This is a genomic window from Duganella vulcania (assembly GCF_009857655.1).
GTDB classification, from domain to species: domain Bacteria; phylum Pseudomonadota; class Gammaproteobacteria; order Burkholderiales; family Burkholderiaceae_D; genus Rugamonas; species Rugamonas vulcania.
In genome coordinates, this window is sequence record NZ_WWCX01000009.1 from 1 (window position 1) to 56,585 (window position 56,585).

General features: G+C 63.9%; 53 protein-coding genes, 2 tRNA genes, 1 other RNA gene and 1 riboswitch (1 of these 57 running past the window's edge). Of the genes, 29 read left to right on the forward strand and 27 right to left on the reverse strand.

Going from position 1 to position 56,585, the window contains the following annotated elements:
• A partial coding sequence (dnaX, locus tag GTP90_RS08470) for a DNA polymerase III subunit gamma/tau (RefSeq protein ID WP_161083090.1) occupies positions 1-1,412 on the reverse strand: 1,412 nt, incomplete at its 3' end.
• A 162-nt stretch (positions 1,413-1,574) separates the two neighbouring features.
• Here dnaX and GTP90_RS08475 point away from each other — a divergent pair.
• Positions 1,575-2,228, forward strand: coding sequence for a DUF2987 domain-containing protein (locus GTP90_RS08475; RefSeq protein ID WP_161083091.1), 654 nt, complete (start codon positions 1,575-1,577; stop codon positions 2,226-2,228).
• Positions 2,229-2,283: 55 nt separating this feature from the next.
• Here the strand turns inward: GTP90_RS08475 and ffs are convergent.
• Both ffs and ubiD read right to left on the reverse strand, forming a co-directional pair.
• Positions 2,284-2,382: signal recognition particle sRNA small type (gene ffs / locus GTP90_RS08480), an RNA gene on the reverse strand.
• Positions 2,383-2,397: 15 nt separating this feature from the next.
• On the reverse strand, positions 2,398-3,882 hold the full coding sequence (gene ubiD, locus GTP90_RS08485; RefSeq protein WP_161083092.1) for a 4-hydroxy-3-polyprenylbenzoate decarboxylase: 1,485 nt from the start codon (positions 3,880-3,882) through the stop codon (positions 2,398-2,400).
• A gap of 493 nt (positions 3,883-4,375) precedes the next feature.
• Here ubiD and GTP90_RS08490 point away from each other — a divergent pair, with 493 nt between their 5' ends.
• Complete coding sequence (locus GTP90_RS08490) at positions 4,376-5,266, forward strand: transglycosylase SLT domain-containing protein (protein WP_161083093.1); 891 nt, start codon at positions 4,376-4,378, stop codon at positions 5,264-5,266.
• Between the two features lie 61 nt (positions 5,267-5,327).
• Here GTP90_RS08490 and GTP90_RS08495 read toward each other — a convergent pair whose 3' ends face one another.
• From GTP90_RS08495 to glyA, 14 genes are all read right to left on the reverse strand, one after another.
• Positions 5,328-6,008 carry a hypothetical protein gene (locus GTP90_RS08495; protein ID WP_254451777.1) on the reverse strand — a complete coding sequence of 227 codons (681 nt, stop codon included), beginning with the start codon at positions 6,006-6,008 and terminating at the stop codon, positions 5,328-5,330.
• 109 nt (positions 6,009-6,117) lie between these two features.
• Positions 6,118-6,588: a transcription antitermination factor NusB gene (gene nusB / locus GTP90_RS08500; RefSeq protein WP_161083094.1), complete on the reverse strand. Its 471-nt coding sequence runs from the start codon at positions 6,586-6,588 to the stop codon at positions 6,118-6,120.
• Positions 6,589-6,671: 83 nt separating this feature from the next.
• Entirely contained in the window at positions 6,672-7,160 is a 489-nt protein-coding gene (gene ribH, locus GTP90_RS08505; protein WP_117015231.1) for a 6,7-dimethyl-8-ribityllumazine synthase, read from the reverse strand.
• A gap of 27 nt (positions 7,161-7,187) precedes the next feature.
• Positions 7,188-8,297 carry a bifunctional 3,4-dihydroxy-2-butanone-4-phosphate synthase/GTP cyclohydrolase II gene (gene ribBA, locus GTP90_RS08510; protein ID WP_161083095.1) on the reverse strand — a complete coding sequence of 370 codons (1,110 nt, stop codon included), beginning with the start codon at positions 8,295-8,297 and terminating at the stop codon, positions 7,188-7,190.
• A gap of 148 nt (positions 8,298-8,445) precedes the next feature.
• Positions 8,446-9,081 carry a riboflavin synthase gene (locus GTP90_RS08515; RefSeq protein ID WP_161083096.1) on the reverse strand — a complete coding sequence of 212 codons (636 nt, stop codon included), beginning with the start codon at positions 9,079-9,081 and terminating at the stop codon, positions 8,446-8,448.
• 12 nt (positions 9,082-9,093) lie between these two features.
• Complete coding sequence (gene ribD / locus GTP90_RS08520) at positions 9,094-10,191, reverse strand: bifunctional diaminohydroxyphosphoribosylaminopyrimidine deaminase/5-amino-6-(5-phosphoribosylamino)uracil reductase RibD (protein WP_161083097.1); 1,098 nt, start codon at positions 10,189-10,191, stop codon at positions 9,094-9,096.
• 7 nt (positions 10,192-10,198) lie between these two features.
• Positions 10,199-10,753: a GspH/FimT family pseudopilin gene (locus GTP90_RS08525; protein WP_161083098.1), complete on the reverse strand. Its 555-nt coding sequence runs from the start codon at positions 10,751-10,753 to the stop codon at positions 10,199-10,201.
• A 12-nt stretch (positions 10,754-10,765) separates the two neighbouring features.
• Positions 10,766-11,221: a type IV pilin protein gene (locus GTP90_RS08530; protein ID WP_254451778.1), complete on the reverse strand. Its 456-nt coding sequence runs from the start codon at positions 11,219-11,221 to the stop codon at positions 10,766-10,768.
• Positions 11,218-13,191: a pilus assembly protein gene (locus GTP90_RS08535; protein WP_371875037.1), complete on the reverse strand. Its 1,974-nt coding sequence runs from the start codon at positions 13,189-13,191 to the stop codon at positions 11,218-11,220. The genes GTP90_RS08530 and GTP90_RS08535 overlap by 4 nt, the downstream gene beginning before the upstream one ends.
• 207 nt (positions 13,192-13,398) lie before the next feature.
• A complete protein-coding gene (locus GTP90_RS08540; protein ID WP_161083100.1) occupies positions 13,399-13,896 on the reverse strand; it encodes a pilus assembly PilX family protein in 498 nt (165 codons plus the stop codon).
• 2 nt (positions 13,897-13,898) lie between these two features.
• Positions 13,899-14,849 (reverse strand): PilW family protein, encoded by a 951-nt coding sequence (locus GTP90_RS08545; RefSeq protein WP_161083101.1) that lies wholly within the window; start codon positions 14,847-14,849, stop codon positions 13,899-13,901.
• Positions 14,846-15,400: a type IV pilus modification protein PilV gene (pilV, locus tag GTP90_RS08550; RefSeq protein WP_254451779.1), complete on the reverse strand. Its 555-nt coding sequence runs from the start codon at positions 15,398-15,400 to the stop codon at positions 14,846-14,848. The genes GTP90_RS08545 and pilV overlap by 4 nt, the downstream gene beginning before the upstream one ends.
• 129 nt (positions 15,401-15,529) lie before the next feature.
• Entirely contained in the window at positions 15,530-16,000 is a 471-nt protein-coding gene (gene nrdR, locus GTP90_RS08555; protein ID WP_161083102.1) for a transcriptional regulator NrdR, read from the reverse strand.
• A gap of 56 nt (positions 16,001-16,056) precedes the next feature.
• Positions 16,057-17,304: a serine hydroxymethyltransferase gene (gene glyA, locus GTP90_RS08560; RefSeq protein WP_161083103.1), complete on the reverse strand. Its 1,248-nt coding sequence runs from the start codon at positions 17,302-17,304 to the stop codon at positions 16,057-16,059.
• Between the two features lie 98 nt (positions 17,305-17,402).
• Positions 17,403-17,528: riboswitch (ZMP/ZTP riboswitch) on the reverse strand.
• Positions 17,529-17,680: 152 nt separating this feature from the next.
• On the opposite strand from glyA, the gene GTP90_RS08565 reads away from it, so the two are divergent.
• The 10 genes from GTP90_RS08565 to GTP90_RS08610 all read left to right on the forward strand — a co-directional run bounded on the left by GTP90_RS08565 (position 17,681) and on the right by GTP90_RS08610 (position 24,098).
• Positions 17,681-18,430: an SDR family NAD(P)-dependent oxidoreductase gene (locus GTP90_RS08565; RefSeq protein ID WP_161083104.1), complete on the forward strand. Its 750-nt coding sequence runs from the start codon at positions 17,681-17,683 to the stop codon at positions 18,428-18,430.
• Positions 18,431-18,659: 229 nt separating this feature from the next.
• On the forward strand, positions 18,660-19,073 hold the full coding sequence (gene ybgC, locus GTP90_RS08570) for a tol-pal system-associated acyl-CoA thioesterase (RefSeq protein WP_117015334.1): 414 nt from the start codon (positions 18,660-18,662) through the stop codon (positions 19,071-19,073).
• Between the two features lie 8 nt (positions 19,074-19,081).
• Positions 19,082-19,774: a protein TolQ gene (gene tolQ / locus GTP90_RS08575; RefSeq protein WP_161083105.1), complete on the forward strand. Its 693-nt coding sequence runs from the start codon at positions 19,082-19,084 to the stop codon at positions 19,772-19,774.
• A gap of 15 nt (positions 19,775-19,789) precedes the next feature.
• Positions 19,790-20,227, forward strand: a complete 438-nt coding sequence (locus tag GTP90_RS08580; protein ID WP_161083106.1) for an ExbD/TolR family protein — start codon at positions 19,790-19,792, stop codon at positions 20,225-20,227.
• Between the two features lie 15 nt (positions 20,228-20,242).
• Complete coding sequence (gene tolA, locus GTP90_RS08585; RefSeq protein WP_161083107.1) at positions 20,243-21,160, forward strand: cell envelope integrity protein TolA; 918 nt, start codon at positions 20,243-20,245, stop codon at positions 21,158-21,160.
• On the forward strand, positions 21,160-22,434 hold the full coding sequence (gene tolB, locus GTP90_RS08590) for a Tol-Pal system beta propeller repeat protein TolB (RefSeq protein WP_161083108.1): 1,275 nt from the start codon (positions 21,160-21,162) through the stop codon (positions 22,432-22,434). Before tolA ends, tolB begins: the two co-directional genes overlap by 1 nt.
• Before the next feature lie 29 nt (positions 22,435-22,463).
• The gene (gene pal / locus GTP90_RS08595) at positions 22,464-22,997 is read left to right on the forward strand and encodes a peptidoglycan-associated lipoprotein Pal (protein ID WP_161083109.1); all 534 of its coding nucleotides are present in this window, start codon (positions 22,464-22,466) and stop codon (positions 22,995-22,997) included.
• A 107-nt stretch (positions 22,998-23,104) separates the two neighbouring features.
• Complete coding sequence (gene ybgF / locus GTP90_RS08600) at positions 23,105-23,860, forward strand: tol-pal system protein YbgF (protein ID WP_161083110.1); 756 nt, start codon at positions 23,105-23,107, stop codon at positions 23,858-23,860.
• 57 nt (positions 23,861-23,917) lie between these two features.
• Positions 23,918-23,993: transfer RNA gene (locus GTP90_RS08605), tRNA-Lys, on the forward strand.
• A gap of 29 nt (positions 23,994-24,022) precedes the next feature.
• Positions 24,023-24,098: transfer RNA gene (locus GTP90_RS08610), tRNA-Lys, on the forward strand.
• 184 nt (positions 24,099-24,282) lie between these two features.
• Here the strand turns inward: GTP90_RS08610 and GTP90_RS37720 are convergent.
• A complete protein-coding gene (locus GTP90_RS37720; RefSeq protein ID WP_161083111.1) occupies positions 24,283-25,434 on the reverse strand; it encodes a YecA family protein in 1,152 nt (383 codons plus the stop codon).
• Between the two features lie 608 nt (positions 25,435-26,042).
• Between GTP90_RS37720 and GTP90_RS08620 the strand changes: the two genes are divergently transcribed.
• The 4 genes from GTP90_RS08620 to GTP90_RS08635 all read left to right on the forward strand — a co-directional run bounded on the left by GTP90_RS08620 (position 26,043) and on the right by GTP90_RS08635 (position 28,845).
• Positions 26,043-26,738, forward strand: coding sequence for a hypothetical protein (locus GTP90_RS08620; RefSeq protein WP_161083112.1), 696 nt, complete (start codon positions 26,043-26,045; stop codon positions 26,736-26,738).
• Between the two features lie 9 nt (positions 26,739-26,747).
• Positions 26,748-27,326: a hypothetical protein gene (locus GTP90_RS08625; protein WP_161083113.1), complete on the forward strand. Its 579-nt coding sequence runs from the start codon at positions 26,748-26,750 to the stop codon at positions 27,324-27,326.
• A 271-nt stretch (positions 27,327-27,597) separates the two neighbouring features.
• Entirely contained in the window at positions 27,598-28,269 is a 672-nt protein-coding gene (locus tag GTP90_RS08630; RefSeq protein WP_371875038.1) for a penicillin-insensitive murein endopeptidase, read from the forward strand.
• Between the two features lie 9 nt (positions 28,270-28,278).
• Entirely contained in the window at positions 28,279-28,845 is a 567-nt protein-coding gene (locus tag GTP90_RS08635) for a hypothetical protein (RefSeq protein ID WP_161083114.1), read from the forward strand.
• A 295-nt stretch (positions 28,846-29,140) separates the two neighbouring features.
• On the opposite strand, the gene GTP90_RS08640 is transcribed toward GTP90_RS08635, so the two are convergent.
• A complete protein-coding gene (locus tag GTP90_RS08640; RefSeq protein WP_161083115.1) occupies positions 29,141-30,019 on the reverse strand; it encodes an aldo/keto reductase family oxidoreductase in 879 nt (292 codons plus the stop codon).
• 96 nt (positions 30,020-30,115) lie between these two features.
• Here GTP90_RS08640 and GTP90_RS08645 point away from each other — a divergent pair, with 96 nt between their 5' ends.
• Positions 30,116-31,027, forward strand: coding sequence for a LysR family transcriptional regulator (locus GTP90_RS08645; protein ID WP_161083116.1), 912 nt, complete (start codon positions 30,116-30,118; stop codon positions 31,025-31,027).
• A 54-nt stretch (positions 31,028-31,081) separates the two neighbouring features.
• On the opposite strand, the gene GTP90_RS36610 is transcribed toward GTP90_RS08645, so the two are convergent.
• Entirely contained in the window at positions 31,082-31,747 is a 666-nt protein-coding gene (locus GTP90_RS36610) for an FxDxF family PEP-CTERM protein (RefSeq protein ID WP_217431948.1), read from the reverse strand.
• A 286-nt stretch (positions 31,748-32,033) separates the two neighbouring features.
• On the opposite strand from GTP90_RS36610, the gene GTP90_RS08655 reads away from it, so the two are divergent.
• Positions 32,034-34,136: a TonB-dependent receptor plug domain-containing protein gene (locus GTP90_RS08655; protein WP_161083117.1), complete on the forward strand. Its 2,103-nt coding sequence runs from the start codon at positions 32,034-32,036 to the stop codon at positions 34,134-34,136.
• Between the two features lie 106 nt (positions 34,137-34,242).
• Here the strand turns inward: GTP90_RS08655 and GTP90_RS08660 are convergent, their stop codons facing one another.
• The 4 genes from GTP90_RS08660 to GTP90_RS08675 all read right to left on the reverse strand — a co-directional run bounded on the left by GTP90_RS08660 (position 34,243) and on the right by GTP90_RS08675 (position 39,774).
• A complete protein-coding gene (locus GTP90_RS08660; RefSeq protein WP_161083118.1) occupies positions 34,243-35,376 on the reverse strand; it encodes an acyltransferase family protein in 1,134 nt (377 codons plus the stop codon).
• A 94-nt stretch (positions 35,377-35,470) separates the two neighbouring features.
• Entirely contained in the window at positions 35,471-36,508 is a 1,038-nt protein-coding gene (gene adhP, locus GTP90_RS08665; protein WP_117015261.1) for an alcohol dehydrogenase AdhP, read from the reverse strand.
• Positions 36,509-36,667: 159 nt separating this feature from the next.
• Entirely contained in the window at positions 36,668-37,792 is a 1,125-nt protein-coding gene (locus GTP90_RS08670) for a DUF418 domain-containing protein (RefSeq protein ID WP_161083119.1), read from the reverse strand.
• Positions 37,792-39,774 (reverse strand): helicase-related protein, encoded by a 1,983-nt coding sequence (locus GTP90_RS08675; RefSeq protein ID WP_161083120.1) that lies wholly within the window; start codon positions 39,772-39,774, stop codon positions 37,792-37,794. The genes GTP90_RS08670 and GTP90_RS08675 overlap by 1 nt, the downstream gene beginning before the upstream one ends.
• Positions 39,775-39,910: 136 nt before the next feature.
• On the opposite strand from GTP90_RS08675, the gene GTP90_RS08680 reads away from it, so the two are divergent.
• Together GTP90_RS08680 and GTP90_RS08685 are read left to right on the forward strand one after the other, a co-directional pair.
• Positions 39,911-40,225 (forward strand): TM2 domain-containing protein, encoded by a 315-nt coding sequence (locus GTP90_RS08680; protein ID WP_161083121.1) that lies wholly within the window; start codon positions 39,911-39,913, stop codon positions 40,223-40,225.
• Positions 40,226-40,300: 75 nt separating this feature from the next.
• On the forward strand, positions 40,301-40,897 hold the full coding sequence (locus GTP90_RS08685; protein WP_161083122.1) for an IMPACT family protein: 597 nt from the start codon (positions 40,301-40,303) through the stop codon (positions 40,895-40,897).
• 32 nt (positions 40,898-40,929) lie between these two features.
• Here the strand turns inward: GTP90_RS08685 and GTP90_RS08690 are convergent, their stop codons facing one another.
• The 3 genes from GTP90_RS08690 to GTP90_RS08700 form a co-directional block, all read right to left on the reverse strand.
• Positions 40,930-42,135: a DUF418 domain-containing protein gene (locus tag GTP90_RS08690; RefSeq protein ID WP_161083123.1), complete on the reverse strand. Its 1,206-nt coding sequence runs from the start codon at positions 42,133-42,135 to the stop codon at positions 40,930-40,932.
• A gap of 74 nt (positions 42,136-42,209) precedes the next feature.
• Entirely contained in the window at positions 42,210-44,519 is a 2,310-nt protein-coding gene (locus tag GTP90_RS08695) for a hybrid sensor histidine kinase/response regulator (protein WP_161083124.1), read from the reverse strand.
• Positions 44,520-44,522: 3 nt separating this feature from the next.
• The gene (locus tag GTP90_RS08700) at positions 44,523-45,317 is read right to left on the reverse strand and encodes a phosphate/phosphite/phosphonate ABC transporter substrate-binding protein (protein WP_161083125.1); all 795 of its coding nucleotides are present in this window, start codon (positions 45,315-45,317) and stop codon (positions 44,523-44,525) included.
• 274 nt (positions 45,318-45,591) lie between these two features.
• Here GTP90_RS08700 and GTP90_RS37390 point away from each other — a divergent pair, with 274 nt between their 5' ends.
• The 9 genes from GTP90_RS37390 to GTP90_RS08745 all read left to right on the forward strand — a co-directional run.
• On the forward strand, positions 45,592-47,226 hold the full coding sequence (locus GTP90_RS37390; RefSeq protein ID WP_308937300.1) for a methyl-accepting chemotaxis protein: 1,635 nt from the start codon (positions 45,592-45,594) through the stop codon (positions 47,224-47,226).
• 47 nt (positions 47,227-47,273) lie between these two features.
• Positions 47,274-47,828: a GNAT family N-acetyltransferase gene (locus GTP90_RS08710; RefSeq protein WP_161083127.1), complete on the forward strand. Its 555-nt coding sequence runs from the start codon at positions 47,274-47,276 to the stop codon at positions 47,826-47,828.
• A 77-nt stretch (positions 47,829-47,905) separates the two neighbouring features.
• A complete protein-coding gene (locus GTP90_RS08715) occupies positions 47,906-50,095 on the forward strand; it encodes a TonB-dependent siderophore receptor (protein WP_161083128.1) in 2,190 nt (729 codons plus the stop codon).
• A gap of 167 nt (positions 50,096-50,262) precedes the next feature.
• Positions 50,263-51,510 carry an efflux RND transporter periplasmic adaptor subunit gene (locus GTP90_RS08720; protein WP_161083129.1) on the forward strand — a complete coding sequence of 416 codons (1,248 nt, stop codon included), beginning with the start codon at positions 50,263-50,265 and terminating at the stop codon, positions 51,508-51,510.
• Positions 51,511-51,529: 19 nt separating this feature from the next.
• On the forward strand, positions 51,530-52,195 hold the full coding sequence (locus GTP90_RS08725) for an ABC transporter ATP-binding protein (protein ID WP_161083130.1): 666 nt from the start codon (positions 51,530-51,532) through the stop codon (positions 52,193-52,195).
• A gap of 15 nt (positions 52,196-52,210) precedes the next feature.
• Positions 52,211-53,449 carry an ABC transporter permease gene (locus tag GTP90_RS08730; RefSeq protein WP_161083131.1) on the forward strand — a complete coding sequence of 413 codons (1,239 nt, stop codon included), beginning with the start codon at positions 52,211-52,213 and terminating at the stop codon, positions 53,447-53,449.
• Complete coding sequence (locus GTP90_RS08735) at positions 53,446-54,654, forward strand: ABC transporter permease (RefSeq protein ID WP_254451780.1); 1,209 nt, start codon at positions 53,446-53,448, stop codon at positions 54,652-54,654. Before GTP90_RS08730 ends, GTP90_RS08735 begins: the two co-directional genes overlap by 4 nt.
• 14 nt (positions 54,655-54,668) lie before the next feature.
• Positions 54,669-56,102, forward strand: coding sequence for a sigma-54-dependent transcriptional regulator (locus GTP90_RS08740; RefSeq protein ID WP_161083132.1), 1,434 nt, complete (start codon positions 54,669-54,671; stop codon positions 56,100-56,102).
• A protein-coding gene (locus tag GTP90_RS08745; protein WP_161083133.1) for a sensor histidine kinase crosses the window boundary here: on the forward strand, positions 56,099-56,585 show its 5' end (the start). Its footprint extends 863 nt past the window's final position; 487 of the gene's 1,350 nt are visible here — the first part of the coding sequence; the start codon lies at positions 56,099-56,101; its stop codon lies beyond the right edge, outside the window. The genes GTP90_RS08740 and GTP90_RS08745 overlap by 4 nt, the downstream gene beginning before the upstream one ends.

Sequence of the window (56,585 nt, forward strand, 5' to 3'; positions counted from 1 at the left end):
GCCGCCGCAGCGGGCTCCGCCGGCGCGGTGGCCGGCGCAGCAGCGGCAGGAGCCGGCGCTGGTGGCGCAACATGCGCTGATGGCATCGCATTGGCAGACGGGTTGGAAGCAACCGCAGCCGGCGCAGGCGCCTCCGCCCGCGCCATCGCGGCAGCCGCACCGGCCACCACCGCCGCCGGGGTCACGCTGGCGTGACTAGCCTGCAGATGCGAAGCGGCACGCGCAGGAGGCGCCGCCGCGGCACGCGCAGCAGCCACCGCAGCCGGACGCGACATCGCAGGCGCCGCAGCCGGTTGCCCCTCCGCCCCGCCTACGCCGGGCCGAAAGGCCAGCATGCGCAGCAAGGTCATCGAGAAGCCCGCATACTCGTCCGGCGCCAAGCCCAATTCATTCCGGCCATGCACCGCGATCTGATAATACAGCTGGACCTCTTCCGCATCGAAGGCCGCGGCCAGACGCACGATATCGGCGTACTCAGGCAAATCCTCCGGCAAGGCGGTCGGCACCGTCTGCGCCAGCGCGATCCGGTGCAGCAAGGTGCCCAGATCCTGCAAGGCGCCGTTGTACGACAGGCTGCGCGTGGCCATCTCATCGGCCACGGCCAAGAGGTCCGCGCCATCCTGCGCCGCCAGCGCATCAAGCAGACGAATCAGATAAGACTGGTCCAGCGCACCCAGCATGCCCTGCACCGCGTCCAGCGTCACCGCGCCGGCCGCGTAGGCGATCGCCTGGTCGGTCAGCGACAACGCATCGCGCATCGAACCATGCGCACCGGCGGCCAGCAGGCGCAAGGCAGGCGCCTCGAAGCTGATGCCCTCCTGCCCCAGGATATTGTCCAGATGGCCGATGATATGCCCAGGCGGCATCTGCTTCAGATTGAATTGCAGACAGCGCGACAGCACCGTCACCGGGATCTTCTGCGGATCGGTGGTCGCCAGGATGAACTTGACGTGCTCGGGCGGTTCCTCCAGCGTCTTCAGCATCGAGTTGAAGGCGTGGTTGGTCAGCATGTGCACCTCATCGATCATATAGACCTTGAAGCGCGCATTGCTCGGCGCGTACACCGCCTGCTCCAGCAGCTGCGCCATCTCGTCGACGCCGCGGTTGGACGCCGCATCCATCTCGATGTAATCGACAAAGCGGCCGGCGTCGATCGCCGTGCACGCCTCGCACACGCCGCACGGCGTGGCCGTGATGCCGCCGTTGCCGTCCGGCCCGACGCAATTGAGCGACTTGGCCAGGATGCGCGACAAGGTGGTCTTGCCGACCCCGCGCGTTCCGGTGAACAGATAGGCGTGGTGCAGGCGGCCACTGTGCAGGGCGTGCGTGAGCGCGCGCACGACGTGCTCCTGGCCGACGAGCGTTTCGAAATTCTTGGGGCGGTATTTACGGGCGAGGACTTGATAGGACATGCTGGGATTTTACCGTAGATAGCGGATGCAAAGGGCCTATCCTGCTCAGCTAATAAGACACGGCGCAGGGTCGCCAAAACGGCAATTGTAACAAGGCGGGGCCGGATTGGGTAATCGGGCCGGACTGTCTTACAATGTGTTTTTCTTTTAACATGAAATTATATGAAGAAACTTGTCCTGCTGCCGCTGCTGTTGCTGTCCCTCGCCGCCCACGCCGACGAACGCGAATGGGTGCCATATAAGAAGCTGATCGAGGAACTACGTCTCGACAAGTTCTACGCCATCCCGGCCGCCGAGCGCGACAAGCTCAACATGTACATCACGGTCAAGCCGCGCAACGCCGCCTACAAGCCGGCAGACGTGGTGCTGACCGTGGTGCACGGCAGCGAGCGCCAGGTGCTGACGCCGCTGTCGGCCGACTACCGCTTGACGGTGGTGCCGAATCCCAAATGGCTGTCGGACGACACCAAGATCATGACCAGCTTGCCCAAGGGCGAGAAATCGGCGGTGGAGTACGAAGTCACCACGCCGCTGCCCGAGGGCACGCAATGGAACTACACCCCGGTGATGAGCAGCGTGGCGCAGATGAACCAGGCGATCAAGAAGATGGCCGGCGCGCTGAGCATGTTCGCGCCCACTGCCAAGGCGGTGGTGTTCAAGTTCAGCAAGCCGGCGCAGCTGAAGGTGGGCGAGACGGCCTACAACACCGACGCCAAGCACCAGATCAGGCTCAAGCCCGAGTCCGCATGGCTGAAGGAGAATCCGCTGATGGTGGCGTCCGAGCGGCCGATCGAGGCCAGGCTGGACAGCGAATAAATCCGTGAGCAAATAAAAAAAGCTGCCCTTGGCAGCTTTTTTAGTATTTCCCGAAGGAGGCGAGCCTGATCTGCGGCACTTATGGTTAATAGCCGTGGCTGCTTCGTTCCCGACCTGACCAGGTTAGCCATGCCACAATGCGCAGGGGCCCGCCAAGCGCAATTATAACCTACAGGCCCAACTCCTGCCAAATCTGATCGACGCGCGCCTTCACCTCGGGCGTCATGCTGATCGTGGTGCCCCACTCGCGCGTGGTTTCGCCCGGCCACTTGTTGGTGGCGTCGATGCCCATCTTGCTGCCCAGGCCGCTCACCGGCGAGGCAAAGTCCAGGTAGTCGATCGGCGTGTTGTCGACCAGCGTGGTGTCGCGGGTCGGATCGACGCGGGTCGTGATGGCCCAGATCACCTCGTTCCAGTCGCGGATGTTGACATCCTCGTCCACCACCACGATGAACTTGGTGTACATGAACTGGCGCAGGAAGCTCCACACGCCAAACATCACGCGCTTGGCGTGGCCGGCGTACTGCTTCTTGATCTGCACCACCGCCATGCGGTAGCTGCAACCCTCGGCCGGCAGGTGGAAATCGGTGATCTCCGAGAACTGCTTCTGCAGCAGCGGCACGAACACCTCGTTCAGCGCCAGGCCCAGGATGGCCGGCTCGTCGGGCGGCTTGCCGGTGTAGGTCGAGTGATAGATGGGATCGCGGCGCATCGTGATGCGGTCGATGGTGAACACCGGGAACGAGTCCTGCTCGTTGTAATAGCCGGTGTGGTCGCCGTACGGGCCTTCCAGCGCGTGCTCGTAGCCGCTCGGGTGGTTTTCGTCCGGATAGATATGGCCTTCCAGCACAATCTCCGCCGAGGCCGGCACGCGCAGCTCGCTGCCGATGGCCTTGACCAGCTCGGTGCGGCTGCCGCGCAGCAGGCCGGCGAACTGGTATTCCGACAGGCTGTCCGGCACCGGCGTCACCGCGCCTAATATAGTGGCGGGATCGGCGCCCAGCGCCACGCAGATCGGATACGGCTGGCCCTTGCTCTGGATGGCGTGCTCGCGGAAGTCCAGCGCGCCGCCACGATGGGCCAGCCAGCGCATGATGACCTTGTTCGGCCCCAGCACCTGCTGGCGGTAGATGCCCAGGTTCTGGCGCTTCTTATTAGGCCCCTTGGTGATCACCAGGCCCCAGGTGATCAGCGGCGCGATATCGCCCGGCCAGCAGTGCTGGATCGGCAGCCTGGCCAGGTCGACATCGGCGCCCTCCCACACGATCTCCTGGCACGGCGCGCCGCGCAGCTCCTTGGGCGCCATGTCCCACACGGCCTTGACCAGCGAGCCCATGCCCATCAAGTCCTTGAAGCCCTTGGGCGGTTCCGGCTCCTTCAGGCGCGCCAGCACGTGGCCGATCTTGCGCAGCTCGCTGACGCTGTCAGCGCCCATGCCCAGCGCCACGCGGCGCTCGGTGCCGAACAGATTGCCCAGCACAGGCATGCTGTGTCCGGTCGGATTCTGGAACAGCAAAGCCGGTCCGCCGGCCCGCAAGGTGCGGTCGCAAACCTCGGTCATCTCCAAATGCGGCGAAACAGGGACCAAAATAGGCTTAAGTTCGCCCATCCGTTGCAGTTGGGAAATAAAATCTCGCAGATCAGAATATTTCATCGTTTTTTAATTTTTTCTTACAGCGCAGCATACTGTTTAAAAAGACAGGTCAAGTAGTTGATTTTATTGGTTTTAGGCGCAATACAAGCAAAAAAGTAAGATTTATAAGTTATAGCTTTTGATCGCGTTAGTATTGACTTGATATAAAACGGCTTCTACAATTTGCCCTACTTGAAGAGAACACGGTTCAGCACGGGTTGAGCCCGGTAAGCGGACCACACAAATGTGTTGCTCATTCATTCACGGAGTCGGGGCTCCACATGACATTTTAAGGAGTGTTTTCAAAAGGCGTCTGCCTTACCCCCGAAAGAAGTTGTATTGCGACTGATCGAATACCACAGGGAAACATCAGCTCAAGCAAGCAATGACGGCGTCCAACGCGCGCTCCCAGCGGCGACGGACGATGATATTTCTGATGCACGGCATTAGCACCCGGTTAGCTGCGTTCAACGCTGGCGGGGACCCGCTTTTACGGACATTTCAGGGGAACTCTATGATTAATCGTTTCAACGGTGCAACGCAGTTTGCCCGCACCATGGCTCGCCAGCCAGCAGCGTGGTTCTCCACGACTCGCGTTTCGGCAAAGGGCGTGTTGACCACCGCCCAGCACACTCTGACCATCCTGGGTGTGACCGCTTTAGTAGTAATGGCAGTACTGTTTGTCCGTCCCGACCTGGCCAAGGCACTGAGCAACAGCCTGAACCACGAACCGGAAGTCGAAGCTGTCGCCGTCGTGGCGCCGCCCCTGTCGGCCCTGATGGAAACGCCAGCCACGGCACCGGCCGCCAGCACCGCGCCGCTGACCGCCGAAGAAAAAGCCCTGCTGGGCACGCAGAAGCAGCAGCAATGGGTCACCTCCTGGCTGTCCAAGCGTTACCGCGTAGCGGGCGACGCCGCCAACATGCTGGTGTCCACCGCCTACCTGACGGCGCGCGAGATCAAGCTCGATCCGCTGCTGATCCTGGCCGTGATGGCGATTGAATCGGGCCTGAATCCGTTCGCGGAAAGCCCGGTCGGCGCGCAAGGCCTGATGCAGGTGATGTCCAAGGTGCACCACGACAAATTCCAGGAAATGGGTGGCCTGCAGGCTGCGCTCAATCCGGTGGCCAACATCCGGGTCGGCTCGCTGATCCTGAAGGACTACGTCACCCGTGGCGGCTCGGTCGAAGCCGGCCTGAAGATCTACGTCGGCGCCGCCGCGTTCGAACACGACGACGGCTACGGCTCGAAAGTGCTGGCCGAGTACCAGCGCCTGAAGCAGGTTTCGGCAGGCAAGAAAGTGCCGACCATCACGCCAATGATGGCCGCCGCGCCAGCCAAGCCTACCCCGCCGGTCGCGGCGGTCGAGAAGTCGGTCAGCGGCACCCAGATCGCCGGCCTCTGATTTCGGCACGCCAGGCAGAACAAGCCACCTTGCGAGGTGGCTTTTTTTTACGTCTGGACGGTCAGTGCGGACAGGTGGCGATCCTGGTTTTGACGCCGTCCCGGAAAGGATCGCGGCCGCCGGTCAAGCTGTTGGACTCCATCACCGCGCAATAACTGCCGTCGCCCGACCGCACGCGCGTCATGAGGCGTCCATCGGGTGCGGTGAAGTTTTCTAGCGTTATGCCCTCGTCACCCACGAAGGCGGCACCCAGCTTGGCCGCCAGCACCGTGGTGTTGTTGGCGATCTTCTTGTCGTGCGGATTCCAGGCTTCCTTGCGCAGTTGGCGGTCGACGGCGGCGGCGCTCTTGAGCGAGCGCTGCAGCAGATCGTCGGCCGGCTTGGCAGATGGCTGCGCAAACGGGTCCGGTGGCGGCGTGGTCTGCGTGATGGCTTGCGGGGCTTGCGGCTGCACCGGCTGCTGGATCGGCTGCGGTTGCGGCGAGGCCGGCAGCATGGTCATGGGTGCGGACGGCTGGCGCACAGGTTTGGGTTGGGCTGCAACCTTGGGCGGCGGCTTCGCCGGCGCCAGGATATATGTGATGGCCTCGTGGCGGCCCACCGGGGCCGCCAGAGGCCGCTCAGGCGCGCGCCAGCCGATGAACGCCAGCACATGCGCGCCGGCGATCAGCGCCAGCCAGCTGCGGCGGCGCCAGTCAGGCGCCCGCTCCAGGGTATGCAGTTCGATAATGCGCCTCGACATTAATTGAAAATCAACGGATTCTGCGGCGCGGCCCCCTCACCGTCAAACCCCAAATAAAAAAAGCCACCGCAAGATACCTTGAGTGGCTTCGGACGGTACCGGACGCTGCTTAGCGTTTCTTGTCGGCGGCGACTTCGTCGGGACGGACGCGGGCGGCCAGCTTGTCCAGCACGCCGTTGACGTATTTGTGGCCGTCGATACCGCCAAACGACTTGGTCAGCTCGACCGCTTCGTTGATGACGACGCGGTAAGGGATTTCCAGGTTGTTCTTCAGCTCGAACGCACCGATCAGCAGCACCGCGTGCTCGATCGGCGACAGTTCCGCCACGCCGCGGTCGACCAGCGGCGCGAAGCTCTCGCGCAGCGCCACCGAATCCTTGATCGCGCCGTACAGCAGCACCGTGAAGTGGTCGCCGTCGGCCTTGTCGAAGCCGTGCGCGGCGCGGATGTTGTTCACCACGGTGGCGGCGTCTTCATTGTTCAGCAGCCACTGATATAAACCCTGCAACGCAAACTCGCGCGCACGATGGCGCGGCGTGCGGTTCTTGCTGGGGTTGGCGTGCAAAATTTTATCTGTCATGGTTATACCTGTTCTTAAATACTTACAAAATCCGGCTCAGTGCGCCGGCGCATACCGGCACACTCCGCCGTTCCTACCTGTTCTTACTCGTCGTCGCCCTGATCCTGGTGCAGCTCTTCCAGCGCGATGGTCAGATTGGCCATCTCCACCGCCACGCGCGCCGCATCGGCGCCTTTTTCGGCCATGCGAACCTCGGCCTGCTCATCGTTCTCGGTGGTCAGGATCGCGTTAGCGATAGGAATACCATAATCCAGGCCGATGCGGGTGATGCCGGCGCCCGATTCGTTCGAGACCAGCTCGAAGTGGTAGGTTTCGCCACGGATCACCGCGCCCAGCGCGACCAGCGCGTCGAACTGCTGCGACTCGGCCATCTTCTGCAGCACCAGCGGCACTTCCAGCGCGCCCGGCACGGTCACGTGCAGCACGTCCTCATCGGCCACGCCCAGGTGCTTCAGCTCGGCCAGGCAGGCCGACAGCAGGCCGTGGCAGACATCTTCGTTGAAACGCGCTTGGACGATGCCGATACGCAGGCCGTCGCCGGACAAATTGGTTTCGTAGCTTCCTACAGTCATGGAGTGCCTCTTGTATGTTGGGTTGAATTAGTTCGGTTTGGCCATGTAGCCGGTCACTTCCAGGTCGAAGCCCGTCATCGACGGCATCTTGCGCGGGCTGGCCAGCAGCTGCATCTTGCAGACGCCGACTTCGCGCAGGATCTGCGCGCCGATGCCGTAGCTGCGCAGGTCCATGCTGGCGGCGCGGCCCTTCGGCTTGGCTTCCGGCTTGCCCAGCGCGTCGAACTGGGCAAAGAATTGCTCCGCCGTCTCCTCGCAGTTGAGCAGCACGATCACGCCGCGCTCGGACGCCTTGACCGCCGCCAGCGACGACGACAGGTTCCACGAGTGGGTGGTCGCTTCCGACTCCAGGAAGTCGAGGATGGACACCGGCTGGTGCACGCGCACCAGGGTTTCCTTGGTCTTGTCGATGTCGCCGTGCACCAGCGCCAGGTGCGCCGAGCCGCTTGGCTTGTCGCGGAAGGCGATCATGCGGAAGTCGCCCTGCGCGGTCTTGAGCGGACGCTCGCCGATCTTCTCGACCAGCGACTCGTTGCGGCTGCGGTAGTGGATCAGGTCGGCGATGGTGCCGATCTTCAGGCCGTGTTCCCTGGCGAATTCCAGCAGGTCCGGCAGGCGCGCCATGGTGCCGTCGTCCTTCATGATCTCGCAGATCACGGAGGCCGGGGTCAGGCCGGCCATGGCGGTCAGGTCGCAGCCGGCTTCGGTATGGCCGGCGCGCATCAGCACGCCGCCTGGCTGGGCCTTCAGCGGGAAGATGTGGCCGGGCTGGACGATGTCCGACGGCTGGGTATCCTTGGCCACGGCCACCTGGATGGTCTTGGCGCGGTCGGCCGCCGAGATGCCGGTGGTCACGCCCTCGGCTGCCTCGATCGACACGGTGAAATTGGTGCCGAAGGCGGTGCCGTTACGGGCTGACATCATCGACAGGTTCAACTGGTCGCAGCGCTCTTCGGTCAGGGTCAGGCAGACCAGGCCACGCGCGTGCTTGACCATGAAATTAATGGCTTCAGGCGTCACAAAGTCCGCCGCGAGCACCAGGTCACCTTCGTTTTCCCGGTCTTCTTCGTCGACCAGGATCACCATGCGGCCAGCGCGCAATTCGGCGACTATTTCTTCGGTGCTGGAAATTGACATTTTTAATCCTTTGTAGCGGAGCTGGAACAGGGCGCTATTTTAAAGGATTTACGCCCGCCCCACCGCAAAAGGCCGCTTTTATCCGCCAAATGGCCGGCTTTGGCGGGCGCCTTCTGGATTATTTGCCAATATTTCAGCGATTGGCCGCTTATTTGCCGGCGGCGCCCACCGACACCATGCGCTCGACGTAGCGGGCGATCAGGTCGATCTCCAGGTTGACCTGCTTGCCCACCTCGAGGTGCTTGAGGGTGGTCATGGCAATGGTGTGCGGGATCAGGTTGATCGAGAACTGGCACACCAGGTCCTTGCCGCTGCCGATATCGGTCACGCGGTTGACCGTCAGCGATACGCCGTTGACAACGATCGAGCCCTTGAAGGCCAGGAACTTGGCCAGCTCGTGCGGCGCTTCGATCACCAGCTCCCACGATTCGCCCACCGCCTCGAACTTGCGCACCACGCCCAGGCCGTCGACGTGGCCGGTGACCAGATGGCCGCCCAAGCGCTCGCTCAGCGTGACGGCTTTTTCCAGGTTCACCTCGGTCAGCGTGTCTAGGCCGACGGTGCAGTTCAGGCTTTCGCGCGAGACGTCGACGCGGAAGTTGCTGGCATCTTTTTCCACCACGGTCATGCAGGCGCCGTTGATGGCGATCGAGTCGCCCAGCGCGACGTCGGCCAGCGGCAGGCCGCCGGCGTTGATGTCCAGGCGTACGCCCGCGAACGAACCGCCTTCGAGCGGCTTGACCGATTCAATTTTGCCGATAGCGGCGACAATTCCAGTAAACATGTGAGTGCAATCTTAATGATGAGTGAATCGTGCAAGGATACGCAAATCTTCGCCGATCTGCTTGACCTCGTGATATTTCAGCTGCTGCCGCTGCGACAGTTCGGCCAGCGCCGGCAAGGCGAACATGCCTTGCGCATCCCCCAGTAGCATCGGCGCGAGGTAGACCAGCAGCTCGTCCACGCAGCCTTCGCGGATCAGTGAACCGTTGAGCTTGCCGCCGGCTTCGACATGCAGCTCGTTGATCTGGCGCCGGCCCAGCTCGCGCATCAGCTCGGGCAGGTCGACCTTGCCGCTGGCGTTGGGCAGCAGGATGATTTCCGCGCCCGTCGCCCGCAGCGCGGCCTCTTTCTCGGGATCGGCCACCGCCGCCGCGATCCAGGTGCCGCCGCCCTGCAGCACCTTGGCGGACGGATCGATGTCGAGCTTGCTGTCGACCACGATGCGGCGCGGCTGGCGTGGCGTTTCCACCGCGCGCACGTTGAGCAGGGGATCGTCGGCCTTGACGGTGCCGATGCCGGTCAGGATGGCGCAGGCGCGCGCGCGCCAGGCGTGGCCGTCGGCGCGCGCTTCCGGCCCGGTGATCCATTGGCTGACGCCATTGTGCAGGGCCGTCATGCCGTCCAGGCTGGCGGCGGTCTTCATGCGTACCCACGGCAGGCCGCGCGTCATGCGCGAGAAGAAGCCGATGTTCAGTTCGTAAGCCTGCTCGGCCAGCAGGCCGACGCTGGTCTCGATGCCGGCGGCGGCCAGCTTGGCCATGCCCTGCCCCGCCACCAGCGGATTCGGATCCTCCATCGCCGCCACCACACGGCCCAGGCCGGCGCGCACCAGCGCGTCCGAGCATGGCGGCGTGCGGCCGTGGTGGTTGCAGGGTTCCAGCGTGACGTAGGCGGTGGCGCCGCGCACGTCGTGGCCGCGCGCCTGCGCATCCTTGAGCGCCTGGATTTCCGCGTGGTCGCTGCCGGCCTGCTGCGTGACGCCGGCGCCGATCACCTGGCCGTCGCGCACGATCACGCAGCCAATGTGCGGGTTCGGCGAGGTGGTGTACAAGCCTTTCGCGGCCCAGTCCAGCGCCAGCGTCATGCCTTCGAGATCGTTGTTGATGTTCACGTTGTCCTTAGTCCTTGGCGCTGGCGCAGCTGGCGTCGCCCGCCGCCGGGTCGCACACGCGTGCCCGGCCCAGCATATTGATCTTGATGTTGCGCACGTCGTCGCCCCGCGCCAACGACAGCGTGCCCCAGCGCGCGGCCAGGCTGTTGCTCGCGCTGCAGGCCCGCCCAGCAGCATTATAAGCAAGATATTGCGGCGTTGCGGCCGACGAGAATGCCGACGTGATGGTGATGCCTTCGGCGACCGGCCCGTGCCGGGTCAGCAGCAGCTCGCCGGCGTCGTGGCGGCGGTTGCCGTTCTCGTCGACAAACACTACCCAGCCTTCGCGCCAGGATGCGCCGGCCGGCTCCAGCGGCGCCATCAAGACTTGGCCGCCACGCGCGATGGCCTGCGAGCGCGTCAGGTTGATCGCGGCCAGCAGGTCGTTGACGGCCACCCGCAGTTGCTGTTGCTTCAGCCCGGCGTGGAAGCTCGGCACGGCGACGCCGAGCAAGGTCGTGACCAGCGCAAGGACGATCAATAGTTCGATCAGCGTGTGTCCGGGTGTGGGATGTGTACGCATCGCGCCGCCCTCTCATGGCCAGCAACGGGTGGACGGGCCGGTCGCCAGGCGCAGGCCGCTGCTGGTGAGCTTGAGCTGCAGGCAATCTTCGTCGCGAAAGTTACGGTCGACCATGGCGGTGCCGGGCGTGGCGATCAGCTGCACGCATTGCGAAATCGGCTCGCCATCGCATGCCTTGCCTTCGATTTCGTACGCGCTGGTGGGCGCGCCGTTGCTGCTCCACCACTTGAACTGGCGGGCTTCAGAATCCGTGGTGCTTGATGAAAAGGCGATGTAGGTATTGGCCTGCGTGTAAAACCGCTCCTCCTGCTGCATCAACTGCAGCATCGCGGCCTGCGCTTCGGAGCGGCGGGCGCGGATCACGTGCTGCTTAAAACTCGGCATCACCTGCGCGGCCAGCACGGCCAAGATGACCAGCACCACCAGCAGTTCGATCATGCTGAACGCCTGCTCATGAAAGGGCTTCATTTGATGGCCTCATGTAGCTCACGCCAGTTGGCAACCTCGCGCCAGCTGAGCCGGCCGGCCCGCAAGCGCACCTTGACCTCGCCCGCCACTGCAACCTCCCCTGCCGACACGTTGGCCACCGCATAGTTCTTCGCCACCACGACCTGCCCGGTGGGATCGGGCGCGCTGCGGCTGGACGATTGTGGCACCAGCGCCACCAACGTTGGATAGGTCGGTTGCAGCAGGCCGACTATCGGCTTGGTCGGATCGATGCTGGCTGTGCTGCGGCCTTCCGGAAGCCCGGTAAGTGCGTTCAGCACGTAGGTGCGGCTGCGTGAAGCGTCGCATTTGTCCGGGCCGGGTAACAGCGTGTTGAAGACCACCGCACCGCCTGCCAGCGCCCCGCTGCCGATGCTGCGCTCACCCGTGTGCGACGATTGCAGGAAGTCGACATACCAGCCCTTGCTGCCCGGGGCAATCTCCGCGCCGCTGAGGTTGAACAGGTTTGCGGACGAGGCACCCAGCACACGCTCGGTCAACTGGCGCCGCCCGGCCACGACATCCATTGGCACGGACAAGCTGTCATGGATGCCATAGAATGACTGGGTAACGAAGCCACCTGCCGACAAGTCGGTCCGGTCGAACAACACGCCGGTGCCGAACAGCACCATGTAACCGCCGCCGGTAGCGTAAGCCAGCATCGGCCGCTGCGCGATCGGCTGGCGGCGGCCATCGGCATCGCGAGCGGTGAACAGCGCTTGCACCGCGACGCTGGGCCAGCCGGCGAAATCGAAGCGCCACAGGTTGCCTTGCAGGTCGCCGGCGTAAGCGTAGCTCAGCGCGCCGTCGCGGTCGAAGGCCAACGCCGGGGCACTCAGGCCGTTCGCCATCGTTGAATCGGAGATCGGCGTGGTCCATCGGTAGTAGTTCGCGTTGAGCTTCCATGGCGCATCGCTGGGCTTGTCGAGTGCCAGCAGGAATAAGGCGCCCTTGCCGTTGCGGCTGGAGTGGCCGTCGCTGGCGTAGTTGTTCAGGCCGCTCGTGGCGACGGCCAAATAGCGGTCGCTGGCCGCCTCACCGCCGTGACCGGTGCGCACCTTGGCGATCTGCGGCAGCGTGGTGAGATTGCCCATCATGGGATCGTCACGGTCGGTGAATTCCCACAGCGCGGACGCTGCGTTCAGTGCCTCAGGGTCGGTGACGTCCAGCGCGAACAGGCCTTGCGCGCCGCCGCCCATCGCGGAGATCAGTACGGTGCGCCAGTTGCCAGCAATAACAGCGTCGCCGCTGATCGCGGGGCCATCGACGTAGGCGCGGTGCACATAGCTGGGGCTCGGCAAGCGGTTTAGCGCCGATATCAATGCGTCGGGCAGATAAGCGTAGCGTTCGATGCCGCTGCCGGCGTCGAAGCCATGCAGCATGCCGTCGTTGGCGCCAAGGTAGATCATGGGGCGTCGGGCTTTGTTCCGTTCGCGAAAAGCCGTGTAGTCCGCATCCAGCGCTGCGCCCGAAGGCGGGCCGACCAACACAGGCGTGCTGTTGATCGAGTCCCCCAGCACGCTGCTGCGCCGGCGGAACAACGCGCCCTCGTCGCCGCGGTCGCCGCGCAGGTAGGCGACGCGCCGTTCGCCCAGTCCGTCGCTGGCCGCGTGCGGCGGCGGTGCCTGGTCCAGCATCGCCTGCTGCGCGGCCGACAGGTCGGGCCAAGTAAATGGGATCCCACTCAATCTGCCGTCGCCCTGGACGATGGCCGTGTAAAGATTGCGCGCGTCGGGTGCCGGCAAGGGCGGCCGTCCCGGCGCACCGGTCAAGATTGCGCCGGCATCCCACAGCACGGTTCCCGGCACGGCCATGCCGGCCGGCGGCAAGCTGCTGCGTTCAAAGTGACCACCACTGTCGCCTGCGTCCAGCGTCGCGCTAAGCAAGTCGCCAGCAAGCGGCGAGGCCGGCGGCGGGCCAGACGACGCTGCAACGCCGACGGTCGCAGTCACCAATAGCGACGTGCCAGCCATCCGTGCCCCCGCAGCGGGGGTGGCGGCGCGACAGGCAACAGTCAGGGGCTCGCTGCCGATATTGATCAGCGGAGGTGCGGCGCGCACGCCAGAGGCCAGCGTCGGCAGCAGCATCAACAGCAAGGCGATCAAGACCCATGACCACATGCGTCCACGCCCAGGCATCGCTATTTGCATATCCCCTCCTCACTCCGGCTTGCTGTACACGGTTTGCAAGACCACTTCCGTTCCCGGCCGCGCCCCGAAGCCGATCACCGTCACACGGTAGCAATAGCTGACAGCCGACGCATCCTCGCCCGGCTGATGGCACGCCATGCGCTCGACCAGATAACGCGGCTTCCTGAACGGCAGCATGCCCTCCGCCGTCAGCATCTCCGCTCCCGTGTGTTCGCCAAAACCCACCGTGCAGGCGCCACCGTCCTCCGCCCCGGATAGATCCACCCGCTGCCACGCGGGCGCCACGTCGCAGGCGCTGACCGCCGCCGTGCCGGATTGAATATCGCGCTCCGCATCTGCCAAGGCATCCTCCGCCGCTTGCAACGCCACTTCCCGATCACGCTCGCCGCGCGACGCCTTCTCGCCCTGCAAGCTCATTTGCGCCGCCGACACCCCCAGCAACATCACCAGGATCAGCATCATCAGGCACATCAACACGGCAACGCCCCGCTGCCCTCGCCGTACCATGACTAGCCGCTCCGGTTACGCAACGCCACCGTCATGCCGACCACCCTGCGCGCCCGCGCACGCTGCGACGCCGGCAGGCTCGCCTCCACAATGCGCACACCCTCGTCATCAGTGTGCGCATCGGAATACGCGGGGCCGAACAGGTCGTATTGCGCCGCTCCCGTATCGGCGCGCGTGTTGATCTCGCCGTGCAGCAGCAAAGCCACCCGGACGCTACACACGCGCTTCCAGAACGTCTTGCGGTGGAAGTCGCGCACGCGTTCGTCAGCCGTTGCGCCAGTCAGCACCAACGCAGCATCCATCGCATCGATGCCGCTGGCGTTGAGATAGGTATTGGGCACACCGTCAGCCGGCACATCGGTATCGAGCCCGTACAGCACCTGAAAAGAATCGACGCCGCGCACGATGGCGTCCGCGCCCCAACCGGCAGCGCCCCGGTACTTGCAGCGCAATTCGGTCTCGCCGGCACCATCGTCGGCAACGTAGAAGATGCTCCAGCCGCGCGCATCGGGCGCGTCGGACGCGGCCACGCCGAAGCCCGCGCAATTGAGATTGGAACCGTCGCCATTGCTGCCCACTCCAGAACCGGAGAGCCGCAAGGCCAGCACATCGCTGCCGTGCGCCACCGGCGGCAACCGTCCCGAGATATCCGCGCTGCCCCGGCTGATGCTGCGCGCATCCAGCCCGGCAACGGACGCCGGCGCCGCATCATCCAGTTCTACCGGCGCGGCCTTGCCGTCCCAGTTGACATAGGCGCCCTGCCGTATCGAGCGCGCCAGGATGTCGAGCGCATGGCGGCCGCCATCGTTCAGCCCGACGTAATCGTCGTGATTGCGGTAACTGCTGCCGGCCGACAGCAGCAGGCCGCTGGCCAGCAAAGTCACGATCAAGCCCAGCGTCACCGCGATGGCGAACTCGACGATAGTCCAGCCGGGAGCAAGACGCGCATTCATCGCGTCGCCCCAACGACCAGCGCCAGCGCCGGTGCGAAATCGCCGCCCGCATCCTTGCGCGGCGCGCCGTCAGGATTCTTTTCGCGCCATCCGACCTTGACCACCACCGGCGCACCCACCCCGCCGCCGCAAGCCCAGGCCGCCTTGCCGCCACCATCGCGACACACGCGCAGCCGCCCCGCCGGCAGATACTGGCTCACCTGCATTTTTGCTTCATACAGATCAAACATCGCCATCTGCGCGCTATCGCACGCGCCGCCGTAGCACAGCGCCGACGGCGCCGGCGGATGAGGTTCCGCCAGCGCATCGTAATCAAGCAACAGGTAGGGATTGGCGCCATCGGCCAGATGCATCTGTGCGGCGTTGGCGCGCATGCGTTCAGCCAGGCCAGCCGCCACGTAGCCCGCCTGCGACAACAGCGCCGCCTGATGCCGCGCGCGCAGCGCGGACAACTGCATCGCCACGCCGCCGACAATGCCAAACGCCAGCAACAGCACGGCGATGAGGATTTCCAGCAGCGTAAAGCCCGGCATATAAGCGCGCGTGCGCATCGCACACCTCCGCAAGTCGACGAGGACAGTGCTAGAAGTTAGCAGCGACTGCTGCTGAGAGTATGAGGCGTATCAAAGGTGCGCCAGCCATGGGCCGGCGGATGACGTGCGGGAAACTCGCGCGGGAAACTAAGCCTTGCGCGGCTTGCGTTCCTGCCCGACTTCGGCAATGGCGTCCTGGAACTCGGCCAGGTCTTCGAAGTTTTTGTAGACCGATGCAAAACGGATATACGCGATCTTGTCGAGGCGCTTCAGCTCCTGCATCACCAGCTCGCCGATGTAGCCGGTATCGACCTCGCGCTGTCCGCTGGTCAGCAGCTTTTCCTCGATCGACAATATCGCCGCATCGACGGCGGGCGCCGCCACGGGGCGCTTGCGCAAGGCCAGCGTCAGGCTGCCGCGCAGCTTGGCCGACGAATACTCGGTACGGCTGCCGTTCTTCTTGACCACATACGGCATCACCAGCTCGATGCGCTCATACGTGGTAAATCGTTTATCGCATTTTCCGCAGCGCCGGCGCCGGCGTATGGCGTCCCCCTCCTCGGATACACGCGTATCGAGAACCTGGGTTTCTTCATGCTGGCAAAACGGACATTTCATATTGGCGCTATTCGATGACGCGACACCGGCACAGGCCGGCGTCGCGGTGCTACAGATTACTTGGCGTAGACAGGGAACTTGTCAGCCAGAACCTTGACGGCCGCTTTCACGCGGTCGATGGTCGCTGCGTCGTGCGGGTTGTCCAGCACGTCGGCGATCAGGTTGCCGACTTGTTCCGCTTCCGCTTCCTTGAACCCGCGGGTGGTGAAGGCAGGCGAACCCAGACGAATACCCGAAGTCACGAATGGCTTCTGTGGATCGTTAGGGATGCCGTTCTTGTTGCAGGTCATGTGGGCCGCGCCCAGGATCGCTTCCGCTTCCTTGCCGGTCAGGTTCTTCGGACGCAGGTCCACCAGCATCACGTGCGACTCGGTGCCGCCGGAAACGATGCGCAGGCCGCGCTTGATCAGGGTCTTGGCCAGCACGTCGGCGTTGATGACGACCTGTTGCTGGTAAGCCTTGAACTCAGGCGTCAGCGCTTCCTTGAACGCGACGGCCTTGCCGGCGATCACGTGCATCAGCGGGCCGCCCTGGATGCCTGGGAAGATGGCCGAGTTGATGATCTTCTCGTGCTCTGCCTTCATCAGGATGATGCCGCCGCGCGGGCCGCGCAGCGATTTGTGCGTGGTCGAGGTGACGAAGTCGGCGTGCGGCACAGGGTTGGGATACAGGCCGGCGGCGATCAGGCCGGCGTAGTGCGCCATGTCGACCATGAAGTAGGCGCCAACCGCCTTGGCGACAGCGGCGAAGCGCTCGAAGTCGATCTTTTTCGAGAACGCCGAGGCGCCGGCGATGATCAGCTTAGGCTTGTGTTCCTTGGCCAGCGCTTCCATCGCGACGTAGTCGATGTCCTCTTCCGGGGTCAGGCCGTAGGAAACGACGTTGAACCATTTGCCGGACATGTTCAGCGGCATGCCGTGGGTCAGGTGGCCGCCTTCGGCCAGCGACATGCCCATGATGGTGTCGCCTGGTTTCAGCACGGCGAAGAACACGCCCTGGTTGGCCTGCGAGCCCGAGTTAGGCTGCACGTTGGCCGCTTCCGCGCCGAACAGCTGCTTGACGCGGTCGATCGCCAGTTGCTCGACAACGTCGACGTATTCGCAACCACCGTAGTAGCGCTTGCCTGGGTAGCCTTCGGCGTATTTATTGGTCAGCTGGGAACCCTGCGCTTCCATGACGGCTGGCGAGGTGTAGTTTTCCGAAGCGATCAGTTCGATGTGATCGTGCTGACGGGTGTTTTCTTTCTGGATGGCGCCGAACAATTCCGGGTCAACGCTGGCGAGGGTGTGATCTTTTGCGAACATGAAAAAACTCCAATCGAATTGAGTAACTTGTTACTGGCAGGTTGGATCGAATGAGGGAAGCCGATAGCGGACAGGCAGCCTCTTCGTGCATTTCCATCGATGGCTGCCCAGGCGAACGGCTGTTGAAATCTCACGTTTCCCGGTGGATGCCCACCTTTCGCCGACCGGCCGCCACGCACCAAAATGGTGATGACCGGAGCTTTTCGCCAGTTACGTGAGACGTAATGGAAGCCTGATTGTAATTTATGCGCCAGATTTGAGCAAGGAAATGATTGCCTAAAAGGCAATCTTGTGCCGATTTTGATAGCGACAGCTGGCCATACTGCCATTTCGGCTACACTTGACCATCGTTTCCACTCTCGCATAAGGATAGAACATGATCGTCTTCATCACGGGCGCCACCGCCGGCTTCGGCGCCGCCATGGCCCGCACCTTCGTCCAGAACGGCCATAAAGTGCTGATCAGCGGCCGCCGCGCCGACCGCCTGCAGGCGCTGGCCGCCGAGCTGGGCGCCGCCGCCCGCCCCATCGTGCTGGACGTGACCGACAAGGCCTCGATCAAGGGCGCGCTGGACAGCCTGCCCGCCGAGTGGGCGCAGATCGACGTGCTGATCAACAATGCCGGCCTGGCGCTGGGCGTCACGCCAGCGCACGAATCGTCGCTGGAGGACTGGGACACGATGATCGCCACCAACTGCAGCGGCCTGGTCGCCATGACCCGCGCCATCCTGCCGGCGATGGTGGCGCGCGGCAGCGGCACCGTGATCAACCTGGGTTCGGTGGCCGGCGACACGCCCTACCCTGGCGGCAATGTGTACGGCGCGACCAAGGCCTTCGTCGAGCAGTTCACGCTGAATCTGCGTGCCGACCTGGTGGGCACCGGCGTGCGCGCCACCAACCTGGCGCCCGGCCTGTGCGGCGGCACCGAGTTCTCCAACGTCCGCCTGAAGGGCAACGACGCGGCCGCGGCCAAGGTCTACGAAGGCACCGAGCCGCTGACGGCCGAGGACATCGCCAACACCGCCTACTGGATCGCCACCCTGCCGGCCCACATCAACATCAACCGCATCGAAATGATGCCGACCTGCCAGGGCTACGGCCCGCTGGCGATCAAGCGCAACCTGTAAACCGTTTGCAGCGACGAATCGTTTCATCCCTGAAGCGATTCGTAAGCGGTTGTTACAAACCTTGGCAAGTTGCCGGGAAAACGCTTTACTATCGCAAATGCAATTTTTGACGTCTTCCTGGAAAATCCGCAGAAATAACGGTTTTAACGTGAATGACGCCGTAGCAGCTTCAACGACAACAATAAAATCGCGTAGAATGTTGCTCAATCTTACCAGTAGTCAAAATAACATGCCTGCAGAGTTTATCTGGAACGTACGGGTCTATTACGAAGACACCGACGCCGGCGGTATCGTCTATTACGCAAACTACCTCAAATTCTTCGAGCGCGCCCGCACCGAGTGGTTGCGCGCCATTCACGTCGAGCAACACGCGCTGCTCCACGAACATGATGTCTTGTTCGTCGTCAAAAGCGTCAGCGCGGAGTATCATGCGCCTGCCAGGTTGGACGATGAACTAAAATTAACACTTAGTATCGAAAAGCTAGGCCGTGCCTCGATCCTGTTCGTGCAGCAAGCCTGGTGCGGCGAACAATTGCTCAACACTGCCCGCGTCAAGGTCGGCTGCGTGGGTTCCGACCTGTCGCCGCGCGCCGTCCCGGCGGCGGTGGCCGAAAAAATGCGTAGTACCATCAAAACAGACTGAACCTATACATGAACGTCACCCAAGACCTCTCCTTCCTGTCCCTCATCACCAACGCGCACCTGATCGTGCAGTTGATCATGGCGCTGCTGTTCGGCATCTCGCTGACCAGCTGGACCTATATCTTCAGCAAGATGTTCGCGGTGCGCTCGGCGCGCCGCCTGACCATCGAATTCGAGAAAACCTTTTGGGCCGGCGGCAACCTGCACGCGCTGCACCAGAACGCCGGCAAGGACCGCGCCAACAGCGGCCCGCTGGCGCGCATCTTCGAAGCCGGCATGGGTGAGTTCATCAAGAGCAAGGCCGCCTACACCGCCGCCCGCGAAAGCATGGACCCCGGCGCGGTGCTGGACGGCGCCCGCCGCGCCATGCGCGCCGCCTTCCAGCGCGAGATGGACGTGCTGGAGTCGCACCTGGCCTTCCTGGCCTCGGTCGGCTCGGTGTCGCCGTACATCGGCCTGCTGGGCACCGTGTGGGGCATCATGAACGCCTTCCGCGGCCTGGCCAATGTGCAGCAGGCCACGCTGGCCGCGGTCGCGCCCGGCATCGCCGAAGCGCTGATCGCCACCGCCATCGGCCTGTTCGCGGCGATCCCGGCCGTGGTCGCATACAACCGTTTTTCGCACGACATCGACCGCCTGGCGATCCGCTTCGAGAGCTTTGTCGAAGAGTTCTCCAACATCCTGCAACGTCAGTCGCGTTAAGAAGGCAGAGCAATCATGGCTTCCTCTTTCTCCAGCAGCATGCGCGGCGGCCGCGGCCGCAAGTTCAAGTCCGAGATCAACGTCGTGCCGTATATCGACGTGATGCTGGTGTTGCTGATTATTTTCATGGTCATGCCGTCGGCCAATGACCCGAGCGTGGTCGACCTGCCGAGCGCCGAGCGCTCCACCAAGCCGCCCAGCGATTACGTGCAGGTGGTGATCAAGCCGAACGGCGCGCTGTCGATCGGTGTCAAGGGCAAGGGTGAAGAGGCGCCGGAAACCGCGCCCAACCGCGACGCGCTGGTCAAGAAGCTGCGCGCCATCCACAACGACCATCCCGACTATCCGGTGCTGATCGCCGGCGACAAGGAAAGCAAGTACGACGACGTGATCCAGCTGATCTCGGAAGCGAAGAAGATGGGCATCAACCGGGTCGGCTTGTCGACCAAGTAAATCACAGTGCATACGATGAAACCCGCAACGGCAGGCGGCCCCTACAAGGTGCCGCGACAAAACGAAGGCTGGCGCTCGATAGCGCTGGCCGCGGCCATGCACGCCGTGCTGCTGCTGTTCCTGTGGGTGGGCATCAGCTGGCAGAACAACGAACCGACCACCGTGCAGGCCGAGATCTGGGACATGAAGGTGCAGGAAGCCGCGCCGGCGCCGCCGCAGGTCAAGCCCGAGCCTGAGCCCGAACCGGAACCCGAGCCGGTGGTCAAGGCCGCCCCGCCGAAACCGGTGGAGGCGCCGCCGACGCCGAAGGAACCGGACATCGCCCTCGAACGCCTGAAGCTGAAGAAGAAACTCGAACAGGAAAAACTCGAGGCCGCCAAGGAAGCCAAGCTGAAGAAGGAAGCCGAAGAGAAGCAGGCCAAGGCGGAAGCCAAGAAGCTGGCCGACAAGAAGGAAGCCGAGCAAAAGCTGAAGGACGAGAAGGAACAGGCCGAGAAAGACAGGAAGAAAGCCGCGCTGGCCGAGAAAGCGGCCAAGGAGAAAGCCGAGAAGGCCGACAAGGCCGCCCGCGACAAGGCCTTCGCCGCCCAGATGAGCCGGATCACCGGCAACGCAGCCAAGGGCAGCACCGGCACCGCCGCCACCTCGACCGGCGGCAAGGTCGACGGCGGCTACCAGGCGGCCATCCGGGCCAAGATCAAGAGCAACCTGGTCTACGGCACGGTGGACGACACGCTGAGCGCGACCTACCAGATCACCCAGCTGCCGACCGGCGAGATCATCGGCGTGCGCAAGATGAAGAGCAGCGGCTCGGCCGCCTATGACAGCGCGATTGAAAACGCGATCGCCAAATCGTCACCACTACCCAAGAAAAAAGATGGTACGGTAGAGCGCGAGTTTGTCGCCGATTTCAATATGAAGGATATGCACTGATGACCACCATGAAGAAACTGAACCAAGCGATCCTTACCGCCGCGCTGGCACTGGCCGCCAGCGGCGCCCACGCCCAGATGCGGATCGAGATTTCCGGCGTCGGCAGCAACCAGATCCCGGTCGCCGTGGCCGGCTTCGCGGACGAGAACATCGCCCCGCAACAGATTTCCGCCATCATCAAGGCCGACCTGGAGCGCAGCGGCGCCTTCAAGCTGATCGACGCGGGCGTGATCACCAGCATGAACAACATCGACTACGGCACCTGGAAGGCCAAGGGCGCCGACGCGCTGGTGGTCGGCACCGTCGCCAAGTCGGCGGCCGGCGACTATGAGGTGCGCTACAAGCTGTTCGACACCGTCAAGCAGAGCGAGCTGTCGCAACTGAACGTGGCGCGCGCGCCGCAGTTCACCCGCCTGACCGCGCACAACATCGCCGACGACGTGTTCCTCAAGCTGACCGGCATCCGCGGCGCCTTCTCCACCCGTATCGCCTACGTCAAGGAGTACGACAAGCGCCACTACGAACTGCTGGTGGCCGACGCCGACGGCGAAGGCGAACAGATGGCGCTGCGCTCGAACGAGCCCATCATCTCGCCGTCGTGGTCGCCGGACGGCACCAAGGTCGCCTACGTCTCGTTCGAACAGAAGAAGCCGGTGGTCTACGTGCAGAACCTGGTCAACCGCGCGCGCACCGTGGTCGCCAACGAAAAAGGCAGCAACTCGTCGCCGGTCTGGGCGCAGAGCGGCAACAAGCTGGCCGTGTCGCTGTCCAAGGACGGCCACACGCAGATCTACACGGTCAACGCCGACGGCGGCAACCTCAAGCGCGTCTCCAACAGCGCCGGCATCGATTCCGAGGCCAACTTCGCGCCCGACGGCAGCATCTACTTCATGAGCGACCGCAGCGGCGGCCCGCAGATCTACCGCATGAACGCCGACGGCGGCGACGCCAAGCGCATCACCTTCACCGGCAACTACAACATCAGCCCGCGCGTGTCGGCCGACGGCAAGACCCTGGCCTACATCTCCCGCCGCGACGGCAACTACCAGCTGTACGTGATGGACTTGGCCAGCGGCCAGGAACAGCGCCTGTCCGACAGCACCGACGACCAGTATCCAAGCTTTGCCCCCAACGGCAAATACATCATGTACGCCACTCAAGCCGGCGGCCGCAAATCGCTGGCTGTGGTTTCGGTGGATGGACGTGTAAAGCAACGCCTGACCACACAGGCGGGCAACATCAAGGAGCCCACCTGGGGTCCATTCATGCAGTAACTTTTACCTTTCATCTCTAGGAGAATCAAATGCGTAAACTCAGCAGCCTCGCTTTCATCGTCACCACCGCCGCCATCCTGTCCGCCTGCTCGTCGACCCCGGTCAAGGTCGCCGAGCCAGCGAAAGTGGAAGAGCGTCAAGTCGACACCAAACCGCAGCCGCAGGCCGACACCCGCACCGTGGCCCCGGTCGAAACCAAATCGCTGGATCCGCTGGACGATCCAAAAGGCGTGCTGGCCAACCGCAGCGTGTACTTCGACTTCGACAGCTACGTCGTGCGCGACGACGGCAAGCCAGTGGTGGAAAACCACTCGGCCTACCTGGCCAAGAACAAAGCCCGCTCGATCCTGATCCAAGGCAACACCGACGAACGCGGCGGCGCCGAGTACAACCTGGCCCTGGGCCAGAAGCGCGCCGAAGCCGTGCGCAAGGCCATGACCACGCTGGGCGTGTCGGAATCGCAGATCGAAGCCGTCTCGCTGGGCAAGGAAAAGCCTAAAGCCTCCGGCTCGAACGAAGAAGCGTGGGCGCAAAACCGTCGTGCAGACATCGTCTACAAGTAATCGAAAGCACTACCCTTTTGCCGGGTGACAGGCATAATACGGGGCGGCACGCGGATAACACCGCGTCCCGCCCCGTTTCCTATTAGATTTGTGTGAAAGCGTCCGACATGAAGAAACTCTCCAAATCCGGCCTGAGCGCCGTCCTGCTGGCCGCACTGACCTGGCTGCCGCTGCAAGCCCATGCCGGGCTGTTCGACGACGACGAAGCCCGCAAAGCCCTGCTCGACCTGCGCGCCAAGGTCGAGGCCATGCGGGCCGACCTGAACGCCCGTATCGACACCAAGTCCGACAAGTCCAGCACGCTGGACCTGGTCTCGCAGAATGAAATGACGCTGCAGGAAGTGGCCAAGCTGCGCGGCCAGATCGAAGTGCTGAGCAACGAGTTGGCCAACGCGCAGAAGCGCCAGAAAGATTTCTACGTCGACCTCGACGCCCGCCTGCGCAAGCTGGAGCCGCGCGAAGTGACCATCGACGGCAAGACCGCCCAGGTGGACCCGAGCGAGCAGCGCACCTATGAAGCCGCGTGGCAGACCTTCAAGTCGGGCGACTACAAGGCGGCGGGCACCGCGTTCACCGAATTTGTGCAGCGCTATCCGGGCTCCAGCTACGCGCCGGCCGCGCAGTACTACCTGGGCAGCTCCTACTTCGCGCAGCGCGACTGCAAGAGCGCCATCGCGGCCCAGCAGCAGGTAGTGAAGAACTACGCCGACAGCCCGAAGGCGCCGGAAGCCATGCTGATCATCGCCAGCTGCCAGACCGAGCTGAAAGACAAGGCCGCCAAGAAGACGCTGCAGGATTTGATCAAGACCTATCCTGACTCGTCGGCGGCAGCCACGGCCAAGGAACGCCTCGGCGGCAAATAATTACTCGGGGGTATTTGACAGCCGGACTCATTACCCCCTATAATCTCGCTTCTTCGGGGGTCGTTAGCTCAGCTGGTAGAGCAGCGGACTTTTAATCCGTTGGTCGCAGGTTCGAATCCCGCACGGCCTACCATTCGAAGAAAACCAAGGTTTCATACCTTTGGGTCGTTAGCTCAGCTGGTAGAGCAGCGGACTTTTAATCCGTTGGTCGCAGGTTCGAATCCCGCACGGCCTACCAAGAATTATCAAGGAAGCCCACGAATTTCGGTTCGTGGGCTTTTTTGTTTCTGGTCACCGTCTGGCCACTGTCTGGCCGCATCGAAAAATCCCGCACTCTATTTTGCTTGCCGAGTAGCTTTCCGTGCCGCTCTCCTTCCTCGACACCTTGCATCGAAGTATCCTAGGACAACCACTAAGGATAACTAAGATACCTCGTTTATCGTCTTGACTGATATACCCGTAAGATACGCGCCAGCCGCACTCAAGGCAGGCGGCGGTAAAACATCTAGGGTCGCTCCGTTTCGCATCTGCGCAGCGCACCAATCCTTCCCCGCATTCGTCATTCCGTCATACCAAGTGGGTGAAAAATGACAATTCTCACTAGTTTGCAATAGCAGCGCCGCCAGGATCGCGGGCATATCAACAAGCGGAGCACGCTGCAATGCTTCTATATACGGCTTGCAGCTAGAGTCACTATCAGCTAACCAGCAAAAACAAATATAAGAAATACCACCTGCCACAAAAGACGTAAGACTTATAGAGTCGGGAGTCTGCTTACCGAATCCCAAGAATTGAATTTCCTTTCCATAAATGTCATTTTCAATTTGAAAAGACGCAGCACATTGAATTGGGAATAACCCATCAAATTCAATCACAATAGCCCTTACCTGCTCCCATTTTTCTTCCAGAAGAATAGCGTCATATCTTTTCTTATGCGCCTCCGCATCCTTCATGCCGAGCTCAGTGCCGTGGTTGAAATCATTAATAAACTGTCGAGCAATCTTACTATTGGAACTGAGTGCGTGCCGAAGATCGCTTTGTAGCATCGATCCCTGCTTCATATAATATTCTCTCGCCACGGCTCGGTAGCTCAAAAGGAAACATTGCTCTTTCGTAGAGCTGAAAGGGACGTCCTCCAGCGCAGAAAAAAGCTTCTTATCGTGAACACCACAAAATCCGGGGAAGGTAGACGCATCTTTCCAACCGGTCCGCGTGGGCAGTATCCGCCCCTTTGACTTAATTAATTCCTGAATTGAAATCTTGTAGGAGTAAACATGCCCCTCATGGGCGATCGCCCCTAAGCTAGCAGACCTAGAAACGGTGTGCGCGTTTATTGTTCCCCGTGAGCATTCACTTGAAAGCGAACTGGGAACTAAACATTTTCTCTGCGGACTAAGCTTTCGGATGCGAGCATCGATCATTCCCGGCACAGGCTTTCCACCGCCATCCTCCCCGCCGTGACAGCGCTTATATTTTTTGCCTGAACCACACGGACAAAGCTGATTCCTACCTATCTTCGATGTAAATTGGGGGATTTTTCTAGATTCCATACATTCAAGATTATTATCTAACATCAAAATGCCACCGACGTTACATTCTTATTGCGGCGAGCCACATTTAAACGTTCGAATTCATTTTTAATCAGATTTCCCGGAAAAAATACCGAGTTTGCTAGCTTCGATTCTAGCAAGCTTCCTAGCCTTCCCCCCGAATATCGTTCGACACTAGCCAATCCGTCCGAATTCAGTCGATAGCCGGAAAATTCTACTTGCGATTGCGCACGTACAAAGTGTGCAAAGACAGTGACTCGCGCAGAGTTTGACATCAAGTCAAAAGCCACAATCTCCAGTCACCGCGACCGGAGATGGGCCAGACGCATCAACGGCAGCTACGAAAAAAAAGCGGCCCATGTGATGTGCTAGTCCCAGCCTAGACCGCTAAGACGAACTGCCGCAGCCACGCAAAGATCCACGAATTTGAACTCCACGTCACCGGACTGAGCAACCCGCGACCAAACAAGTTCCTCCTCAAACACGATCATCCTATGAGATCACCAAGTTCGTCGAAGTTTCCCCAAGTCTAGCTCTGGTCAGAGCGATACCCAGCACCATCTTGCGCCGGTTCAAACGCCCTCAACCAGCAACGCAGTACGCTCGTCAGACACCTTTGATAGGAGGCCACCATGCCGCAGTCCGACGAAGAAACATTCGAAAACGAGATCAAATCATTGGAAGCGACCACTGCCAGCGTTGGGCTGCATCTGGAAATCGATTCCACCTCACGCAGAATTTACGCCCGCGAGATCAAGGCGATGTCAGACAATCTTCGTCGCGAAGTCGCCAGAGGGAAATTGACTTGGGCGCAGGCTGCGGAGCAGGCCCAAGCCACGCGGAACGTCGTCATGCAACTCACTAGATCGAAGAGCACGCCCGTTGGCCGTGCCTTCGCAGAATACAAGAAGCCCGAGGGTCGCAATCTGAACGCTTTGATCGCCGAAAAGACATCGAAGTTATTTGGGAAAAACGCAATCTTCGCAAAGCTCCCCCCATCAAAGCAGAACCGGGTATTTGCCGAAGTTGTCGCGTCGGCCGGCAGGTCACAGCCTGGCATCACGCACAGTATGTTGCGGTTGTCGTATTTGGGACGTGGCCTCATTTTGCTGTCATTGGCGCTGTCGACGTATAACGTGCTCACCGCCCGCGATAAATCCACCGCAGTCAAGCGTGAGTTGGTCACTACCACTGCGGGGATAGGCGGCAGCGTAGCGGCTGGCGCTCTCGCGGGTTTGGCGTGCGGACCGGGCGCGCCGGTATGTGTGACAATAGGTGCGTTTGTCGGAGGTGCGCTAGCGGCCTTCGGCGCTGGCTTTATATGGTAGAGCAATCTCGTGAGATTACTTTCGACATCGGAGTTCACTACAAGGCTAGCGACGCCCTATACGGATGTCGCGCCGGCCTCGTCCGAACTGCTGCTGGGCAGTGAGCCCACCGGGCTGATCGTGACGGGAGCCGTGCTGGAAGCGGCGGTGGAATGGCATGGCTATCGCATTGTTTTCCTCACCGATGACATTCCCTTCGAAGACATGCTGCGGATTTATATGTTCGATGCCAATATGGCTTTGGTGGATTCCGCAGTGCTCGGCGCGATGTATTCGACCGGCACGTTTGCTGAACTGAGCCTGCAGCCGCCGAATGCACTGACATTTCGCTTCTTCGGCGGCACAGTCTGGCGCATGGTGCTGCTCACCGGGCGGGAATTTGCCCTTCCCTTCCTTTCCGATCCGAGCGGAGTGAACCGGAAATTCAAATTCTTCAGGCACTTCCGAATTGAAGGCAAGCCGCAGCCGGAAAGCGTGAGCAGGATTTCAACGCAGTCCGAGACGACAGCGCGGGAGCAGGTTTTAACGCCACTAGCGCGCCGCACCTCGAAAAAAACTCGCACAAAAAATGGTATAAATCGTTTTTAATCAGCGCCAGATTTAATCGGGAATGCCAGTTGCGTCATTTACTGTCTCAATAGTCTCCGCCCCTAGAGGTTTTTCTAGAGATTCCACCTGCTTGGCCTCCCCTTACTTAAACTTCACGAATCGTAGGATCTGCGGACAACTTCTCATGTATGACAAACTGGCTTCCATGGGGAAGCAAACTGAAGCGCGAACACCCGACGTAGTGCCACACACAAGTACTTGGGCCATTCGGTCTAGCTTGGGGCTCAGGTGTTATATCCTGAAGGCCACCGTGCTGTTTGCGCTTCCGCTGGCGCTCGCCAATGCCAGCACCTGCTACGGCACGCCGGCGAACGGGCGACTGCAAGATGGCGCGCAGCTTCCTGTGCAGGGCAAGAATTTTGCTCCTTACAGCAGTGTCGGCGTCTCGCTGGGCCGGACCTATGTTCATCAGAGCATACGCGACATCGTACTCGACGCTTACAACGGCGTGTATCAGGCCGCGCCAGACAAGCGCTTCATGTACGGCGAAACAGGTCTGGCCAACGGCGGGCAAATCAAGCCGCATCACACTCACCAGGCCGGACTATCGGTCGATTTCATGGTTCCCGTCCTCGACGGCAAGAACCAGCCGACGCTGCTGCCGTCGAATGCGCTGAACAAGTTTGGCTATGGTCTTGAGTTTGACTCGAATGGCGCGCTGGGTGACCTGCATATCGACTTTGATGCCATCGCGGAGCATCTGCACCAGTTGGCCGACGCGGCAGAAAAGCACCATGTGAAAATCGAACGGGTGATCTTCCAAAAAGAACTCGCGGAACGGATGTTCCGCACATCACGTGGGCGCGATCTGCGCACCACCCTGCCCTTCATGAAAACCACGCCATGGATCAGGCACGACGAACACTATCACGTGGACTTCTCACTGCCGTGCCGTCCGCTCAGCGCCTACCGCAGGCCATAGCGCAAACTCGTGAGACTGCTTTCGGCTACAGAATTCGCGACAAGGCTGGCGACGCCCTACACGGATGCGGCGCTGGCCTCGTCCGAGCTGCTGCTGAACGGTGAGCCCAGCGGCGTGATCGTGACGGGAGCCGTGCTGGAAGCGGCTGTGGAATGGCATGGCTGTCGCATCGCTTTCCTCACCGATGACATTCCCTTCGAAGACATGCTGCGGATCTATATGTTTGACGCCAATATGACGTTGATGGATGCGGCCGTGCTCGGTGCGATGTATTCGACCGGCACGTTTGCTGAGCTAAGCCCGCAGCCGCCGAATGCGCTGACGTTTCGCTTCTTCGGCGGCATCGTCTGGCGCATGAAGCTGCTTGCAGAACGGGAATTTTCCCTTCCCCTTCTTTCCGATCCGCGCGGCGTGAGCCGAAAGTTTAAATTCTTTAGGCACTTTCGAATTGAGGGCAAGCCGCAGCCAGAGAGCGCACGCAGGAGTTCAGCACAGTCCAAGAGGTCAGCGCGGGCGGAGGTTGCCACGCCGCCATCACGCCGCACAACGCGAAAGCGCGCACCAAAAATAGTATAAATCGTTTTTTATCAGCGACCGATTTGAGCGACGATACTGGATTTATCAAGCGCCGTAATAACCACGCCGCCGGTTGATTGGGCGACTGCGCTACACTGGCTCTATCAAATGTTGCATGACGGGAGGCGCAAATGGGCACGACACGAAGTGTCGAAGGTCAATCCGATCCAGCTACTAATGCAGAGCCTGCACTCTCTTCACAAGAGGAACGGCGCCGTCGGCGCGCCGCCGAGCTGCCAAAGCAGGCCTGCACGTCGAAATCCAGCTGCGGGAAACAGCGTAACCGCCTGGCCTGCTACTCCCCGCTTGGCACGCGTGGCGCCATGTCATCCAGCTCAGCCACCGCATCATCAGGCAACACGAACGAACCTGCCGCGATATTCTCGCGCAAATGCGCCAGTGACGACGTCCCTGGAATCAACAGGATATTCGGCGAGCGGCGCAGCAGCCACGCCAGCGCCACCTGATTGGGCTGCGCCCGCAACCGCGCGGCGACGGCAGACAGCGTCGCCGACTGCAATGGCGAAAAGCCACCCAGCGGAAAGAACGGCACATACGCGATGCCATCCCTCGCCAGCGCATCGATCAGCGCGTCGTCCTGACGGTGCACCAGGTTGTAGTGATTCTGCACGCAGACGATCTCGCACATCGCCCGCCCTTGCGCCACCTGCGCCGCAGTGACGTTGCTCAAGCCGATCTCGCGCACCAGGCCCTGGCGCCGCAGCTCGGCCAGCGCGGTCAGCGGCTCCTCGATCGAGCCCTCGGCTGGCTGCATCGGATCGATCATCACCCTCAAGTTCACCACGTCCAGCACATCCAGCCCCAGGTTGCGCAAGTTGTCGTGCACGGCCTGCCTCAATTCACCAGCAGAGCTGGCGGCCAGCCAGGACGCATCCGCGCCGCGCCGTGCGCCGATCTTGGTGGTGATGACCAGGTCGTCGCGATAGGGATGGAGCGCTTCGCGTATCAACTGGTTGGTGATATGGGGCCCGTAGAAATCGCTGGTGTCGATATGATTTATACCGTTTTCCACAGCTGCCCGCAGCACGGCCAACGCGCCTGCCCGGTCGGCCGGCGGGCCGAAGACGTGTGGCCCGGCGAGCTGCATGGCGCCATACCCCACGCGGTTGACCGTACGGCTGCCGAGCTTGAAAGTGGTGAAAGATTGGTTCATCTGAATTCCTCCTGTTTAAGTAGAGGCCAGTGTAGACGCGCAACCGGCGTTCGATAAGTAGGTATAATCAGGACGCCCCGTACGAAATTCCGCACAATGAAAATCGACCTCGCCGACCTCACCGCGTTCCTCGCCGTCGCCAATGCAAAGGGCTTCCGCGAAGGCGCACGTGCCAGCGGGCTCAGCGCATCGGGGCTGAGCGAGGCGGTGCGCCGGCTTGAAGCGCAAGTCGGCGTGCGGCTGCTCCATCGCACCACCCGCAGCGTCGTCACCACCGAGGCGGGAGAACGCTTGCGGACCCGCCTCGGCGCCGCGCTGACGGAGGTGGAAGCCGCGCTCGACGCCGTCAATGATTACCGTGGCCGCCCTTCAGGCACGCTCAAGCTCAACGTCCCCATCAGCGGGGCGCGCCTGATCCTGCCGGCCATCGTCTCGCGCTTCCTGGCCGCCTATCCCGAGATCCGGCTCGACATCACCGCCGACGATAATTTCGTCAACGTACTGGAGGCGGGCTGCGACGCCGGCATCCGCTACGACGAGCGCCTGGAGCAGGACATGATCGCCGTGCCCATCGGCCCGCGCATCCAGCGCTTTGCCGCGGCCGCCGCGCCCTCCTACCTCGAGCGGCGCGGACGCCCCGTCCACCCGCGCGACCTGCTGCAGCACGACTGCCTGCGCCTGCGCTTCGTCGGCCGGGCCATGCCGCCATGGGAATTCGCCCGCGACGGCGAGACCGTGCAGATCGATGCCGAAGGCCCGCTGTACGTGCAAGGCGGCGCGATCGCCGACCTGTTGGTGGAGGCCGCCGTCGGCGGCAGCGGCATCGTGTATCTGTTCGAGGACTGGCTGCGCCCCCACCTCGACAGCGGCGCGCTGGTCCCGGTGCTGGAACCGTGGTGGCTGGCGTTCTCCGGCCCCTTCCTTTACTACCCGGGGCGCCGGCTGGTTCCGGAACCGCTTCGCGCCTTCATCGACTTCATCCGGGAAGCGGATCGGATACAAGAATAACCGCGCAAAAAAAAACGCCAGCAAGAAGCTGGCGTTTGATTTTGCGCGTTGCGCTTACTTGGCGCGGCGGCGGCGTGCGACGAAGCCGATCAGGCCCAGGCCGGCCAGCAGCATGCCGTAGGTTTCCGGCTCTGGAACAGGAGTGGTGAAGCTCCGTTGGCCAGTGTAGAAACCGACGTTCGAGAAGCCGGGAATGCTGCTTGGGCTCTTGGCGTTGTTGAGCCAGTTGATGGCCCAGCTACCGGTCAGCGTCTGGTTGGCCAGGATGGCCTGGTCGTTAAACAGGAAGCTGCCGACGTTATTACCGGCGTGGAAGGACAAGACCAGGTCCAGCGTGGTGTTCTTGGTCGCGCTGGTGTTGGTGACCGTCCAGGTACCGCTGGTGTGGCTGGCCGCTTCCGTAAAGGAGAAGCTCAGGCCGTCGGTCGGTGCCTTGTCGGTGAACACCAGCTTGTTGCTCTTATCGTTGAATTCGACCGTTTCGGCCAGGCTCCAGCCCTTGGCTGCCGTACCGGAAGCGCTCACGAAGGCGCTGTCAAAACCCAGGGTCGACTGGATGGGGTTGATGTTGCGGCCCTGGACCAGAACATATTTATCCGCATTGTCCCCTGCCAGCTTGACGTCTTTCGCACTGGACGTGCCAGGCCCCGGATTACCAGCCTGCGCGACAGCGGCGACGAGGGTGGTGCTCAACAAGGCAATTTTAAAAATGGTTTTCATTGTATGTTCTGATAAGGTTGATAAAAAAATTTCTATTTTGAAATTTAAATTTCCTAAATGCATGTTCGAAAGATATCATCCTCGCCAGATAAGTGCAAGAAATATATTTGTAATTTCCACAAGGAAACTGATTCACCCGAGCGCCCTGCCAGGGCATCCTGCCGCCTGATGCGCTTTGACAACAGTCAATTGTTAAAGAGCAAAGCGCCGTGTATTGTGGTGCATCTGCTGTTGCTCGACTTTCAATATGAAACAGTTCCCCTCTCCGCGCGCTGCGCGCATGTGCATGGCAGACTTCCGGTCCGGCTGGCTGATCGCCTTGGCTGTGTCGGCGTGGCACCCCTGGTCGCTGGCCGCGGCCCAGCCGGAGGATGAGGACCTGGCCCTGTACGGCATGGACCGCTCGGCCATCAGCCTGGCGACCGGCTCGGTCCAGACGCTGCGCCGCGCGCCGGCGGTCGCCTCGGTGGTGACGGCAGAGGATATCGCCGCCATGGGAGCGACCGACCTGGACCACGTGCTGGAGGCGGTGGCCGGCATCCATGTCACGCGCGTGGCGACCATGTACGCGCCCAACTACATCATTCGCGGCATCGGCGCGGGCGGCGTCACCAATCCCCAGGTGCTGGTCCTGCTCAACGGCCTGCGCATGAACACCGACTACAACGGCGACAAGGGCAATATGTGGGCCAGCATGCCGCTGACGAATGTGGCGCGCATCGAGATCATCCGCGGCCCCGGCTCGGCGCTGTATGGCGCCGATGCCTTCGCCGGCGTCATCAACATCATCACCAAGACGGCGGAACAAATGCCGGGCCTGCGCGTGGGCGCGCGGGCCGGCTCGTTCAACGCGCGCGACGCCTGGCTGGAATACGGCAGCAAGCAAGGCCAGCTGTCCATCGCGGCGTATCTGCAAGTGGGCCGCACCGACGGCGCCGACACGCTGGTCGAGGCCGATGCGCAGACCCTCAACGACCGCCGCTTCGGCACCCACGTGAGCAAGGCGCCTGGCCCGATGAACACCGGCTACAACGCCTACGACGGCAGCCTCGACCTGTCCTGGCAACGCTGGCGCTGGCGCACCAACCTGAAATGGCGCGACAAGGTCGGCACCGGCCTGGGCGTCAATTCCGCCCTCGATCCCGACCACCGCGCGCGCAGCGGCTACGCGGCCAGCGAACTGTCGTGGACCGCGCCCGACTTCGCCAACGACTGGAGCGTGGGCGCATCGCTGAGCTATATGTTTTTCACCGAGCAGTCGCCAGACGGCCTGGGATTGTTTCCGGCGGGCGCGCGCCTCGGTCCCAACCTTTTCCCGAATGGCATGATCGGCGGCCCCGGCCGCTGGGAACGCAATCTGCGCAGCTCGGCCTTCGCCACCTACAGCGGCGTGAGCGGGCACGCGCTGCGCCTGGGCGCGGGCCACGACGACCTGTACCTATACGGCGTCGAGACCATGAAGAACTTCCTGATCAGTCCGGCCGGCATCCCGATCCCCACCGGCGCCGTGATCGACTACGGCCCGATCCAGCCGCACATCCGGCCCCAGCGCCGCAAGATCAATTATGTCTACGCGCAGGATGAGTGGCAGTTCGCGCGCGACTGGGCGCTGACGGCCGGCGTGCGGCATGACGACTATTCCGACTTCGGCGGCACCACCAACCCGCGCCTGGCGCTGGTGTGGGACGCCGACCTCGACATCACGGTCAAGCTGCTGCACGGCCGCGCCTTCCGCTCGCCCAGCTTCAACGAACAGACCGGTATCAACCCGGTCAACATGGGCAACCCGCAGGTACGGCCGGAAACCATCAGCACCACGGAGGCCGCGCTGGCCTGGCAGGCGCGCCCCGACCTGAACATCAATCTCAGCCTGTTCCGCTACACGCTGAAGGACCTGATCCGTTCGGTGCCCAATCCCGCGCCGGCGCCGGGCGCCACCTACCAGAACAGCGGCGGCATGGACGGCAACGGCGGCGAGATCGAGCTGGCATGGGACCTGAGCCCGTCCCTGCGCTGGCAGGCCAACTACGCGCGCCAGAACGCGCACGACACCATCACCCACAGCGATCCGGGCTACGCGCCGCGCCATCAAGCCAACGCCCGCCTGGACTGGACGCTCGGCCCGGGCTGGCAGTTCAGTCCGCAACTGAATTGGGTCGCGGGCCGTCGCCGCCCGGCCGGCGACGCGCGCGCCCCGGTCGCCGACTACCGGACCGTGGACGCCGCCCTCACCCGGCAGTTGCCACATGGCTGGACCGTGACTGCCACCGTACGCAACCTGTTCGACGCCGACGCGCGCGAGCCGAGCCTGGCGCCGGGACTGGCGCTGCCGTTCGACATCCCGGTATCGCCGCGCACCCTGGCGCTGCAGTTCAGCGTCAAGCTCTGAGCGGCGCGCCTGATGAAGGCGGACAACGGCTTCGTCATCCGGTCGGAGACCTGCGGCCAGCCGGTCGACGACCTGTTGAGGGTGCGGGACGGCATCGCCGAGGCCGTTACGACAGCACTGAAGGCAACGATCGACCGGAGCGCGGGCGGTCCCGCGCGGTAGCCAGCTGGACGAGGCGTCCCAGCGGCGTCTCCACCCAGCGGAAAAATACGGCGCCGGCTGCCAGGCTGGCGCCCCATGCCAGCAGCATGCCCGCGCCCTGCCAGAACGGGCCCTCCGGCACAAAGCGGCTGGACGCCGCGTTGACCAGCAGGCAGACCGGGAAATGAATCAGGAACACCGAGTACGATATCCGCCCCAGGCCGTTGACGGCGGCCCACGCGCGTCCGCCCGACACCGTTCTCACGCGGCCGAACAGGTACAACAGGCAGGCCACCACCAGCGCCAGCGCGACCCGGCTGCGGAAATCCAGGAACAGCGCCGCCGTCGCCGGCACCACGGCCATCGCCAGCAGCAAGGCCACGGCGCCCGGCGCGCGGCGGCGGTCGCTGGCCCACCACGCCATCATGCCCAGGCCATAGCTGCCGAAGAAATACGGCGCCCAATTGTCCCAGTCGGCGTCGAGGTTGAAATACAGCAGCGACAAGGCGATGCCCAGCGTGGTGATGACCGGCATCAGCCACGGCATGGCGCGCCCGCCGGCCAGGCGGCCCGCCAGCCACAAGCCCAGGGCCGCGACCGCATACAGCTGGAAATCGATGGCGACATACCAGGCGCCGGCCGACAACGAGGGATAGCCCAGCACGCCATGCAGCAGCAGCGCGTGGGCGCTCAGCTGGCTCAGGGTGGCCGGCGCGGAGACCGAACTATGGGTCATCCAGTTGCCGGCCCACGAGGAAGCGACGGCGGCCAGCAGTGTGGCGGCCATGAACGGCGGCGCCAGCTTGGCGTAACGCCGCCGGATCGCGCCCAGCGGATCGGCCAGCCCGGCGGCGCCGGCGGGTGACAGCGATTTGGCCGCCAGGAAGCCGCTGACGACCAGGAACACCTGCACGGCAATGCGCGCAGGCCCTCCCAGCCAGGCTATCAGCGCCGGCAACAGCGGCCGCACCTGATCGGACATGGGTCCGTAAAAGGCCAGGTGATGCAGCACAATCAATTGCGCCGCGCCGGCCTTCAGCAGACTAATCAACCCAAATTGTGGCGGGGCCGTGCCGGCCCCTCCCCTTGCTCCATTCATTCCCGTCCCTAAACATCCAGCTTGCGCCAACCGGCCGCCATGATAGCCGAGCTTGGCCTCCGGTAGGCGCGCGTTTAGGGTGGATCAGGTGGCATCAATGCGTTTTTGACGCGAAATCAAGCACGATACGGCCTTCGATATCGCCTTGCAGCATCCGGTCGAAAACGTGGTTGATATTGTCCAGGCTGTCCGTGGAGACGGTCGCCTTGACCTTGCCCTCGGCGGCGAACATCAGCGACTCCTGCAAATCGAGCCGCGTGCCGACGATCGATCCGCGCACGGTGATGCCGTTGAGCACCATGTCGAAGATCGGCAGCGGGAAGTCGCCGGGCGGCAGGCCGTTCAACGACACCGTGCCGCCGCGCCGCACCATGCCCAGCGCTTGCGAGAAGGCGATCGGCGAGACGGCGGTCACCAGCACCCCGTGCGCGCCACCGATCTCTTTTTTGATCACGGCCGCCGGGTCCGCCGTCTTCGCGTTGATCGCCAGCACCGCGCCCAGGCGGCGGGCCAGCGCCAGCTTGCTGTCGTCGATATCGACCGCCACCACCTTCAGCCCCATCGCGCAGGCGTATTGCACCGCCATGTGGCCGAGTCCGCCAATCCCCGAGATCACCACCCAGTCGCCGGGCTTGGTATCGGTCATCTTCAAGCCCTTGTAGACCGTGACGCCGGCGCACAGGATGGGGGCGATCTCGACGAAGCCTATTTCCTTCGGCAAATGGCCGACATAGTCGGCATCGGCCAGCGCGTATTCCGCGAACCCGCCGTTGACCGAATAGCCGGTGTTCTTCTGCGATTCGCACAAGGTCTCCCAGCCGCCGAGGCAATGCGGGCAATGGCCGCAAGCCGAGTACAGCCAGGGAATGCCGACCCGGTCGCCGCTCTTGACATGCTTGACGCCGGCCCCGACCTCGACCACGTAACCCACCCCCTCGTGGCCGGGAATGAAAGGCGGCGCGGGCTTGACCGGCCAGTCGCCGTGCGCCGCATGCAGGTCCGTGTGGCACACCCCGCAAGCCTCGATCTTGACCAGGATCTGCCCGGCTCCCGGAGTCGGCACCTCGACGTCCTCGATCACCAGCGGCTGGCCGAATGCCCGCACCACCGCAGCCTTCATCATTTTGCTCATGATAGGTTGCTCCACTCTCGACTATTTTTGTCCAGCATTGTCAGGCCTCTTCAAAAAGAAAAACAATATGATCCGGTAAGGGACTTGCTGGCATTAATGCTAAGCAGCCGCGCCTGAAAATCCTTTGATCTCGATCAAAATCGCCTTTACCTTCTTGAATTAATCCTTTTCACGCAACGCTACGCGCATGGGCTGCACGGCGCCGTACATCAGCGTGCGCCACAGCCACTCCAGCGGGCCATAGCGGTAATGCCGCAGCCACCAGGCGCTTGCCGCCATCTGGGCCGCGTACACGCCCAGGCCGAGCAGGAACACCGGCGCGGCGCCGAGCCGGCCGAACTGTCCCAGCCCGTAGCCGAAGAAGATGTAGCCGAAGATCAGCGACTGGGCGATATAGTTGGTGAACGCCATCCGGCCCAGTGGGGCGAAGACGTGCAGCATGCGGCGTTGTGCCAGCAGCAGCACCGTGGCCGCGTAGCCGGTGGCCAGCAGGGTCTGGCCCATGCCTGCGGCCGCCTCCAACGTCGACAAGGCCGCGCCGCCCGCGATGCCGGCCACGGCGACAGCGGCCAGCAGGGGGCGGTGCTGGTCCGGTTTGCGGGCGATGCCGGTCCGCCACGCCAGCGCGCCCAGCAGGAACAGCGCCAGGGTGCGCGGGAAAATAAAGACGTGCAAGGGCAGCAGATTCGCAAGCTCGTCAATGCTGAAGCGGTGTATCTCCGCGTAGCTACCCGTCGCGTACACCTGGTTGGCCAGCGCCACGTGTTGCTGGAACCAGGCAGCCTGCGGCCACGGTATCCCGACCGGCACCATGCCGATGTACACATACAGCGCGAACATGCACGCCGCCGCGACCGCCAGCGCCCACACCGGCGCCGCCAGCAGCGGCAGCAGCAACAAGCCTCCCAGCGCGTATTCGGTGAGGATGTCGCCGTTCCAGACCAGCAGCAGATGTACCAGCCCGAACACCAGCAGCACGGCCAGCCGCCGCGCCAGCCAGTAGCGCGGACGGCCGGTCCTGGCCAGGCGCTCGAACTGCACCGCCAGCCCCAAGCCGAACAGCAAGGAAAACACCGCGAAGGCCTTCATCTCGAAGCCGGCGCGCACCAGGGTTTCGACCAGTCCGTCCCACCTGCCAGTGCCCGGATCGGGCGGCAAGAACTGCTGGAAGATCGAGACCCGGAATTCCGACAGCAGGTTCACCATCAGCACGCCGAACAGCGCCATGCCGCGCAGGATGTCGATCGCGTCGATGCGCTCGTTGGCGCCGTCGCCGCGCGCCATCAGCGGCGGAACTTCTTCGGCTGGCGCTTGCGCAGCGCGGAGTTCTGGTCCTGCAGCATCGCGTCCACGCGCTCGGACGCCTGGCGCGACAGCTGCTGTGCGCGCTCGGTGTCGGGGAAGTATTCGGGCTGACGGTAGGCCAGCCACGCGTAGGCCGAATACATGCGGCAGGCGTCCTCCACCTCCTGCAGCGACATGTAGTGCAGCGGCACCTGGTCCGTCTTGATCGGCGTGATTTTCTTGGCGGCCAGCGCCGTGGCCCAATGCTCCCACGCGCGCTGCAGCGACGGCACCTTGGACGAGATCGGCACCAGCGACAGCGCGAACTTCTCGGCCACCGTCAGCTCCAGCGTGTCGAGCCAGGCCGCGCGCTCGAACTGGTCCTCGGTGATGCGTGGGTAGAAGAAGCCGTCCGGCACGTCGATGTTGTGGACGAAGCGCTTGAGCAGCTTGGCCAGCGCGTGCTCGTTGGTCACCGACGAGATCCGGTGCAGATGCTCCAGCGTCGGCGCCACGGCGAAGCCGGTGGTCTTGAGCGGCACCGGCTTTTCCTTCAGCAGCGAGCGCACCACGTTGTGGGTCTCGTTGTCGTAGCCGGCCACCAGGCCTTCCTCGTGCACGCCGAAGCGCCCGGCCCGGCCGGCGATCTGGCGCGCCAGCGCGGCCGGGATCTCTTCCTCCTCGTAGCCGTTGTACTTGACCGAGGTGGTCATCACGATGCGGGCGATCGGCATGTTCAGGCCCATCGCGATCGCGTCGGTGCCCACCACCACGTCGGCCGCGCCGTCGCGGAAGCGCTGCGCCTGCGCGCGCCGCACCTCCGGCGACAGGTTGCCGTACACGGTGGCCACCGACAGGCCCAGCTCGGTCACCATGTCGCGCCACATCAGCACCTCGCGGCGCGAGAAGCAGATCACCGCGTCGCCCCGCCGCAAATTGCTCAGCTTGCGCACGGCGGTCGGCTCGACCGACAACGGGCCCTTGCGCTTGAGCACGTGGACTTCCAGTTCGCACTCCAGCCGCGCCGCCAGCACTTCGATGGCGCGCCGCGCTTCCGGCGCACCCACCAGGTACACCACCTGCGCCGGCGCGCCGCAGACGGCGGCGGTCCACGCCGCGCCACGGTCGCGGTCGGCCAGCATCTGGATTTCGTCGATCACCGCGACATCGACCGGGGTGCGGGTGTCGAGCATCTCCACCGTGCTGGCCACGTGCGTGGCGCCCGCCACCAGGCGGCGCTCCTCGCCCGTCACCAGGCTGACGGCCAGCGGCTTGCCGTGCGCCTCCATGGCCTGCAGGCGCTCGTAGTTTTCCAGCGCCAGCAGCCGCAGCGGCGCCAGGTAGACGCCGCTGGGCGCCTTGGCCAGCGCCTCGATGGCCTGGTGGGTCTTGCCGGAATTGGTTGGTCCCAGCAGCGCGATGAAGCGCCGCTTCATGCGCCGCGCCACGTCGAACGAGGCCGGATATTCGGCCAGGTTGATGCTCTGGCGGGTGCGCTCGGCGTGCTGCTCTTCCATCTCGCGCTCGACGGCGTGCTCCAGGCGCTGCCGGATGCGGTCGAAGACGATGCCGGCCGGCTCGGAGATCTGCATGTCCGCCAGCGCGCCGAGGAAAGGTTGCGCATCGAGACCGCAGTCGTCGCAAGCGTCGGCCATCTCCTGCACGAAGGCGCTAACATAGCCGCGCAGTTCTTCGCCGACGGCGTCGCTGGCGCGCTCCAGCAGCAGCTGGGAACGGGTATCGGCATCCATCTTGCGCCATTTGGACGCCTTGGCCAGCACGCCCTGCGCCGGCACCAGGTCATAAGGGACCTGCAAGCCGTTGTACGACACCACCCCGCTCAAGCGCAGGAATACGCGGCCTTCCTGCCGCGCCAGTACGACGCCCCGGGCGCTCAGGCCCAGCCGGTGCATCAGGTCGTCGTCCTCCCCCTGGTCGCTGTCTGTGGCGGAGTGATGCGATGCTGGCGAGGGATTGCTCATATGCGGTATTCGGATAAGTAGGCTGAAATTTTAGCAGATCGTTACAGTTGGTGAGAAAGCTAAGCCGGTCGCCCACCTATAATATTCCGCCTAGGCAATCAGCCTACAACAATAAACAGAAAACAAAAGGGAAAACATGGGCATGGTATTCTGCCGCGGTTGCGGTAAAGAAATTCACGAGACAGCACCAACTTGCCCACATTGCGGCGCGCCGCAACATGCCAGCGGCGCCTCCGGTCCGCGTTCGGATAAGGATTACGTCGTCACCGTACTGCTGTGCTTTTTCCTGGGCGTATTGGGCGTGCACCGCTTCTACGTCGGCAAGATCGGTACCGGCCTGTTAATGTTGTTCACATTCGGCGGCTTCGGCATCTGGGCGCTGATTGATTTTATTATGGTCGTTCTCGGTAGCTTCACCGACAGCGACGGCCTCAAAATCAGCAATCGCTAAGCGCGTTTTTGTCTTTCCTCCGGATTTCTGGCACCATAGCCCGGTTTACACCGCCGCCGTGCCAGAAATCCCGCCATGCCCTTCTCCATCGCCACACCCGTTCACCACGAATTGGTGATTAAAAAAAGCCGTTTTATTGCCTGCGTTCAGCCGATGACGGACCGGAGCGCCGCGCAAAAAGTGGTGGCTGAATTATGGGCGCAACATCCAAGTGCCGCCCACGTATGCTGGGCATTATTAGCCGGCGGCCAATCTGCCGCGGTCGATGACGGCGAACCGAGCGGTACCGCCGGCCGTCCCATGCTCGATGTATTACGCCACCAGGACCTGGAAGGCGTATTAGCCACCGTGGTCCGATATTTTGGCGGCGTTAAATTGGGCGCCGGTGGACTGGTGCGCGCTTATACCGACAGCGTGGCCCAGGCATTATTAAAATCCGAGAAAATCGCGATTATCAAGCTGCATTATCTGATCTGCACCGCACCGTATGCGATGGAAGGCATGATACGCAGGGAAATTGAACTGGCCGGCGCCAGTCTCGATAATGTCGCGCATTCCGACCACGTGCAATTCGAATTCAGCCTCCCCGACAGCGCAGCCGCGCCATTAGTCAGCCGATTGAATGAGGCCGGCCACGGCCGCATTCAATGGATCACTCCCGACGACGAATAAGCCGGCCGGCGGCCATTGCCGCCGCTCCCCCTTCACAAGCTGTTTTTTGGTATATTCGCGCCAATATTTGGCATGGCTTCCCTCTGGGCGCCGATCCAGGTGGCTTTGTGCCACAGCGTTTCAAGCGGTCCCTGCTTGTGCCGGCGCAGCCACCAGACGCTGAACTGCCGTTGCAGCACCGCCAGCGTCAGTCCGATCGCCAGCGCGAAACTGGCCCCGGTATATTGGTACAACCCCAGGCCGAAACCATAATAAATCGATGTGCCGACGATGGACTGCACTACATAACTGGTCAAACTCATACGGCCCAATGGCGAGAATATGCCCAGCCAATTGCCCGCATAAGACAGCAGCGTAAAACTGGATACCAGCACCGCCATGAACGCCACGTTCGACCACGAAGTCACGATCACCAATAAAGGCCGGCGCACCGCCGCGCCGATATGCCACAGGTCGGGATTGCTTTTCAACAAATACAGCGGAATAAACGCCAGCACGGCAATCAGCAGGGTTTTACGCCAGAATGTCTTATTTGAAACCGATGGAATAAACAACCCTTTTCTGCCTGCTAGCATGCCCAGCATGAATAAAGCCGGAATCTGGAATACGCGGCCGTTTTCCCAGCTCCACCGTATTACCCCTATTTTTCCGTTGGTTAAATTACCCATCCAGACGTCGAATGCGGAACCATGTGCCATATATTTTTCGGCGCGGCCAAAATATGCCCACGAGGCGGGATCGGCGAGTTTCTCGTCGGGATTAGGCAAGGCCTGAAAGAACTCCACCCAGGCGTGCGGCAGCAGTAATAAAAATGCGGCGATACATAACACCACCCTGCTGCGCAAGCGCGCCACCGGTATCAGCGCCAGCCCCAATACGGCATAAATACTGAGAATGTCGCCGTGATAAAACATGGAATTGAACAGGCCGAATCCCAGCAATAACACCATGCGCCAGGCAAAGCGGGCGCGGAAATCCTCGCCGCGCAATTCCCGGTGATGGTCCTGGATGTAGAACGTCAAGCCAAACAGCAGCGCGAAGATCGCGTACGACTTGCCGCCAAACAGGAAGAACAGGCTATCCCAGATCATCTTGTCCACCGACACCAGCCAGGCCGGCAGACCAGCGGGAAGGAAATAAAAATCGAAGTGCTCGATGTTATGCAGAAGCATGATCGAAACGATGGCGAAGCCGCGCAGGGCGTCGATCACATCCAGACGGGAAGAGTTGGCGCGCATGATGTTCCATCAACCTTGGCAAAGTGAATAGAATGCCAAGTGTAGAATGGAACCGCTCCCAACGGTGCGATTTTTCAGGCCCGGCGGGCGGCCGGTACGCAATATTGGGCCACGGTGAGGACCATGTCCTCGAACTCGATCGGCTTGGCGATGAAGTCGTCGACGCCGGCGGCGCGGCATTCGTCGCGCTCGGCCTCCAGCACATTGGCGGTCAGCGCCAGGATCGGCAGGCTGCGGTAGCCCTGCGCGCGCAGCAGGCGCGTGGCCTCGTTGCCGTCCATGACCGGCATTTGCATATCCATCAACACGGCGTCGTAGAACGGGCCGTTCATCACCTGGTCCACGCCTTCGCGGCCGTTGTTGGCCACGTCCACCTCCGCGCCCTCCAGTTGCAGCAAGGCGCAGGCGACTTGCTGGTTGAGCGGATTGTCCTCCACCAGCAGCAGCCTCAGCCCGGCCAGGCGCAGCCCCGCCGACGCTGCGGCCTCGGGCACGGCGGCAGGCGGCGCCGCGTCCACCACGCCATCTTGCGGCGCGGCCCGTTGCAGCGCTTCGTACAACATGGCCGGCGTCAGCGGCTTCATCAGCACCAGGTCCAGCACGCCCGGCTCCTGCTGCATGCGCTGATGCAGCGCATGCGTGGCCTCGGCCGCGGCCAGCGCGACGAACGGCGCCGCCGTCTGGCGGCGCAGGCGCAACACGCCGTCCCAGCTGTCCACTCCGTCGAACAGCAACAATTCATAGGCGGTCCCTGCGCGCAACAGGGGCAGCGCGCAGGGCAGGTCCGGGACCGAGTCGGCCTGGCCGCCGAAGCCGGCGATCATCGTCAGCAGCAGCTGCCGCGACTGTTCGCCGGCGCCGACCACCAGCACCTTCAATGGCAGCGCCGCGCGCGGCGCGCCCTGCTCTGCCCTGCCATACGACAGCGCGAACGAGAAGGTGCTGCCTTGGCCGGGCGCGCTCTCGACCTGCAGCTCGCCGCCCATCAGGCGCACCAGCCGCTGGCTGATGGCCAGGCCAAGGCCGGTGCCGCCGAAGCGCCGCGTGGTCGAGCTCTCGGCCTGCGTGAAGGAATCGAAGATGCTGCCCTGCTGCTCGGGCGCGATGCCGATGCCAGTGTCGCGCACGGAGAAGTGCAGCCGTACGTGCTCGTCATCGCCGTCCAGCAGGCGCACGCTCACCACCACCGAACCGCGCTCGGTGAACTTGACCGCGTTGCCGGCCAAATTCACCAGCACCTGGTTGAGCCGCAGCGCGTCGCCCAGCACGTCGGTCGGCAGCGCCGGGTCGAGGTCGAACAGCACTTCGACCGGCTTGTCCTGCACGCTCGCGCCCAGGATCAGCGCCAGGTTGCGCAGTATCTGCTCGAGGTTGAACGGCACCCGTTCCAGCACCAGGTTGCCCGTCTCGACCTTGGAAAAATCCAGGATGTCGTTGAGGATGCCCAGCAGCGAATGGGCCGCCGCGTAGGTCTTGTCGACGTAGTCGCGCTGCTGCGGGCTCAGCTCCGTCAGGCGCAGCAGGTGCTGCATGCCGAGGATGCCGTTCATCGGCGTGCGGATCTCGTGGCTCATGGTGGCCAGGAACTGGCTCTTGACGCGCGTGGCGGTCTCGGCCCGGTTGCGCTCGACCAGCACCGCGTCGCGCTCGCGCGACAGCTCCTCGGTGCGCTCGCGCACGCGCGCCTCCAGCGTCTCGTGCCCCTGCCGGATCACCTGCGACATGTGATTGAAGGCGCGCGTGGCCTGGGCGATCTCGTCGTTGCCCACCACCTCCAGCTGGCCGCCCAGCTGGCCGGCCGCGATCATCTGCGCGCCGTGCGTGAACTGCGCGATCTGGCGGATCAGGTAGCGTCCCAGCAGCAGCGAGAACAAGGCCACCATCGCCATCTCCAGCGCGGCCAGGCCCAGGCTCCAGCGCTGGGCCGCCGCCAGCGTCCGCTCCAGGCTGGCGACATCGAGCCCGATCCGCACGCTGCCGTAGGTGACGCCCGCCACCGCCACCGGGCTGCTGATGGCGAACATGCCGTCGGCCGCCTCGGACAGCGACGCGTGCGGCACGAAGGGCTTGGCCAGCGCCTCCGGCCGGCCCGCCTCCACCAGCACGCGCTGGTCGGCGTCGAGCACCTGCGCGTACAGCGTGCCCTCGGTGCCGCTGAGCTGGCGCGCGAACGATTGCAGGCCTTCCAGGTCGTGGCTGATCACCGCGTCGCGCGACATGGCGGCGAAGGTCTCGGCCGTCACGCGTGCGTGGCGCAGCACCTGCTGCTCGTTGGAATCGCGCAAAAAATGCAGCACGCTGCACACCAGCACGCCCAGCAACAGCAACTCGATCAGCGCGATGCCGAGGATGGTCTTGGCGCGAAAGCTCAGGGCCAGCCGCATGGCCTATTCCTGGATCCGGGCGTCGGCCGGCGAGATCGCCAGCCGGCGCACGTCGTCCCAGTCCTTATCCTGGGCCGGCTCGAAGCCGTCAAAGCCGATCCCGGCCAGCAGCTTGAGCTGCGCCGCATCCAGGTTCATGCGCAGCATCGCCGCCAGCACGCGCTCGCGCACGGCCGGGTCCAGCTGCGGACGGGTGGCGATGGCGTGCGTGGTGAATGGCGGACTGGTCCACAACACGCGCAGCTCACGCGAGAGGCGGCGGTCCAGCAGGTCCAGCGTGCGCGGCACGGCGCCGCCGGCCGGATACAGGCCCTGCACCACGTCGCGGTACACCGAGTTGTGCGACTTGACGAAGGCGGCCTTGAACGGCACGCCCTGGCGCCGCAGCTCGGCCTGCACCAGCAGGCTCGCGCCGAACGCGGCCGGCGTGGGGAAGGCCAGCGTGGCGCCGGCCAGCTGCTTCAGCTCGCGCAGCGGGCTGTCCTTGCGCACCACCACCAGGCCGCGCAGACGCTCGCCCTTGGCGCGCGCCAGCGCGCGGTAGCCGGGCCGGGCGTTGTAGACCACGAAGTGATACGGGTTCATGTAGGCGAAATCGTATTCGCCTGCCGCCAGGCGGCGCTCGAAGGTGGGTACGTCCGGCGCCGTGGCAAAGCTGATCTTGACGCCGGCCTGCCCGGACAAGGCCATCAGCACCGGCGTCCAGTTGGCGGCCATCTGCGAGGGCGACTCCTGCGGCACCACACCGAAGGTGTAACTGGTCTGCTGCGCCGACACCGTACCGGTCAGCGCCAACATCAAGCAACCGGCACATAGCCAGCGGAGGAATCGATGGGCCATGGGTAGCGTATTTCGCAAGAAATCGGGATTTTTGATCATAGCATGACGCCCCCGGCCCCGATGCAATTAATTGCTCTGGAATAAATCTTAATGTATATTAACGGCCCTCAACCTGACGCACGGCCGAACCGCCCAATCCCCGCGGTCGCCACCTTCCCTGGCCATGCCCCCGCCAACGCGTCCAGTCCCGCCCAGCGGGGACGCACGTTTTCACGAGAAACGGAATAACAATATGAATATCAAGAATCTCAAAGTCGGCACCCGGCTGGGGCTGGGCTTCGGCGCCATCCTGCTGATGCTTACCATCGCCAGCGTGCAAAACATCGTCAGCCTCGGCACACTCAACGACGGCACCGACGCCATCGTCAACGAAAGCTACACCAAGGTCGCGCAGGCGCAGACCCTGATGAACCACAGTAACCGGATCGCCCGCGCGCTGCGCAACGCCCTGCTGATCCACGACGACGCCAAGGCCGCCAAGGAACTGGCGGTGATCGCCGACAAGCGCAAGGATGTCGAGGCCGTCACGCAGAAGCTGGCCGGCATGGTCAAGTCCGAGACGGGACGCCAGATGCTGGCCGCGCTGCAGGCCGCGCGCACGCCGTACGAGGCCGCGCTCGACGAGGTGATGCGCAAGCGCAGCGCCGGCGACATCGACGGCGCCGTCGACTACATGCTGGGGCCGATGCGCGAGCTGCAGATGACCTACATGAACAACCTCGACGCGCTGATCGCGCACCAGAGCGCGGTGATGGAAACCAGCCGCGTCAAGGCCGACGCCACCTACGTCCAGGCGCGCAACCTGGCCATCGTGATGGGCCTGCTGTCGCTGGCGGCCGGCGTGGCGGGCGCCATGCTGATCTCGCGCCAGCTGCTGCGCCAGCTCGGCGGCGAGCCGGACTATGTGGCCGGCATCGCCAGCCAGATCGCGGCCGGCGACCTGGCCGTGCCCATCGCCACCCGCGACGGCGACCAGCGCAGCCTGCTGTTCGCGATCGCGGCCATGCGCGACAGCCTGGCCCGGATCGTCGGCCAGGTGCGCGGCGGCGCCGATTCGATCGTCACGGCCGCCACGGAAATCGCCGCCGGCAACCTCGACCTGTCCTCGCGCACCGAGCAGCAGGCCGGCTCGCTGGAGGAAACCGCCTCGTCGATGGAGGAGCTGACCGCCACCGTCAAGCAGAACACCGAGAGCGCGCGCCAGGCCAACACGCTGGCCGCGGCCGCCTCGCAGACCGCGCTGGCCGGCGGCGCCGTGGTGGCCGACGTGGTCCACACCATGGGCGAGATCAACGACTCGGCCAGGAAGATCGTCGACATCATCAGCGTGATCGACGGCATCGCGTTCCAGACCAACATCCTGGCGCTGAACGCGGCGGTCGAGGCGGCGCGCGCCGGCGAACAGGGCCGCGGCTTCGCGGTCGTGGCCACCGAGGTGCGCACGCTGGCGCACCGCTCGGCGGCGGCGGCCAAGGAAATCAAGGCGCTGATCGACGACTCGGTCGGCAAGGTCGCCACCGGCACCGAGCTGGTCGGCGAAGCCGGCGCGACCATGGAGAAGATCGTCGCCGCCGTCAAATCCGTCACCGAGATCATGGGCGAGATCAGCATCGCCAGCCACGAGCAGGAAGCCGGCATCGAGCAGATCAACCAGGCCATCGCCGAGATGGACACGGTGACGCAGCAGAACGCCGCGCTGGTCGAGCAGGCCGCCGCAGCGGCCGAGGCGCAGCAGGACCAGGCGCATCAGCTGGTGCAGCTGGTGGGCGTGTTCAAGCTGGCCGACGACCGCCGGACGGCGCCGGTGTCCCGCCTGAATCCGCGCAAGCCGTCGCGGCTGGCGCTGGGCCACCGCGACGCCGCCTGACCGGAAGCGCGCTGGCGGACCTCGCGTCCGCCAGCTACAATCGGCCGATGAGCCAACTGCCTATCGACCTGCTGGAGCCCGCGGACTTCGACGATTTCCTCCGCTACCTCAACGATCACCTGTCCGACAACGGCCGGGGCGACACCGCCTACTTCCAGCCGCTGCCGCGCGACGACTCGCGCTTCCCGGCCGACAAGGCCGACGCCTTCCAGGCCGGCATGCGCACGGCGCTGGACGCCCCCGGCTGGCGCCGCGTCTGGGTGGCGCGCGCGGACGACGGCCGCATCGCCGGCCACGTCGACCTGCGCGCCCATCCCGAACGCCACGCCGCCCACCGCTGCCTGCTGGGCATGGGCGTGGACCGCGCGTTCCGCCGGCTGGGCCTGGGCGGCCGCCTGATCGAACACGCCGCGCAATGGGCGCGCGCCTCCGCCCGGCTGGACTGGATCGACCTGCAAGTGCTGTCCGTGAACACGCCGGCGATCGCGCTGTACCGCCACAACGGCTTCGTGCAGACCGGTGAAATCCCCGACCTGTTCCGCATCGACGGCCGGAGCCTGGCCTACACCAGCATGAGCAAGCGCCTTGACACAATCAAATGAGAATGGTTATCATTCAAATATTTAACTGAGAAGCCTGCCGCCGCCAGCCACATTCTCGCTTTGATTGTGGGATACAAATGGAAAAGCATACCTTGGACCGGCTGGCGGTCCTGATGGGCCTGGCGGCACCGCTGGCGGCGCAGGCGCAGATCGCGGCGGAGGCGGCCACGGCAGTCCTGCCGCGCATTGAAGTCCACGGCGAGAGCCTGGGCGCCACCACCGAAGGCACCGGCTCCTACACCACCGGCAAGGCCAGGACCGCCCTGCCGCTGGGCATGGCGCTGCGCGACACGCCGCAATCGGTCTCGGTGGTGACCCAGCAGCGCATCGAGGACCAGGGCCTGCTGACGGTCACCGACGTGGTCAACAACGTCACCGGCGTCTCGGTCAACCAATACGAAACCAACCGCGCCGGCTTCACCGCGCGCGGCTTCGACATCGACAACCTGCAGATCGACGGCATCCCCGCCACCTGGGAGCAGCCGTGGAGCTCGGGAGAAGTGCTGGGCAGCCTGGCCACCTACGACCGCGTCGAGGTGGTGCGCGGCGCCACCGGCCTGATGACGGGCGCCGGCAATCCGTCGGCCGCCATCAACCTGGTGCGCAAGCGCGCCAACAGCAAGGCGCTGACCGGAACGGCCGAGATCGGCATCGGCAGCTGGAACGAGCGGCGCGCGATGGCCGACGTCTCCACCGCGCTGAACCAGGCAGGCAGCGTGCGCGCGCGCGTGGTCGGCGAATACCAGGCCGGCGACAGCTGGATCCATCTGATGCGGAAGAACAGCCGCACCCTGTACGGCACGCTGGAGGCGGACCTGGGCCGCAAGACCGTGCTATCGGCCGGCTACAGCTACCAGAAGACCGATCCCAAGGGCCCGATGTGGGGCGGCCTGCCCTACTGGTACAGCGACGGCGGCCTCACCGGCTGGGACCGCTCGAAAACCTCGGCCGCCGGCTGGACCCGCTGGGGCACGGAATACGGCAATTTCTTCGCCAACCTCGACCACGAATTCGACAACGGCTGGAAGCTGCGCGCCAGCTACAGCCACGGCGATCGCAAGGCCGATTCCCGCCTGCTCTACCTGTCCGGCATCCCCGACCGCGCGACCGGCGCCGGCATGGGCGCGTTCGCCGGTTCCTACCAGACCCACACCAGGCAGGACGACTTCGGCCTGCACGCCAGCGGCCCGTTCGCGCTGGGCGGCCGCCAGCACGAGGCGGCGTTCGGTTATATGCACTCGAAGCAGCAGTTCAACGCCGACAGCCGCGCCGCCGACTTCGGCCCCGGCGGCGTGCCGGCCGTGGGCGACTTCAACCGCTGGAACGGCAGCTATCCCGAGCCGGCATGGGGCGCGTCCACCTTCTACGAGAGCAGCGTCACCACGCAGCAGGCCGTCTACGGCGTGGCGCGCTTCTCGCTGGCCGATCCGCTCAAGCTGATCGCCGGCGCCCGCCTGGGCGACTACGACAAGACCGGCCACGGCCTGTACGCCGCGCCGTACCAGCTCAAGCACAACCGCCAGCTGACGCCGTATGCCGGCCTGGTCTACGACATCAACGACAGCTACTCGGCCTACGCCAGCTACACCAGCATCTTCCAGCCGCAGAACCTGAAGGACTTCAGCGGCAAGACGCTGGACCCGATCGAAGGCAAGAGCGCCGAGGCCGGCGTCAAGGGCGAATTCTTCGAAGGCCGGCTGAACGCCTCGTTCGCGCTGTTCCGCATCAAGCAGGACAAGCTGGGCCAGGAAGCCGGCCTGGTCGACCGCGACGGCGCCGGCCCGCTGGCGCCGGAAGCCTACTACCGCGCAGCGACCGGCGCCACCAGCCGCGGCGTCGAGTTCGAGCTGGCGGGCCAGCTGGCCAAAGGCTGGAACGCCACCCTGGGCTACACACGGTTCCACGCGGAAGACGCGGCCGGCGCCGACATCAACAGCGTCTACCCGCGCAAGCTGCTGCGCCTGTTCACCACCTGGCAGTTGCCGGGCGACTGGAAGGCGCTGACGCTGGGCGGCGGCGTCAACTGGGAAGGCCGCGCCTACACGGCCGATCCCAACGCGCCCGCGCACAGCGGCGGCCGCATCGAGCAGCCGGCCTACAGCCTGGTCAACCTGATGGCGCGCTACGACATCAACCGGCAATGGTCGGCGCAGCTCAACGTCAACAACGCGTTGGACAAGCGCCACTTCGGCATGTTCGCCGCGTATGGCGCGATCACCTACGCGGCACCGCGCAGCGCCGCGCTCAACCTCAGGTATCGCTTCTAGGGGTGTCCGTTTCCGGACGGTGTTGAACGAAGGCGGGCAAGCGCGCCCGCCGCGCGCGCCATGCCCGGTCGCGCGCAAGCCTTGATTTTGCTGGCTTTGCGCGCATCGCCGGCATGTGGCACGGCTATTGCAATAGAGAGCACAACTCCAGCTCTCTATCGCATCCCATGGACCAGGCGCTCAACCCCGATATCCTTTCCCGCCGCAAGCGCAAGACCGCGCTGGTGGTGGCCGCCGTGCTGGCCACGCTGTGCGCGGCCGCGTGGGGCATCAACCGCGTGGTCAGCCCCAGCGTCGACGCCGGCAGCGTGGTGCTGGCCGAGGTCCGCGTCGGCAATATCGCCAACACCATCAACGCTTCCGGCATCGTCATCCCGGTGCACGAGGAGCTGGTCTCCAGCCCGATCCAGACCCACGTGGCCAAGGTCCACGCCAAGCTGGGCCAGCAGGTCAAGGCCGGCGAGCTGCTGCTGGAGCTGGACAACCGCACCATCGTGCTGGCGATGGACAGCATCAAGGAACAACTGGCCCAGCAGGAAAACCGCATCCTCGCGCTGACGCTGGAACTGGCGCAGAAACGCAAGCAGATCGTCAGCGCCATCGAGCTGCTGGAGCTGGACCTGCAAGCCACCCGCGTCAAGCTGGGCCGTTACCAGACACTGCGCAAGGCCGGCGGCGTCTCGGCCGAGGACCTGCTGACCGCCGAACTGAACGTCAAGCGCACCGAGATCCAGCTGCGCCAGCAGCACGAGCAGATCGACGACAGCCAGCGCGTCACCTCCTCCAGCATCGAAGGGGCGCGGCTGCAAAAGAACATCCTGCAAAAACAACTGCAGCAGCAACAGGAACTGCTGGCGCAAACCCAGGTGCGCGCGCCGTTCGCCGGCATGCTGACCTGGCTGCTGGCCGACGAGGGCGCCAGCCTGGCCACCGGCCAGCTGGTGGCCAAGGTCTCCGAGCTGAGCAACTACAAGGTCGAGGCCTCGCTGTCGGACTTCCACGCGCGCGCGCTCAGCGCCGGCCAGGCGGTGCGTGTCGAGCAGGGCAATGTGCGGCTGGATGGCGTGGTGCAGACCATCCTGCCGGAGATCCAGAACGGCACCGTCAAGCTGCTGGTTACGCTCAACCAGCCCAGCCACCCGATGCTGCGCAACAAGCTGCGGGTCGAGGTCAACATCGTCACCGAGCAGAAGCAGCGCACGCTGCTGGCCGACTACGGCCCGGCCTTCAACGGCCGCGGCCCGCAGGACATCTTCGTGGTGCGCGACGGCATGGCCCGCAAGACCACGCTCAACATCGGCGCCAGCGACGGCAAGGCCGTGGAGATCCTGTCCGGCGCCCGCGCCGGCGACCGCCTCATCATTTCAGACACCACCCGCTACAAGGACCGCGACAGCATCCGCGTCGCCCAATAACCGCATCGAAAGGACCATCATGATCCGCCTGAGCAACGTCAGCAAAACCTACCAGACCGACAAGGTCGAAACCCTGGCCCTGAAGGACATCGACCTGCATGTCGAGAAGTCGGAATTCGTCTGCATCATGGGCCCCAGCGGTTGCGGCAAGAGCACGCTGCTGAACCTGATCGGCCTGCTGGACCGTCCAGGCAGCGGCGCCATCCACGTGGGCGGCGCGCCGGTGGCCTCGTACAAGGACAAGCACGTGGCCAAGCTGCGCAACAACACCTTCGGCTTCATCTTCCAGAGCTTCCACCTGATCAACGACCTGCGCGTGATCGACAACGTCGAGCTGCCGCTGCTGTACCGCGACCTGTCGGCCAAGAAGCGCCAGCGGCTGGCGCGCGAGGCGCTGGAAAAGGTCGGCCTCGGCGCGCGCATGGACCACTACCCCAACCAGCTGTCGGGCGGCCAGCAGCAGCGCGTGGCGATCGCCCGCGCCATCGTCGGCCAGCCGCAGGTGCTGCTGGCCGACGAGCCCACCGGCAACCTCGACAGCAAGATGGGCCAGGAGGTGATGGACATCCTGCTCAAGCTCAACAGCGAAGGCACGACCGTGGTGATGGTCACCCACGACGAGCAGGAAGCCAAGCGCGCCAGCCGCATCGTGCGCGTGTTCGACGGCCAGCTGGTCGCCGCCTAAGCTCAAGGGGACGCCATGTTCAGGAATTATCTGCTGACCGCGTGGAAGGTCTTCATGCGCCGCAAGCTGTTCACCGCCATCAACCTGCTGTGCATCGTGCTGACGCTGGTGGTGCTGCTGGTGGTCACGGCGCTGCTGCAAAACGCCTTCTACCCCAGCGGCGTCGAGGGCAAGAGCGACCGCTTCGTGCAGGCCATCATGATCGAGGCCCGCCACACCGAGGGCAAGGGCGTGCGCCGCAGCCCGCTCGGCTTCAAGCTGATCGACAAGTACATCAAGCCGCTGCCGGGTGTGGAGGCGGTATCGGCCACCACCATGCCGGAGACCGTGTCGGTGTACCAGGAGGGCCGCGTCAGCGAACTGCTGATGCGCCGCACCGACGCCGAATACTGGAAGATCCTCGACTTCAAGGTGCTGCAGGGCCGCGTGCCGGACCAGGCCGACGTCGACCAGGGCCGCTTCGTGGCGGTCGTCAACGCCAGCACCGCGCGCAAGCTGTTCCCAGGCCAGCCGGTGCTGGACCAGAAGATCAGCATTGGCGGCCAGTACTTCACCGTCATCGGCGTGGTCGAGGACGCCATGCACCTGAACGCCTACTCCGACATCTGGGCGCCCATCACCACCTTCCCGTCCACCGACTACCGCAACCAGATCTTCGGCAATTTCGCCTTCATGGTGCTGGCGCACACGGCAGAGGACCTGCCCCGCATCCGGCGCGACATCGAGGCTGCCGCCAAGACCGTGGTGTTTGACGATCCCAATCAGTACAACATCGCCCGCGTCTGGGGCGACAGCAAGCTCGACCTGTTCGCCCGCATGCTGCTGCAACAGGAAGGGTCCGATTCCGGCGCCGGCAAGCTGCTGCTGGTGATCGGCGGACTGATGCTGCTGTTCATGGCGCTGCCGGCGCTCAACCTGGTCAACCTGAACACCGGCCGCATCCTCGAGCGCAGCAGCGAGATCGGCGTGCGCAAGGCCTTCGGCGCCACCAGCGCCCACCTGGTGCGCCAGCTGGTGCTGGAGAACGTGCTGCTGTGCCTGGCCGGCGGACTGATCGGCCTGGCCTGCGCGCGGCTGGTGCTGTGGTGGCTGGAGGGCTCGGGTTTGATCCCCTACCTGCATGTGGAGCTGAACCTGGCCGTGTTCGGCATGGGCCTGCTGCTGGCGACCGTGTTCGGCCTGCTGTCGGGCGTGCTGCCGGCCTGGAAGATGTCCCGCCTCGACCCCGTCCACGCCTTGAAAGGAGCCGCATGATGCTGCGCCACCTATTGAAACTGATCTGGAAGCGCAAGTCGCGCAATATGATGCTGTCGCTGGAAATCCTGCTGGCCTTCGTGGTGGTGTTCGCCATCGCCGCGTTCGCGCTGCGCAGCTACCAGCTGTACCGGATGCCGACCGGCTTCAGCTACCAAGACGTGTGGTCGGCCTCGCTCAACGCCCGCAACGAGGGCGGCATCGAGGCCGATCCGCTGATCTACGATAAATTCCGCCAGAGCCTGAAGGCGCTGCCGGAAGTGGAGGAAGTCGCCTTCACCAGCTTCCCGGTCTACCAGGGGTCGACCTGGACCAGCGAATTCACGCTGCGCGAAGGCAAGCGCAAGTTCGTCTTCAACCTGTTCGAGATCAGCGACGAATTTCCCGCCGTGGTCGGCATGACGCTGGCCGAGGGCCGCTGGTTCTCCCGGGCCGACGACGGCGCGGCCGAGCGGCCGGTGGTCATCAACCGCCGGCTGGCGCAGAAGCTGTTCGAGGACAAGCCGGCGCTCGGCCAGGTGTTCAGCGAGAACGAGGACGATCCCAAGAAGGCGCCCAAGCAGTTCAAGGTGGTCGGCATCGTCGAGGAGTTCCGCAGCCAGGGCGAGTTCATGTCGCCGCCCAGCTTCATGCTGGTGCGCCACCAGACGGGCGCCGGCGGAGGCGGACTGGAGGCGATCCAGCTCAAGGTGCGCCCCGGCACGCCGCGCACCTTCGAGGCGGCGCTCAACCGCCAGCTCAAGCTGGTGCGCAACGACTGGAGCTACACCATTTCGCCGGTGGCCGACATGCGCACCTCGATGATCAAGACCCAGACCATACCGCTGACGGTGCTGGCCGTGATCGCGGCCTTCCTGCTGGTGATGGTGGCGTTCGGCCTGTTCGGCGTGCTGTGGCAGAACACCACCCAGCGCATTCCGGAGATCGGCCTGCGGCGCGCGATCGGCGCCGACTCCGGCCACATCTACGGCCAGATCATCGTCGAACAGATGCTGCTCAGCTCGGGCGCCATGGCCATCGCGCTGCTGTTGCTGGTGCAGCTGCCGCTGACCGGCGCGCTGGGCGACAGCCTGAACTGGACGGTGTTTTTGATGGCGGCGGCGCTATCGGCCGGCGTGATCTATCTGCTATCCTTGCTGTGTTCGCTCTATCCGGGCTGGCGCGCCGCGCGCCTGAGCCCGACCCAGGCGCTGCACTATGAATAGGCCAGTTTGAATTGATGGAATCATCCCGTAAAGAATTGTCCGGCAAACCGCGTATCCTGATCGTCGACGACGACAGCGCGGTACAGGTGTCGCTGGCGCTGCTGCTCAAGCAATCCGGCTTCGACACCGTGTGCTGCGACGACCCGCGCCAGGCACTGGAACAGCTGGCCCGCCAGCCGGCCGACCTGGTGCTGCAGGACATGAACTTCTCGCTGCGCACCAGCGGCGAGGAAGGCTTGCAGCTGCTGGCTGACATCAAGCAGCTGCAGCCGGCGCTGCCGGTGCTCTTGATGACGGCCTGGGGTTCGATCGCGCTGGCGGTCAAGGGCGTGCAGGCCGGCGCGGCCAACTTCTTCACCAAGCCGTGGGACAACGCCCAGCTGATGGAGCTGATCCGCACCACGCTCGACACCGCCGCGCCCGCCCCGGCCGGCTGCCCGACGCGCGCCGCGCTGGACGCCCAGTTCGATTTCAGCGGCATCGTCGGCGAGCATCCGCGCCTGTTGAAGGTGCTGGCCACCGTCGGCCAGGTGGCGGCCACCCGGGCGCCGGTGCTGATCCTGGGCGAAAGCGGCTGTGGCAAGGAGCTGATCGCCGACGCCCTGCACCGCAACAGCCCGCGCGCGGCGCAGGCCATCGTCAAGATCAACATGGGGGCGATCACGCCGTCGCTGTTCGAAAGCGAGATGTTCGGCCACGTGCGCGGCGCCTTCACCGACGCCAGGACCGACCGCAAGGGCCACATCGCCAGCGCGCACGAGGGCACGCTGTTCCTCGACGAGATCGGCGAGCTGAACCGCTCGGACCAGGTCAAGCTGCTGCGCGTGCTGCAGGACCAGACCTACCAGGCGGTGGGCGCCAGCCGCACCGAGCGGGCCGACATCCGCGTGGTGTCGGCCACCAACCGCGAGCTGGCCGAGCTGGTGGCGGCCGGCGAGTTCCGCGAGGACCTGTTCTACCGGCTCAACCTGATCACCATCCGCCTGCCGCCGCTGCGCGAGCGCCGCAGCGACATCCCTCTGCTGGCGCGCCACATCATCGGCCAGGTGTCGGCCAGCTACGGGCTGGGGCCGGCCACCATCGCGCCGGCCGCGCTGGAATGGCTCAGCGCGCAGCCGTGGCCGGGCAATATCCGCCAGCTCAAGCAGACGCTGGAACGCACCCTGCTGTTGGTCGGCAAGAGCGAACTGAAGCAGGCCGACTTCATCGCCACCGAACAGCACGAGCACGGCGGCGGGCCGGGCGGCCAGCGGCTGGGCGTGGACGGCATGACGCTGGAGCAGGTCGAGCGCCACATGATCGCCAAGGCGCTGGAGCAGCACCAGGGCAATATCTCGCGCGTGGCCAAGGCGCTGGGCCTGAGCCGCACCGCGCTGTACCGGCGGCTGGAGCGGCACGGCCTGGGCGGCGGTGTCGCGCCCGAGGCCGCCCACGAAGCGCGTCCATGAGCCTGCGCCACCAGCTGTATGGCTACCTGGCGGTCGCCCACCTGCTGTTCCTGGGGCTGACCATCACCCTGTTCAAGCAGGCGCCATTGTTGATGCTGGGGCTGGAGGCCGCGGTGCTGCTGAGCTTTGCGCTGGGTGTGCGTCTGGTCCGGCGCGCGCTGGAGCCGCTCAGCTACACCCGCCACTTCCACGACCTGCTGCAGGACCAGCACTACGCGGCGCGCCTGCAACAGAGCGGCGATCCGCAACTGAACGAACTGGTCCAGCTGTTCAACACCATGCTGGGCGCGCTGTACCAGGAGCGTTTGCAGCTGGGCGAACAGCAGGGCTTCCTCGACCGGCTGCTGGAGGCCACGCCAAGCGCGGTCATCGTGTTCGACTTCGACGGACGCATCAGCCTGCTCAACGCCAGCGCGCAGGCGCTGCTCAAGCGCGACGACGCCAAGGGCCGGCCGCTGTCGGCCTGCCTGCCGGCCGACAGCG

Coding starts and splice junctions, on each gene's coding strand:
- GTP90_RS08475 (WP_161083091.1), top strand. CDS start 1,575: ATGAAGAAACTTGTCCTGCTGCCGCTGCTGTTGCTGTCCCTCGCCGCC.
- ubiD (WP_161083092.1), bottom strand. CDS start 3,882: ATGAAATATTCTGATCTGCGAGATTTTATTTCCCAACTGCAACGGATG.
- GTP90_RS08490 (WP_161083093.1), top strand. CDS start 4,376: ATGATTAATCGTTTCAACGGTGCAACGCAGTTTGCCCGCACCATGGCT.
- GTP90_RS08495 (WP_254451777.1), bottom strand. CDS start 6,008: ATGTCGAGGCGCATTATCGAACTGCATACCCTGGAGCGGGCGCCTGAC.
- nusB (WP_161083094.1), bottom strand. CDS start 6,588: ATGACAGATAAAATTTTGCACGCCAACCCCAGCAAGAACCGCACGCCG.
- ribH (WP_117015231.1), bottom strand. CDS start 7,160: ATGACTGTAGGAAGCTACGAAACCAATTTGTCCGGCGACGGCCTGCGT.
- ribBA (WP_161083095.1), bottom strand. CDS start 8,297: ATGTCAATTTCCAGCACCGAAGAAATAGTCGCCGAATTGCGCGCTGGC.
- GTP90_RS08515 (WP_161083096.1), bottom strand. CDS start 9,081: ATGTTTACTGGAATTGTCGCCGCTATCGGCAAAATTGAATCGGTCAAG.
- GTP90_RS08525 (WP_161083098.1), bottom strand. CDS start 10,753: ATGCGTACACATCCCACACCCGGACACACGCTGATCGAACTATTGATC.
- GTP90_RS08530 (WP_254451778.1), bottom strand. CDS start 11,221: ATGAAGCCCTTTCATGAGCAGGCGTTCAGCATGATCGAACTGCTGGTG.
- GTP90_RS08540 (WP_161083100.1), bottom strand. CDS start 13,896: ATGGTACGGCGAGGGCAGCGGGGCGTTGCCGTGTTGATGTGCCTGATG.
- GTP90_RS08545 (WP_161083101.1), bottom strand. CDS start 14,849: ATGAATGCGCGTCTTGCTCCCGGCTGGACTATCGTCGAGTTCGCCATC.
- pilV (WP_254451779.1), bottom strand. CDS start 15,400: ATGCGCACGCGCGCTTATATGCCGGGCTTTACGCTGCTGGAAATCCTC.
- nrdR (WP_161083102.1), bottom strand. CDS start 16,000: ATGAAATGTCCGTTTTGCCAGCATGAAGAAACCCAGGTTCTCGATACG.
- glyA (WP_161083103.1), bottom strand. CDS start 17,304: ATGTTCGCAAAAGATCACACCCTCGCCAGCGTTGACCCGGAATTGTTC.
- GTP90_RS08565 (WP_161083104.1), top strand. CDS start 17,681: ATGATCGTCTTCATCACGGGCGCCACCGCCGGCTTCGGCGCCGCCATG.
- ybgC (WP_117015334.1), top strand. CDS start 18,660: ATGCCTGCAGAGTTTATCTGGAACGTACGGGTCTATTACGAAGACACC.
- tolQ (WP_161083105.1), top strand. CDS start 19,082: ATGAACGTCACCCAAGACCTCTCCTTCCTGTCCCTCATCACCAACGCG.
- GTP90_RS08580 (WP_161083106.1), top strand. CDS start 19,790: ATGGCTTCCTCTTTCTCCAGCAGCATGCGCGGCGGCCGCGGCCGCAAG.
- tolA (WP_161083107.1), top strand. CDS start 20,243: ATGAAACCCGCAACGGCAGGCGGCCCCTACAAGGTGCCGCGACAAAAC.
- tolB (WP_161083108.1), top strand. CDS start 21,160: ATGACCACCATGAAGAAACTGAACCAAGCGATCCTTACCGCCGCGCTG.
- pal (WP_161083109.1), top strand. CDS start 22,464: ATGCGTAAACTCAGCAGCCTCGCTTTCATCGTCACCACCGCCGCCATC.
- ybgF (WP_161083110.1), top strand. CDS start 23,105: ATGAAGAAACTCTCCAAATCCGGCCTGAGCGCCGTCCTGCTGGCCGCA.
- GTP90_RS37720 (WP_161083111.1), bottom strand. CDS start 25,434: ATGTTAGATAATAATCTTGAATGTATGGAATCTAGAAAAATCCCCCAA.
- GTP90_RS08620 (WP_161083112.1), top strand. CDS start 26,043: ATGCCGCAGTCCGACGAAGAAACATTCGAAAACGAGATCAAATCATTG.
- GTP90_RS08640 (WP_161083115.1), bottom strand. CDS start 30,019: ATGAACCAATCTTTCACCACTTTCAAGCTCGGCAGCCGTACGGTCAAC.
- GTP90_RS08645 (WP_161083116.1), top strand. CDS start 30,116: ATGAAAATCGACCTCGCCGACCTCACCGCGTTCCTCGCCGTCGCCAAT.
- GTP90_RS36610 (WP_217431948.1), bottom strand. CDS start 31,747: ATGAAAACCATTTTTAAAATTGCCTTGTTGAGCACCACCCTCGTCGCC.
- GTP90_RS08655 (WP_161083117.1), top strand. CDS start 32,034: ATGGCAGACTTCCGGTCCGGCTGGCTGATCGCCTTGGCTGTGTCGGCG.
- GTP90_RS08660 (WP_161083118.1), bottom strand. CDS start 35,376: ATGAATGGAGCAAGGGGAGGGGCCGGCACGGCCCCGCCACAATTTGGG.
- adhP (WP_117015261.1), bottom strand. CDS start 36,508: ATGAGCAAAATGATGAAGGCTGCGGTGGTGCGGGCATTCGGCCAGCCG.
- GTP90_RS08670 (WP_161083119.1), bottom strand. CDS start 37,792: ATGGCGCGCGGCGACGGCGCCAACGAGCGCATCGACGCGATCGACATC.
- GTP90_RS08675 (WP_161083120.1), bottom strand. CDS start 39,774: ATGAGCAATCCCTCGCCAGCATCGCATCACTCCGCCACAGACAGCGAC.
- GTP90_RS08680 (WP_161083121.1), top strand. CDS start 39,911: ATGGGCATGGTATTCTGCCGCGGTTGCGGTAAAGAAATTCACGAGACA.
- GTP90_RS08685 (WP_161083122.1), top strand. CDS start 40,301: ATGCCCTTCTCCATCGCCACACCCGTTCACCACGAATTGGTGATTAAA.
- GTP90_RS08690 (WP_161083123.1), bottom strand. CDS start 42,135: ATGCGCGCCAACTCTTCCCGTCTGGATGTGATCGACGCCCTGCGCGGC.
- GTP90_RS08695 (WP_161083124.1), bottom strand. CDS start 44,519: ATGCGGCTGGCCCTGAGCTTTCGCGCCAAGACCATCCTCGGCATCGCG.
- GTP90_RS08700 (WP_161083125.1), bottom strand. CDS start 45,317: ATGTTGGCGCTGACCGGTACGGTGTCGGCGCAGCAGACCAGTTACACC.
- GTP90_RS37390 (WP_308937300.1), top strand. CDS start 45,592: ATGAATATCAAGAATCTCAAAGTCGGCACCCGGCTGGGGCTGGGCTTC.
- GTP90_RS08710 (WP_161083127.1), top strand. CDS start 47,274: ATGAGCCAACTGCCTATCGACCTGCTGGAGCCCGCGGACTTCGACGAT.
- GTP90_RS08715 (WP_161083128.1), top strand. CDS start 47,906: ATGGAAAAGCATACCTTGGACCGGCTGGCGGTCCTGATGGGCCTGGCG.
- GTP90_RS08720 (WP_161083129.1), top strand. CDS start 50,263: ATGGACCAGGCGCTCAACCCCGATATCCTTTCCCGCCGCAAGCGCAAG.
- GTP90_RS08725 (WP_161083130.1), top strand. CDS start 51,530: ATGATCCGCCTGAGCAACGTCAGCAAAACCTACCAGACCGACAAGGTC.
- GTP90_RS08730 (WP_161083131.1), top strand. CDS start 52,211: ATGTTCAGGAATTATCTGCTGACCGCGTGGAAGGTCTTCATGCGCCGC.
- GTP90_RS08735 (WP_254451780.1), top strand. CDS start 53,446: ATGATGCTGCGCCACCTATTGAAACTGATCTGGAAGCGCAAGTCGCGC.
- GTP90_RS08740 (WP_161083132.1), top strand. CDS start 54,669: ATGGAATCATCCCGTAAAGAATTGTCCGGCAAACCGCGTATCCTGATC.